This window comes from Vibrio nigripulchritudo, from assembly GCF_027924785.1.
Taxonomy (GTDB): domain Bacteria; phylum Pseudomonadota; class Gammaproteobacteria; order Enterobacterales; family Vibrionaceae; genus Vibrio; species Vibrio nigripulchritudo.
The window spans coordinates 2,592,904-2,650,574 of the sequence record NZ_AP027049.1; the positions used below are offsets into that span (position 1 = coordinate 2,592,904).

Annotated in this window: 55 protein-coding genes, 6 tRNA genes and 1 other RNA gene (2 of these 62 only partly in view); 27 read left to right on the forward strand and 35 right to left on the reverse strand. The window is 45.0% G+C overall.

Features of this window, described 5'->3' with window-relative positions; all coding sequences use genetic code 11:
* The 3 genes in view from QMG91_RS11800 to QMG91_RS11810 are tightly spaced (at most 3 nt apart) and all read left to right on the forward strand, a layout consistent with a single transcriptional unit that may run on beyond the window.
* Window positions 1-221, forward strand: partial view of a FecCD family ABC transporter permease gene (locus QMG91_RS11800; protein WP_281826649.1) — the 3' portion only. Its footprint begins 823 nt before the window's first position; the window shows 221 of its 1,044 coding nt (coding positions 824-1,044); its start codon lies off the left edge, out of view; it ends in the stop codon at window positions 219-221.
* Window positions 214-951: an ABC transporter ATP-binding protein gene (locus QMG91_RS11805; protein ID WP_281826651.1), complete on the forward strand. Its 738-nt coding sequence runs from the start codon at window positions 214-216 to the stop codon at window positions 949-951. Before QMG91_RS11800 ends, QMG91_RS11805 begins: the two co-directional genes overlap by 8 nt.
* Window positions 952-954: 3 nt before the next feature.
* On the forward strand, window positions 955-2,247 hold the full coding sequence (locus tag QMG91_RS11810) for a hypothetical protein (protein ID WP_281826653.1): 1,293 nt from the start codon (window positions 955-957) through the stop codon (window positions 2,245-2,247).
* Between the two features lie 46 nt (window positions 2,248-2,293).
* Here QMG91_RS11810 and QMG91_RS11815 read toward each other — a convergent pair whose 3' ends face one another.
* From QMG91_RS11815 to QMG91_RS11855, 9 genes are all read right to left on the reverse strand, one after another.
* Window positions 2,294-3,622, reverse strand: a complete 1,329-nt coding sequence (locus QMG91_RS11815; protein WP_022550155.1) for a thrombospondin type 3 repeat-containing protein — start codon at window positions 3,620-3,622, stop codon at window positions 2,294-2,296.
* A 382-nt stretch (window positions 3,623-4,004) separates the two neighbouring features.
* Window positions 4,005-4,385 (reverse strand): GFA family protein, encoded by a 381-nt coding sequence (locus QMG91_RS11820; protein WP_022590522.1) that lies wholly within the window; start codon window positions 4,383-4,385, stop codon window positions 4,005-4,007.
* Window positions 4,386-4,513: 128 nt separating this feature from the next.
* Window positions 4,514-5,029 (reverse strand): P-loop NTPase family protein, encoded by a 516-nt coding sequence (locus QMG91_RS11825; protein WP_281826656.1) that lies wholly within the window; start codon window positions 5,027-5,029, stop codon window positions 4,514-4,516.
* Between the two features lie 274 nt (window positions 5,030-5,303).
* Window positions 5,304-6,920 carry a hypothetical protein gene (locus QMG91_RS11830; RefSeq protein WP_281826658.1) on the reverse strand — a complete coding sequence of 539 codons (1,617 nt, stop codon included), beginning with the start codon at window positions 6,918-6,920 and terminating at the stop codon, window positions 5,304-5,306.
* 260 nt (window positions 6,921-7,180) lie between these two features.
* Window positions 7,181-7,534 carry a VOC family protein gene (locus QMG91_RS11835; RefSeq protein WP_281826660.1) on the reverse strand — a complete coding sequence of 118 codons (354 nt, stop codon included), beginning with the start codon at window positions 7,532-7,534 and terminating at the stop codon, window positions 7,181-7,183.
* A 13-nt stretch (window positions 7,535-7,547) separates the two neighbouring features.
* Entirely contained in the window at window positions 7,548-7,832 is a 285-nt protein-coding gene (locus tag QMG91_RS11840) for a MazG nucleotide pyrophosphohydrolase domain-containing protein (protein ID WP_281826661.1), read from the reverse strand.
* A 165-nt stretch (window positions 7,833-7,997) separates the two neighbouring features.
* Window positions 7,998-8,321 carry a helix-turn-helix transcriptional regulator gene (locus QMG91_RS11845; RefSeq protein WP_281826662.1) on the reverse strand — a complete coding sequence of 108 codons (324 nt, stop codon included), beginning with the start codon at window positions 8,319-8,321 and terminating at the stop codon, window positions 7,998-8,000.
* Window positions 8,322-8,449: 128 nt separating this feature from the next.
* The gene (dmpI, locus tag QMG91_RS11850; RefSeq protein ID WP_022550148.1) at window positions 8,450-8,656 is read right to left on the reverse strand and encodes a 4-oxalocrotonate tautomerase DmpI; all 207 of its coding nucleotides are present in this window, start codon (window positions 8,654-8,656) and stop codon (window positions 8,450-8,452) included.
* Window positions 8,657-8,754: 98 nt separating this feature from the next.
* Complete coding sequence (locus QMG91_RS11855; RefSeq protein ID WP_281826663.1) at window positions 8,755-9,213, reverse strand: HPP family protein; 459 nt, start codon at window positions 9,211-9,213, stop codon at window positions 8,755-8,757.
* Window positions 9,214-9,307: 94 nt separating this feature from the next.
* Here QMG91_RS11855 and QMG91_RS11860 point away from each other — a divergent pair, with 94 nt between their 5' ends.
* Window positions 9,308-9,853: a TetR/AcrR family transcriptional regulator gene (locus QMG91_RS11860; RefSeq protein WP_281826664.1), complete on the forward strand. Its 546-nt coding sequence runs from the start codon at window positions 9,308-9,310 to the stop codon at window positions 9,851-9,853.
* A gap of 66 nt (window positions 9,854-9,919) precedes the next feature.
* Here QMG91_RS11860 and QMG91_RS11865 read toward each other — a convergent pair whose 3' ends face one another.
* Both QMG91_RS11865 and QMG91_RS11870 read right to left on the reverse strand, forming a co-directional pair.
* Window positions 9,920-10,672, reverse strand: coding sequence for a class I SAM-dependent DNA methyltransferase (locus QMG91_RS11865; RefSeq protein ID WP_281826666.1), 753 nt, complete (start codon window positions 10,670-10,672; stop codon window positions 9,920-9,922).
* A gap of 74 nt (window positions 10,673-10,746) precedes the next feature.
* The gene (locus QMG91_RS11870; protein ID WP_281826668.1) at window positions 10,747-11,127 is read right to left on the reverse strand and encodes a DUF5071 domain-containing protein; all 381 of its coding nucleotides are present in this window, start codon (window positions 11,125-11,127) and stop codon (window positions 10,747-10,749) included.
* A gap of 484 nt (window positions 11,128-11,611) precedes the next feature.
* Between QMG91_RS11870 and QMG91_RS11875 the strand changes: the two genes are divergently transcribed.
* Window positions 11,612-11,812, forward strand: coding sequence for a hypothetical protein (locus QMG91_RS11875; RefSeq protein WP_004400703.1), 201 nt, complete (start codon window positions 11,612-11,614; stop codon window positions 11,810-11,812).
* Between the two features lie 92 nt (window positions 11,813-11,904).
* Here QMG91_RS11875 and QMG91_RS11880 read toward each other — a convergent pair whose 3' ends face one another.
* From QMG91_RS11880 to QMG91_RS11900, 5 genes are all read right to left on the reverse strand, one after another.
* Window positions 11,905-12,318, reverse strand: a complete 414-nt coding sequence (locus QMG91_RS11880) for a GNAT family N-acetyltransferase (RefSeq protein WP_281826670.1) — start codon at window positions 12,316-12,318, stop codon at window positions 11,905-11,907.
* Between the two features lie 121 nt (window positions 12,319-12,439).
* Window positions 12,440-12,865, reverse strand: a complete 426-nt coding sequence (locus QMG91_RS11885) for a hypothetical protein (protein ID WP_022601323.1) — start codon at window positions 12,863-12,865, stop codon at window positions 12,440-12,442.
* A 7-nt stretch (window positions 12,866-12,872) separates the two neighbouring features.
* Complete coding sequence (locus QMG91_RS11890; RefSeq protein WP_281826672.1) at window positions 12,873-13,238, reverse strand: GFA family protein; 366 nt, start codon at window positions 13,236-13,238, stop codon at window positions 12,873-12,875.
* Between the two features lie 185 nt (window positions 13,239-13,423).
* A complete protein-coding gene (locus QMG91_RS11895; protein ID WP_281826674.1) occupies window positions 13,424-13,780 on the reverse strand; it encodes a hypothetical protein in 357 nt (118 codons plus the stop codon).
* 144 nt (window positions 13,781-13,924) lie between these two features.
* Window positions 13,925-14,587: a DNA alkylation repair protein gene (locus tag QMG91_RS11900; protein ID WP_281826675.1), complete on the reverse strand. Its 663-nt coding sequence runs from the start codon at window positions 14,585-14,587 to the stop codon at window positions 13,925-13,927.
* 802 nt (window positions 14,588-15,389) lie between these two features.
* Here QMG91_RS11900 and QMG91_RS11905 point away from each other — a divergent pair.
* The 12 genes from QMG91_RS11905 to QMG91_RS11960 all read left to right on the forward strand — a co-directional run bounded on the left by QMG91_RS11905 (window position 15,390) and on the right by QMG91_RS11960 (window position 26,920).
* Window positions 15,390-16,934, forward strand: a complete 1,545-nt coding sequence (locus tag QMG91_RS11905) for a purple acid phosphatase family protein (RefSeq protein WP_281870036.1) — start codon at window positions 15,390-15,392, stop codon at window positions 16,932-16,934.
* A gap of 169 nt (window positions 16,935-17,103) precedes the next feature.
* A complete protein-coding gene (gene agaR / locus QMG91_RS11910) occupies window positions 17,104-17,883 on the forward strand; it encodes a transcriptional repressor AgaR (RefSeq protein WP_281826679.1) in 780 nt (259 codons plus the stop codon).
* Between the two features lie 359 nt (window positions 17,884-18,242).
* The gene (agaR, locus tag QMG91_RS11915; protein WP_281826681.1) at window positions 18,243-19,019 is read left to right on the forward strand and encodes a transcriptional repressor AgaR; all 777 of its coding nucleotides are present in this window, start codon (window positions 18,243-18,245) and stop codon (window positions 19,017-19,019) included.
* A gap of 8 nt (window positions 19,020-19,027) precedes the next feature.
* On the forward strand, window positions 19,028-20,335 hold the full coding sequence (locus QMG91_RS11920) for a D-tagatose-bisphosphate aldolase, class II, non-catalytic subunit (protein WP_281826683.1): 1,308 nt from the start codon (window positions 19,028-19,030) through the stop codon (window positions 20,333-20,335).
* Window positions 20,335-21,507, forward strand: a complete 1,173-nt coding sequence (locus QMG91_RS11925) for an SIS domain-containing protein (RefSeq protein WP_281826685.1) — start codon at window positions 20,335-20,337, stop codon at window positions 21,505-21,507. The genes QMG91_RS11920 and QMG91_RS11925 overlap by 1 nt, the downstream gene beginning before the upstream one ends.
* A gap of 2 nt (window positions 21,508-21,509) precedes the next feature.
* Window positions 21,510-21,986 (forward strand): PTS N-acetylgalactosamine transporter subunit IIB, encoded by a 477-nt coding sequence (gene agaV, locus QMG91_RS11930; protein ID WP_022550138.1) that lies wholly within the window; start codon window positions 21,510-21,512, stop codon window positions 21,984-21,986.
* A gap of 13 nt (window positions 21,987-21,999) precedes the next feature.
* Entirely contained in the window at window positions 22,000-22,776 is a 777-nt protein-coding gene (gene agaW, locus QMG91_RS11935; protein ID WP_004400443.1) for a PTS N-acetylgalactosamine transporter subunit IIC, read from the forward strand.
* Window positions 22,766-23,650, forward strand: coding sequence for a PTS N-acetylgalactosamine transporter subunit IID (agaE, locus tag QMG91_RS11940; protein ID WP_281826689.1), 885 nt, complete (start codon window positions 22,766-22,768; stop codon window positions 23,648-23,650). The genes agaW and agaE overlap by 11 nt, the downstream gene beginning before the upstream one ends.
* Before the next feature lie 57 nt (window positions 23,651-23,707).
* Entirely contained in the window at window positions 23,708-24,148 is a 441-nt protein-coding gene (gene agaF / locus QMG91_RS11945; RefSeq protein ID WP_022599131.1) for a PTS galactosamine/N-acetylgalactosamine transporter subunit IIA, read from the forward strand.
* Window positions 24,138-25,328, forward strand: coding sequence for an N-acetylglucosamine-6-phosphate deacetylase (gene nagA / locus QMG91_RS11950; protein ID WP_281826692.1), 1,191 nt, complete (start codon window positions 24,138-24,140; stop codon window positions 25,326-25,328). Before agaF ends, nagA begins: the two co-directional genes overlap by 11 nt.
* Entirely contained in the window at window positions 25,319-26,173 is an 855-nt protein-coding gene (locus QMG91_RS11955) for a tagatose bisphosphate family class II aldolase (protein ID WP_281826694.1), read from the forward strand. The genes nagA and QMG91_RS11955 overlap by 10 nt, the downstream gene beginning before the upstream one ends.
* A gap of 591 nt (window positions 26,174-26,764) precedes the next feature.
* Window positions 26,765-26,920: a hypothetical protein gene (locus QMG91_RS11960; RefSeq protein WP_004400448.1), complete on the forward strand. Its 156-nt coding sequence runs from the start codon at window positions 26,765-26,767 to the stop codon at window positions 26,918-26,920.
* 289 nt (window positions 26,921-27,209) lie between these two features.
* Here QMG91_RS11960 and QMG91_RS11965 read toward each other — a convergent pair whose 3' ends face one another.
* From QMG91_RS11965 to QMG91_RS11990, 6 genes are all read right to left on the reverse strand, one after another.
* Window positions 27,210-30,176 (reverse strand): type I restriction endonuclease subunit R, encoded by a 2,967-nt coding sequence (locus QMG91_RS11965; protein ID WP_281826695.1) that lies wholly within the window; start codon window positions 30,174-30,176, stop codon window positions 27,210-27,212.
* Between the two features lie 168 nt (window positions 30,177-30,344).
* Entirely contained in the window at window positions 30,345-31,622 is a 1,278-nt protein-coding gene (locus QMG91_RS11970) for a restriction endonuclease subunit S (protein ID WP_281826696.1), read from the reverse strand.
* A 12-nt stretch (window positions 31,623-31,634) separates the two neighbouring features.
* On the reverse strand, window positions 31,635-33,179 hold the full coding sequence (locus QMG91_RS11975; RefSeq protein ID WP_281826698.1) for a type I restriction-modification system subunit M: 1,545 nt from the start codon (window positions 33,177-33,179) through the stop codon (window positions 31,635-31,637).
* Between the two features lie 165 nt (window positions 33,180-33,344).
* Window positions 33,345-33,441: signal recognition particle sRNA small type (ffs, locus tag QMG91_RS11980), an RNA gene on the reverse strand.
* Window positions 33,442-33,624: 183 nt separating this feature from the next.
* Window positions 33,625-35,565 (reverse strand): diguanylate cyclase, encoded by a 1,941-nt coding sequence (locus QMG91_RS11985; protein WP_409351263.1) that lies wholly within the window; start codon window positions 35,563-35,565, stop codon window positions 33,625-33,627.
* A 214-nt stretch (window positions 35,566-35,779) separates the two neighbouring features.
* Window positions 35,780-36,520: a VP0952 family biofilm-associated protein gene (locus tag QMG91_RS11990; RefSeq protein WP_004400451.1), complete on the reverse strand. Its 741-nt coding sequence runs from the start codon at window positions 36,518-36,520 to the stop codon at window positions 35,780-35,782.
* A gap of 44 nt (window positions 36,521-36,564) precedes the next feature.
* On the opposite strand from QMG91_RS11990, the gene QMG91_RS11995 reads away from it, so the two are divergent.
* Entirely contained in the window at window positions 36,565-36,867 is a 303-nt protein-coding gene (locus QMG91_RS11995) for an MGMT family protein (protein ID WP_200765756.1), read from the forward strand.
* A 39-nt stretch (window positions 36,868-36,906) separates the two neighbouring features.
* Here the strand turns inward: QMG91_RS11995 and QMG91_RS12000 are convergent, their stop codons facing one another.
* A complete protein-coding gene (locus QMG91_RS12000; protein WP_004400453.1) occupies window positions 36,907-37,347 on the reverse strand; it encodes a YbaY family lipoprotein in 441 nt (146 codons plus the stop codon).
* 147 nt (window positions 37,348-37,494) lie between these two features.
* On the opposite strand from QMG91_RS12000, the gene tesB reads away from it, so the two are divergent.
* Window positions 37,495-38,355, forward strand: coding sequence for an acyl-CoA thioesterase II (gene tesB / locus QMG91_RS12005; RefSeq protein ID WP_022593105.1), 861 nt, complete (start codon window positions 37,495-37,497; stop codon window positions 38,353-38,355).
* A 56-nt stretch (window positions 38,356-38,411) separates the two neighbouring features.
* Here tesB and QMG91_RS12010 read toward each other — a convergent pair whose 3' ends face one another.
* Both QMG91_RS12010 and QMG91_RS12015 read right to left on the reverse strand, forming a co-directional pair.
* The gene (locus QMG91_RS12010; RefSeq protein WP_281826705.1) at window positions 38,412-39,479 is read right to left on the reverse strand and encodes a YHYH protein; all 1,068 of its coding nucleotides are present in this window, start codon (window positions 39,477-39,479) and stop codon (window positions 38,412-38,414) included.
* 99 nt (window positions 39,480-39,578) lie between these two features.
* Window positions 39,579-40,046, reverse strand: a complete 468-nt coding sequence (locus tag QMG91_RS12015; RefSeq protein ID WP_022550103.1) for an Lrp/AsnC family transcriptional regulator — start codon at window positions 40,044-40,046, stop codon at window positions 39,579-39,581.
* Between the two features lie 187 nt (window positions 40,047-40,233).
* On the opposite strand from QMG91_RS12015, the gene QMG91_RS12020 reads away from it, so the two are divergent.
* Window positions 40,234-41,289: a PLP-dependent cysteine synthase family protein gene (locus QMG91_RS12020; RefSeq protein WP_281826707.1), complete on the forward strand. Its 1,056-nt coding sequence runs from the start codon at window positions 40,234-40,236 to the stop codon at window positions 41,287-41,289.
* A 60-nt stretch (window positions 41,290-41,349) separates the two neighbouring features.
* Here the strand turns inward: QMG91_RS12020 and QMG91_RS12025 are convergent, their stop codons facing one another.
* From QMG91_RS12025 to QMG91_RS12035, 3 genes are read right to left on the reverse strand one after another with little or no spacing between them, the layout of a single operon-like run.
* Window positions 41,350-41,667: a DUF1244 domain-containing protein gene (locus tag QMG91_RS12025; RefSeq protein ID WP_004402102.1), complete on the reverse strand. Its 318-nt coding sequence runs from the start codon at window positions 41,665-41,667 to the stop codon at window positions 41,350-41,352.
* A 20-nt stretch (window positions 41,668-41,687) separates the two neighbouring features.
* Window positions 41,688-44,828 (reverse strand): multidrug efflux RND transporter permease subunit, encoded by a 3,141-nt coding sequence (locus QMG91_RS12030; RefSeq protein ID WP_281826710.1) that lies wholly within the window; start codon window positions 44,826-44,828, stop codon window positions 41,688-41,690.
* A 2-nt stretch (window positions 44,829-44,830) separates the two neighbouring features.
* Window positions 44,831-45,898 carry an efflux RND transporter periplasmic adaptor subunit gene (locus QMG91_RS12035; protein WP_281826711.1) on the reverse strand — a complete coding sequence of 356 codons (1,068 nt, stop codon included), beginning with the start codon at window positions 45,896-45,898 and terminating at the stop codon, window positions 44,831-44,833.
* Between the two features lie 274 nt (window positions 45,899-46,172).
* Here QMG91_RS12035 and QMG91_RS12040 point away from each other — a divergent pair.
* The 6 genes from QMG91_RS12040 to QMG91_RS12065 all read left to right on the forward strand — a co-directional run bounded on the left by QMG91_RS12040 (window position 46,173) and on the right by QMG91_RS12065 (window position 47,113).
* Window positions 46,173-46,257, forward strand: a tRNA-Tyr gene (locus tag QMG91_RS12040).
* A gap of 86 nt (window positions 46,258-46,343) precedes the next feature.
* A tRNA-Tyr gene (locus QMG91_RS12045) sits at window positions 46,344-46,428 on the forward strand.
* Window positions 46,429-46,514: 86 nt separating this feature from the next.
* A tRNA-Tyr gene (locus QMG91_RS12050) sits at window positions 46,515-46,599 on the forward strand.
* Between the two features lie 86 nt (window positions 46,600-46,685).
* A tRNA-Tyr gene (locus tag QMG91_RS12055) sits at window positions 46,686-46,770 on the forward strand.
* Window positions 46,771-46,856: 86 nt separating this feature from the next.
* Window positions 46,857-46,941 (forward strand) — tRNA-Tyr (locus tag QMG91_RS12060).
* An 87-nt stretch (window positions 46,942-47,028) separates the two neighbouring features.
* Window positions 47,029-47,113 (forward strand) — tRNA-Tyr (locus tag QMG91_RS12065).
* Between the two features lie 81 nt (window positions 47,114-47,194).
* Here QMG91_RS12065 and QMG91_RS12070 read toward each other — a convergent pair.
* From QMG91_RS12070 to QMG91_RS12100, 7 genes are all read right to left on the reverse strand, one after another.
* A complete protein-coding gene (locus QMG91_RS12070) occupies window positions 47,195-48,133 on the reverse strand; it encodes a glutathione S-transferase family protein (RefSeq protein ID WP_281826713.1) in 939 nt (312 codons plus the stop codon).
* Window positions 48,134-48,317: 184 nt separating this feature from the next.
* Window positions 48,318-48,833: a hypothetical protein gene (locus tag QMG91_RS12075; RefSeq protein ID WP_004408149.1), complete on the reverse strand. Its 516-nt coding sequence runs from the start codon at window positions 48,831-48,833 to the stop codon at window positions 48,318-48,320.
* A 207-nt stretch (window positions 48,834-49,040) separates the two neighbouring features.
* The gene (gene oppF / locus QMG91_RS12080) at window positions 49,041-50,030 is read right to left on the reverse strand and encodes a murein tripeptide/oligopeptide ABC transporter ATP binding protein OppF (RefSeq protein WP_004408150.1); all 990 of its coding nucleotides are present in this window, start codon (window positions 50,028-50,030) and stop codon (window positions 49,041-49,043) included.
* Complete coding sequence (oppD, locus tag QMG91_RS12085) at window positions 50,027-50,998, reverse strand: ABC transporter ATP-binding protein (protein ID WP_281830466.1); 972 nt, start codon at window positions 50,996-50,998, stop codon at window positions 50,027-50,029. The genes oppF and oppD overlap by 4 nt, the downstream gene beginning before the upstream one ends.
* 56 nt (window positions 50,999-51,054) lie before the next feature.
* Window positions 51,055-51,957, reverse strand: coding sequence for an oligopeptide ABC transporter permease OppC (oppC, locus tag QMG91_RS12090; RefSeq protein WP_281826716.1), 903 nt, complete (start codon window positions 51,955-51,957; stop codon window positions 51,055-51,057).
* A gap of 15 nt (window positions 51,958-51,972) precedes the next feature.
* Window positions 51,973-52,893, reverse strand: a complete 921-nt coding sequence (gene oppB / locus QMG91_RS12095; RefSeq protein WP_004408156.1) for an oligopeptide ABC transporter permease OppB — start codon at window positions 52,891-52,893, stop codon at window positions 51,973-51,975.
* Window positions 52,894-52,997: 104 nt separating this feature from the next.
* Window positions 52,998-54,632 (reverse strand): ABC transporter substrate-binding protein, encoded by a 1,635-nt coding sequence (locus QMG91_RS12100; RefSeq protein ID WP_004408158.1) that lies wholly within the window; start codon window positions 54,630-54,632, stop codon window positions 52,998-53,000.
* Window positions 54,633-55,315: 683 nt separating this feature from the next.
* On the opposite strand from QMG91_RS12100, the gene QMG91_RS12105 reads away from it, so the two are divergent.
* Window positions 55,316-57,671, forward strand: the 5' portion of a protein-coding gene (locus QMG91_RS12105; RefSeq protein ID WP_045966017.1) for a glycosyl hydrolase family 18 protein. It continues 185 nt past the right edge of the window; 2,356 of the gene's 2,541 nt are visible here — the first part of the coding sequence; the start codon lies at window positions 55,316-55,318; its stop codon lies off the right edge, out of view.

Sequence of the window (57,671 nt, forward strand, 5' to 3'; positions counted from 1 at the left end):
TTCCTCATATTGCGCGCTTTCTGGCGGGGGCGAATCACATTCGGCTTATCCCCGTTTCCGGGCTTATCGGTGCCATCTTTATGCTGGTCATCGATAATACGGCACGAACGGCGTCTGACGCTGAAATTCCAATTGGAATCATGACCTCCCTTATCGGTGTTCCCCTGTTCGCGTTCATTCTGCGAAAGGCGCACTCAAACAGCGGGTGGAACAATGATTAAAGTACAAAATCTCGTACTCAAAGCGGGAGATACTGAGATCCTGAGCGGTTATGAGCTGAACATCACTCAGGGAGAAGTTCTCGCCATTATGGGGGCAAATGGTGTAGGAAAAACCACCTTGCTCAATGCTTTGATTGGGAATAAAAAGCCAGACAGTGGAAGCGTCAGTACCAATGGAATCATTGGCTATGTACCTCAGCTTTTTGATATGCCATTTAGCTACTCCGTGCTCGATATTGTTCTGATGGGACGGGCGCGATATCTGGGACTGACTGGTTCACCGAGCACTAAAGATTTTGAACTGGCTCATCATTACCTAGAGATGATGCAGATTCATCACCTTCACGAACGCAACTTTAATCAGCTTAGTGGCGGGCAGAAGCAACTGGTGATGATCGCTCAGGCACTGACATCAGAATGTGACATTCTGATCTTAGACGAGCCATGTTCTGCGCTGGATTACCACAATCAGGCAATAGTACTCAGTAAGATCCGACAGCTTAATCAGGAACTGGGGATGACGGTGGTTTACACCACTCACATGCCTCAACACGCTCTTGAAACCGCCACTCATGTGCTTTTGATGAATGGTCAGAGCCAGTATCTGCACGGCACTACGGAGACAACTCTGAATTCAGAGAATCTCACCAAACTGTATGGCATCAGAGTGGATAAAGCGGTATTTCAGTCCGACAACTCAGTAACCCTTGCCCCTCGATTTGAGATGTAACCCATGAATAAAAAGATTGCTTATATTACGTGGGGCTGCGGCTCCCAAATCTTGTCATTCCGAGATTACGCCCATTGGATGGATGACATGATCTACCTGAATGACCTGCCGAGTACGGACTTAACTCAGTACGCGGCGGTGATCATTTCTTGCCACACAAACGGCTCGCAGTTGGAAAAGCATGCCCGGCAAATCAACGCCTATGTCGAATCCGGAGGCTTCTTAATTGCCTTTCCTGTTAAGAACATCGACCAATGGTTGACCGCAGTCGATGTGACATGGGAAAACAAACGGATCAGTGACTGGCTATGGTGGACAAAACCCGATGGGCACATTGAGCTTTACCTGCCTAATCCGGAACATAACTTGTTTGATTTCGTCTCGTTCGACGACATGAAATGGCACTGGCATGGTGTATTCAATACGAATCACTCGGGCACCTCTCTTCTTAACATGGAAGAGGACCAAGGCTCAGTTATGGTCGATTTTCCCGATCTCCCAAACGGTGGCCGTGTGTTGTTAACCACGCTTGATCCACATAGCCACAATGGTCAGAGATTCATGCCTGCTGCAAAGCGTTTAATTGATGGGTTCTATCCTTGGCTGAACCGGGAACTCGGGATCGACAGAGAACAGGTGCCTGAATTTACAGTGACCTATTTATCAAGCAGCGACATTGAAACGGAAAACGAACCGCCGTATTTGCAAGACACGTTTGCGAATACTCCCGGACGCATACGCTTCCAGTCTGTTTACGAGATTGATGAAAGGGTTTGGAACAGTGATGTGATTGTTGTTCCCAGAATCTGCGACCAGATCTATCTGCGCACACGACAGGCAGAGTTTATGAACTACCTCAAGCAAGGTGGTCAGCTTGTTATCAATAGCGAAACTGTCATTGAATGGCTACCAGTGTTGAAACCATTCAGAACCGTGCCACCCAGACCCTTTCAAAATTTGAAAGTTCGCGTTGCCAATGATCCATATGGCTTCTTCAGCAAAATGCCCGAAGGCTTTGACGGCTGGGAAGGCGTATTCGGTCAATACAGTCGCAGCTATTCCGACATGCCAGAAGATGGTATTGCGTTAACTCATGTGGGAACGGAAAGCGATCCCAAGCCTTCCGACTGGCTTTGGCAATACCCGACTGATGACGGTCGCGGTGGGAAGATTGTCGTTCATAACGGAGACGACTACCATCGCTATCCTGATCACGGTACTAACAAGAATGGGTTGCTCAGGGACATTTGTGTTGGGCTGGTTCGCCACCGGAAACACGCCATAGTCAATGTATAAAAAAACAACCCCGCATCGCTGCGGGGTTGTTTTTCTTAAGCGCTGATTACTTGCTTAATGGATCTGTTGGGTCAGTCTCTGCCTGATATTCCTTAAGGTTAGTGACGCCATCACCATCGGTATCCAGAGCCGCATCCAATGCTGTAAGATCGTTCAAACCGTATTTCGTTTCAAACGACTTAGGCATACCATCGTTATCCAGATCTTCAATGTAGTTGAACGATGCATTCAAGCCGATGTTGTAATACACAGTTGAGCGGTCAGCAAAATCTGCATGGTACATTTCCAAGTGTGCTCGAATAGGTTTTTGGTACTCATTCATTTCACTGAAGTTAACCTGCCTTGGGCGGTCACAGCCATACATACCAATCTGCGTGTTTGTTGCATCGTATAGACGAATTCGGCAGTTCAACGACGGGCTGATGTCGCTACGAGGCATGATCACAAACGATTTCAATGTATCGTATGGCGAAGCAGCATTGAAGTACGTATTTTTGTTCACTCGACCCTGTAGGCTCACGCTACCAGAGAAGTTGCCCGGTGCGTATTTGTAGTCTGGAGACACCACCTTCGGAGCTCCCACAGACAGTGCGTAAGATTCTGTTGTTGCAGTTGCCGCAGGGTTTGCAGTAACACGAACCAACATTTGTTCATCTTTGGCTAGACCAAGAATCAAGTGCTCAACACCGCCTTGGTATTCCACCCAGTTGTTGGCATTCACACGTAGAACTTCCAACGTCCAGCTGTTCGGAGCAAGCTGGTCATCTAAGAAAAGTTTGATGCCATCTGTGCTGTTCGCCTTGTAAAGGAAATAATCGGCATCAATTCCCGTATCCATGTTAGCAGTCACACTGTGCCAGCCATTCAGGAAAGGCGTCGATGTTTCAAATGTGTCGTTTACTTCGTGCTCATCGAAATGTTTTGTTGTGATAGAACCAAATAGAATCGCGTCGTTTGTTGCTTTGTTTACCGTGATTTGCCAGTAGTACTCACCCGGCTGATTCAGGCTATGCAGAACTTCACTGCCTGTACCAGCAGCTACCGATTCCGTACCAATCTGCTTAAATTGACCATTTGTATGATGGTAAAGCTTGAGCGACGCATCAGTAGCGGCATCAAGTTGCGCCATAATGCTGGTGATTTTGGTTGGCTCGGTTACAGAAAAATGAACGCACACGCCGCCGTTTGTGTTTAACGTTGCGTTATAAGATGAATCCAGCTGAATAGTCTGGCAGAGAGGGTTGTATGCTGCCTGATTAACAGCCTGAGCCAAAACCGATGTTTCTGCTTCCAGTAATGCCGGAGCTTCTGTTGACGCTTGATCAAGTGGGAGAAAAGACGTTGCCAACGCCGACATTAGAATTGCATTTATCATAATCATTTCCATTGGTTATACAATCACGCTCATGTGTAATGGAAACAGATTTTTCCTGCAGTATTAAATATCCCGTAGCCAATCCAAAGTCACACTTTAATTTCATTACTCGACTAGCTCATCAGCCTGTATATTGATCATTATCTTAAATTGATCACTATAGAAATAAATCTAGCCAGTACATTTCACTATTTACAGTTTTATTACTTTGATGCTTGATGTCATCTTACACGAGCCAGATGCTACCTTTTTGGAATCAAAATCTATGGGGAAAAGTGGAATGACTCTTCGACGTTTCAATGTAGCTGTCGCGAATAGCGCAACCAAAGAGCTGCGCTAAATCGAAACAAATCAGATCGAGAATGAGCTAATCACGAACGAGCTATTGAGAAACTTTTGCTCCGGGGTGAAGCGATTGCCAAACAGGTCTGGATGACGCATGTTCCTGATAAGTCACTTCCATTCCTAGGTCTGTATCCAGAGTATTCGCGGCAATAGGAAACGATTCAACATCAGAAAGCATTTCACCTAAATTAGAGCCGCATTTACTGCAAAAACAGCGATCATAGATAAATGGAGGTTTTGCCCGGTATACCTCAACAAACTCTTTTCCCTCTACCCACTCAAAGCTCGCTTTATCGACCATAAAAAACTCTGACGTGCCAAGTTTTCTACAGCGACTGCAATGGCAAATGCCTAAAAATTTGGGTTTAGCATTAAGTACAAACTTAACGGCACCACAACAACAACTTCCCTGAATCATGAGATTTCCTCCACTCCATCCGTGGTCTGTGCCCACTCAGAGAGTAGCTCCACAAGCTGACAATAACTGTCAGCAGAGTCGTGGATTGTTGAAGCGCTCGGTTTTCTTTCCCAGCGCAACATTCAGGATTAGCCAATTTGCTGCTCGATGAAGCCTTTTAGATCTGCGACAGAGCGAATAACATGCAGCGACTTCCCTTCAGAGATACTTTCGAGGCGGCTTTGAAAGTCTTCATTCCAAAACTTTGGTGACAGCTTAAGCATTTTGTAGCTTTGTATGCTTCCCTTTAGTACTGAGCTTCCGTCTGGCCAGCCCTCTGGTTTTACAAATACCCCTTTCAATAATCGCTTTGTCACCCACCAGTAGCTGGCAGAATAGGGAAGATTAATATAGATCAAGGTATCCGCTGCTTCCAGCCTTTGGTTAAAAGAGCCAAGAGGTCCTAACCCATCGATGATCCAGGATTCAGAAGTCAGTATTTCCTGATGCTTTTCGTCAAAAACCTTTCGATCTGTCAGTTCTCCGTTTGGCTGATAAACGATCGAATCCAGCGGATGCAAGAGAATACCGGTTGCCGATGAAAGGCGCTTACTTAAAGTGGATTTCCCGCTGCCTGGTTTCCCAAATACCGCGATTTTTTTCATACTGCCTCCTTAATGTTGTTTGCCACCAAGAGACAGATACAGAAAACCCACCTCTTGGGTGGGTTCAAAATACAACGCGTCAGAATCCCACCATTCCTATGGAATGATGATAATTCGAGATTTAAGTAGCGTTGTCGTCATATTCATTGTTTTATCCTTAACCAGCGCGAGCACTCTGTCAACCACTATCAGCAGAGTTTTAATCGGTAATAATCAATACGAGCGCATCGTTTGACACGCTCCTTACGATTGGTATCGTTCTTCTAACTTAGTGCTAATCGACTTCGTAGAGTACAAAGCTTTCAATATGACTATTGTTGCCCGGAATTGAGGATTTTCTCAGTGCCTTCACATTAAGTGAACCATTGTCGCGACTGGTTAAAACCCACTCCCATTTGAACTTACCTTGATCAGCTGCATCTTCAATGATCAATCGATTTGTTAATGGCTCCAACTCCCAAGTCATTTCTGAAAGCAATTCATGCTCTGAGCCAAAACCCACTACTTTATTGTTACCATAAACATCTGACTTAAACTCAATTTCGTCTATGTCTAAATGTGGGTTGTATTTCAAAGCAAAGGTTTTATTACGAATGTCTGATTCTTCAAAATGAACATCAGGTTTAATGTTACATCCCCCCGCTGCATTCTGAAGATCAATCGACGACAAACTTGAATCGCTTAAACTTTTGTCACCCTTGTTACAAATAGCTTGATTAAAGGTAAGGACCTTAAGAATGTCCTGCTTGGCTTCCTCATTAAAAAAATAGCCATTTTCAATGATGTAATTCCTATCATAAGCACTAGGGACTTTCTCTGTAAGCAAAGATCCCGACGGTAATTTACTTCCATGCACCACCTGACCATTTACTGAGGCGTACATAGATCTAGGAACAGAAAAGTTCTTATGAATATCAAGCGAAAATACAATGGCATTCTGACCGTTAAGGTCTTCCCATTGCCAAGTGCCTGAATGGGCTTCTTGAGCTGTTGCAGAAGAGCTGTCTTTATCGCCAATACGATAAAAAGACTTGAGACTCCCATCGGCAATCATCTGAGTCTTATAGGCTCCGTTGGTAAAGCCTTCAACAGAGTTAAATAGATCGTTTGTTTTACTCGCCTCATTAACAAGGTGTGATGGAGATAAAGTGGTTAATTTTACCGCATTACCATCTCCATAATCGTAATGGACCAAGGCTTCCTCATTCAATAACCTAATGCGCGTGCTGTTGAGCCAAGCAAAGTAAGTATCTTGAAGTATATACTCTTTTATCTCTATCGCTTTCGCACCAGGACCAAAAGTAGCGGATTGGGGAATCATATCGTTTGACGATGGCAAATATTTATACATAGGCAATCCTGCTAAGCTCACCACTTTACCCTCGAATAAATGCTGGGCATCACTAGTGAAGTCTTCGTGCATGCTGCCTAGTAACCTATCGTTTTCAATAACCAGAATGCGCTGGCTTTGAAAGGTGCGCCACTCATTATTGATGAACTGAGTAACAGATTGAGTCGCATCCGTGGTGATGTTTTCTAGGCTTCCATCTGAGTTAATTCTTTCAATCTTATCTTCGCGATAAGTGTTATTAACTCTTGTGAGGCTACCTAGCTCAGCAGAGTTGGAAAAAAACTCTAAATAGAAGAGCTGAGTTTCTTTTGATGCGTACTCAAGTATTTCTGTTGAAGTGGTTGTAGGTACTTTTGTACTCGGTGAGTTGTCGCCCAAATTGTTCGTGGTACCGTTTCCGTCACTCGATCCACCACCACAAGCGGTCAGTGAAATTGTTAGTGCGGCTAACGCAAACTGAGTTGGGATTTTTGATGCATTTGGTTTTGTTACATTTGGCTGACTAACCAACTGAAGTGTATTATCGATTGAAGAGGTCATAAGCATTCTTTTAATTTTTTGAATATTTGCGAGGCATTGATTTTTAAAAGAAAAAACACCTTGCACCTATGCAATAAAGCACTTACATTTTCATTGAAACGATAATCATTACTATTGTTTTTGTTACAGCATTGTCAAATAATCTCAAATTAGAGACAGTCGACATTCACGTAACTTATTGAAGAGACTCATATCTATAATCTGACATCAAGAATCGGGGTATGGAACTTTTGCATTTTTGGTGAAAAGTTTAATACGCCTTACTCACCAGACTGCACAATTGAAAACGAGTTCTTACTGCAATCCTCTATGTGCGTCATGATGCCACCCCAATCTTGCTTTTCAGGCGAGCCAATGAAAGTCACACCCTTTTTCTTGGTTTCTTCGTAATACCGATTTATATCTTCAACTTCCAAACTGAAGCCAAGGTATCTTCCACATTCGAATTCACCGATTTCTTCGGGCTCCAGAAGCACTTGTACGTTCTCAAGCTGATAGCCAATATAACCCTCAGACTCTGAACCAAAAATTTTCTGCCATCCCAGTTTTTCTGAATAAAAAGCTTCTGCCTCTTTCAGGTTTTTGCATGGAATTCTCATCATCAAAATTTTCATGTTTACCTCCGCTTTATCGGTTGTATTTGGCTTTGTTCAACACTTCTTTAAGTTCATGTGTACTTTCTAGGTCCACATCGTAGATGTTGGCGAGCGCGCATACGTAATACAGAACATCGTAGAGCTCTTCAGCCACAGACCCTTTCAATTGACTTAACTCTGGCTGACCCTTTCTTCCTCCGCGAATCGACTCAGACAGCTCCCCTACTTCTTCAATCAGCTTAAGAAAATAATGTTCTGGCTGATCAGGTGCATGATCAAATTCTTTAATGTGCTTTTGTAACTCAGATAATTTCATAACGTTCTAGTTGTAATTTCTTCAGATTGGTAACGCTTATATAAATGGCAATGTAATACGCCGTTAGAGTGCCACAAGCTACTAAAATATTTAAGCTATTCGGCGAAATTCGTTAGATTGGTTGCGGGGATTTAATCTGTCTTAATTTTTACCTAGCAAAGATTCTTAAAAAGTAAGGATAAAAGCGATAGTGAACGCAATGCCAAACGCGATGAGAGTCACACCTCTATCCATATGTGAGATGTGGTACTTCAGTAAGCCAGAAAGTGTCGGAACTGCTTCTTCCTGAAACGACTCCGCTACTTTTAGATCACTTACCCGGACACCAAATGTAGCACAGAGAGACTTAACAGATTCAGGAGAAGCAATACCCGACTTTTCGATGCGTTGAATAGTTCTCAAGCTGATTCCGCTTACCTGAGCAAGGTGTGCCTGACTCCAGGCATTTGATTCTCTCAGTCGCTTTAGCATCTCTTTATCAACTTCCATCTCTGCCACCATATCCTTAGCAAAAGGGTTTTGTTCATTATCTTAGAAAATCCTTTCCCCGATACGACACTATTGTGACAACACTATGTCATTACAGCGCCATATCTCAGCTCTAACGCCCTGCTTTTCTATGATTTATTGGCTAGCTCTTCTTTGATCTTTTCTACACTTTTTCCGCCAACGGCAATGTTTTTGTCTGGTTGTTCACGTATGGAGACAAGAAAGAGCTCCTTGGGTATGCCTGTAATTTCAACAGAAACTTCGGTCAGCTTTTCAATAAGCTGTTCTTTCACTTCATCTGTAAGTTGACCGGATTCAAAAGCAATGAAGGGCATGATTTACTCCTTTAAATTCATTGGTTGCACAGAACCATCGTATCAACATCCATTCTATTTAACTCTCGAAAAACTGAGAATCTGGTGGATACCTCCAGTCAATGTGTCGTTTTTGACTGAAAACTTTTTAGAGATTCCAGACCTTTTGCCATCACCACAATAAAAACAGAACCCACCAATACCGGAGTTAACAAGAACAGCCACCCTTGCCCAGACAACATAATGAGAATAGGGTTCGCGCCAGCAGGTGGATGAGTCGTTTTAGTAACCAACATTGCGGTAACGCCTAAACCAGTAGCAATCCCCAGAGTTATAGGTGTCACATCCATATATTGAGAAAACGCCACTCCAATAAAAGCGGTAATCAAATGCCCTAAAATCACATTCTTTGGTTGAGCCAGTGGGCTATTTGGCACCCCAAACACTAAAACAGCCGTTGCACCAAATGGTGCCATAACCATCGCCACATCGTGAATATTCGCATCAAAAAAGGACAGCAGACCAATGGTTAACGCCGCACCAAGCCCAGCAATCACAGATAGAGAATAATGATTCATACATACCTCAATAAAAGTAGAACAAGTTGTCTACTTTCGATAGTAGACAGACTGGTATACTAATGTCAAGATACTCTCAGACGACGGAGGTTCAATGAGTCAGAAGAGAGAGCAGTTACTGGATACCGCCTTAGACCTTTTTTATCGGTTAGGCATAAACTCTATTGGTATCAATGAAATACTAAAGGAGTCTGGGGTAGCCAAAAGAACGTTATACAGCCATTTTAATAGCAAAGATGAGTTGGTCCTTGCTGTGTTGAATCGAAGGCACCAAACCTTCATAAACTGGTTGGAGGGAAAACTTGAAGGAGTAGAGTCTGACCGAGAGCTTGTGGACGTGTTATTTACTTCACTGAACAGTTGGTTCACCAACAATGAAAGACAACTTGGCGACTTCAGAGGCTGTTTCTTTATCAACACGTCAGCGGAATTCAGCGATGCCAACAGCGATATTTCGCAATACTGCAAGCATCACAAAGAGCAGGTTCGGCAGTTGATCAAAAGTAAATTAAAAAGCAATTCCGAAGAACTTTTGGATGCCATTTGTTTACTCAAGGAAGGGGCGATTACAACAGCCTATGTCACCGGAAATTACTCCCATGCCATCTCCAGCAGCTTAAATATTTTGCGGCGGTTTTAAGTCCACAATTTCGATTTGGTCATCACTTTTCTGACGTTGTGAGGATTGCTTATACTCAGCCTTGTATTATAGCGGCTGCACCACCGCCACTAAGTTCGTAGAAGAGTCTTCAATTGGAGTCTTGTTCCAGTCAGCATACATCTCAACTATCTCCAAATTGCAGCTAGCTAAATGTTGTCTAACTTCATCGAGAGACCAATATTTTAGTTCAATTTGACTATCGTAACGTTCACCGCTCTGGTATTCCCTACGAATATCGAGGAGGATAGTATTTTCAAATTGTTGATGCTTGGAACCCTTGCCTTCAACCTTAACCTGTTCACCATTAGGACCGATGTAGCTATCTCTGTATTCACAAATACTCATTGCCTCAAGGTTTGACTGACAAAGTAATCGCGTATCAAATACGAATAAGCTGTTACTGTGCATATGTTGCCGAATATTGCCTAAAACAGCTTTTAGTGATTTCTCGGTGATGAAAGCTTGAAATGCATTTCCCGTCATGGAAATTAAATCGAAAGTATCTCCAATGCTGAACTTAGATGCGTCCGATTCAAGGAATTCTACATCCTCTAAACCCTTCGATTTTTCATTCGCATATCTGAGCATGGGCAGTGAAAAATCGATACCGACAGTACGCTTTAGGTCAGTGGACAATGGTATAGTGACCAAACCTGTACCACAGCAAACATCTAATAAACTTGTCGCATCTTGTTGCCGAACTAAATCATTCAGAAATGAAATATTATTGGCATAAAGGTGGGCATACTGAGAGTCATACTCCTCACCTGACCAAAACTCACTTTTACTTTGTCTCAATGATTTCTCCGTTAGAAAGGCGTAGATTAATGCTATTCTGGTTAGCGACGAATCGCGATAGCTTAACCGTTTTATTACCCCCGCATTTGCAACAGCTCGCAAACAGCATCATGTACCTCTTCATCAACTTCCCGTTTAGTAGGATGATTTTTCATACTGCTAAGCTTAAAGAACAAACGATCGTAAACATTATTGCTTGTGTGATGTAAAAAGTAAGAAACAATCCAATATTTCCACGTGTCATCATCACTATTTAATATCTTCAATAACGGTTCAACCAACTCAGTGTTGAAAAGAAACAATCGCTTTGAAACGGGGTAAGCGACAGGCCAATTTAAGTCTTGCATCCATTCCAATAATTCATAAATATAAGGTTCGATTTCAGAATTAGAGAGTTTAAATAAACGCTCGCAGGTTCTAATGTCTGACTTGTTTACTGGAATAATATTACACATAAGAAATAATTAAATTATTACCGATATTAGATTTACCAAACAACGTTTTAAAGAACGTGAATATTTTTCAAATCGTATTTTACTTGAAGGCTATCAGATACTTTGGAAAATTTGAAAGATGAGCAATAAGATCGAAGGCTAAGTTGGGCGGACTTCTCAAATCAATAATTACTCTGAGAGTTGAAATCAAACGGGTCACCAGAGTACCTCGCATTGAGTATAGCCTCCTCATATTCCTTCCATAGAGTATACCTTGTTGAACCACCTCAAAAGCAAACTCAACTGTATTCAATGCATTCATTGGATACAAAAAAACATGAGCTCATTATCGACAAATTGTTAACCGCTTGCTGGCAAATATCGGCAACTATGTTCTTAAGAAGTAAAAACCGAGTAAAACCACAAATTAGACATTGATCACATTTCGATCAACGAGTATCTTTGCGCTCGAATTTTAGTCACTTTGTTACAACAGAAGAAACTCATGCTAGCATCTTTAAAAGCACTATTTGCTTCACGCAAAGATCACTCTGGTCGCAACATCAATACTGTAATCGCTCGCCTTGCGATTCAGACCGGTTCTAACGTTCACGCTTGGTCATACATTGAGCAGGACGCAGTTTACGAAAATACCTTCAATGGTCAGAAGATCTACTCACACGAACTGGCTAGATACGCTCTTTAATACCAGCGCGATCTTCTATTCAGCCCCGTCCTTGATGGGGTTGAGTGTAGTAAAAAAGCATGTCTCGAACTAACCTTTAGCTCAGACCATAACTACTTATCTTGTTCAAGCGTAACACTATACTCATTGAACCCTACTGATTTCCAAAATCCTAGTGCACGCTTGTTGTGGGCTAATACTTCCAAACGTAACCTTTTCGACTTCCAGTACTCTCCTTTTACTGCCCTGAATGCTCTTCCTCCAAAGCCACGCTTTCGAAACTTGTCACAAATAAAAAACTGACGGATATAGACAAAATCTGTATGTTCTCGCCATAATGCATAATCAAAGATCTCGTTGTCTAACTTGAACAATGCTGCCGAATACTCATGAGTTAACCAACGTTCCATTCTAAGCAGTAGCTCTCTTTTATTCTTTAAGTACCTATGCCCTTCATCTCGGATCAGTTGCTTATTGAAATCAGCAAGAACTTCCAAGTCATCTTTTGTTGCGGTGAATATTTCCATTACCCATCCTTATAAAAACATCTTAATGTTAGATGAATTTTACTTTCGAAAAGATAACAATGCAGTACAACAGCGAATATCTCTATCACTAAAATTGGCTATCAAGTAAATTTTTGAGCGATTATTTATTCAAGAAACATCGACCGGATATAGTTATTTTTTCAATATCTACTTCAATACTCTCTGTACTATTAAGTACAAACTTCTTATTAGAAGAATAATCTAAGGTTTTACTAAACAATTCTCTAACAAAGAACGTTTCAATCACTTCTGCAAGCTCTCTAGGGTATTTAAATGCGTCATCGATGGCTGAATAATTCATTTTACCAAATACAGAAACCTCATTGTAATTCAAATCATCCTGCATGATTTCATCAACACATTTTTCATAAGAGTCAGACATTAGATCAATAAAATCGAATTTTGAGATAACATATTCATAGGGATAAACCTGAACTTCTTTTGATACGAACCGCCCAAAGTTAAGTCCATCATTATAGGTAATATCTCTAGAAAGGGTTTCAATACTATCTATTGTGATCTTCATTTAAATACTATGATTCGTCGAAGAATTGCCAAGTATCAGCGCCGTCAAAGAGCCGAACTTTAACGTCTGACGTAAAGAAACCTGGAAACATTCGATAATTAACAGCGAGTCTGGAATCAGGACCTGGAGTCGTCGATGTGTAGTGTGTGATACACCCGCATTTGCTGCATCTATTGAAGTTAATGTATTTATCACCGTGGCAATAGCTGTCTATGCCATCATGCCCTACCGACACTTCAACCGTTGCCTCAGTATAAAACCCCCAAATGGACGCATACCTTGAACAAATTGAGCAATTACAGCTCACCGCCGTCTGGTTGAACTTTTCAACCGACAACTGAACATTCCCACAGTGACAACTTCCTTTAACCATCTAACTTCTCCCTAGCCCATCTATAAACACGCCTAAAAAGCATGCTAGAAACAACACTAGCACTGTATATAAAAACAGTAAAGATTCAAATCAATTTGATATATCGGATGTATTTGCGTTAGAAACCGTAAACTTTTGTGGCACATTATTTATGAAAATACCGAAAGCTCCTTATTTTCACGAAGTCACCAACGCCAATTCATCACTCCTTGCACATAAAATTTTGGGGAGTATATGGGGCAATCTTCTTTGTCTTCAGTGGATACAGACCATCGACCATCATGAACTAACTTAAGATCGCTTGATGTCAGCTCAAGTTCAGAAAGCTTGGCTTCCCATAAACTATCTTCTTCATCATCATCTAAATCAAGCGATTCTAGTTCCTGATCATAGATCTGCATAGAGGTAATATTTGTGAGTTTCGTCAGAATAGAGATATCTGAAAACTCAGCATTGCCGCTAGCCCAAGGTGTTTCAAAACTGTAGTCCGTTATTCTTGCAACTGTCTTGCCATCTAGTTTTAAATAAGTTGGTGTTCTCAAAATGAAATGTTCCTCATACAATTTTGCTTTCGATTGTCAAATGCTACCGAATGAATGGTACACGTCGAAAGCACCACTTTTTGAATAAAGTTTAAATACGAAACTCAGAACAAAAAATGCCAAGAGTTGAAATTCATAACTCAATCAAAGCACCATAAACTCCTGACGTATGTGCTTGTCAAAGTTTTCTAATGCGTAACGAAAGGCTGTTCTAGGCATCACGTTGTGATTGGATTTCAAATAGTCTTTGACTAGTTGAGGCTCTTTTTTAGAAAGTACTTTCAGCAGCCAGCCATAGCCTTTCTGAACCAGATAATGTTCGTCTTTGAGTAGCAGATCGCTAATTTGGAACGCATTCAACCCCGTATACGAACCTTTGTTTATTGGGTAGATGAGTACCACAGCCGCCGCTCTTCTGACGGCAAAATTATCGTGCTCAACCCAACCTAGGATCTTTTCAAACAACTCATTGTGTTGCCTAACCAACTCTCCAAAGGCATGAGTACAAAAGTCGTCGCAATCGTTCCAATCGGTAATGAACGTGAAAAGCCAGCGTTCAAAAGTAGTGAATGTTTCCAATGTGTATTGGCTTTTCACCCGAAATGCCCAATCGTAAGCAATAACACCGTACGCCCAGTCTCTCTTTTCGAGCAGCTCTTCACAAACTAAAAGCACATCGTGAATATCTTTGCTTTCGAGGGTTTTGTATACCTTCGCCGAGATACCACGCACCTGACTTGTGCGCACCCTTTGGTTTGGATAGTCAACCTTGCTCAGCTCCGCCTCAATAGATTGGTATATGCTCACGAAAACTCCTTTTAAAAAAACGACATACGAACTATTGCTTCGCTTTAGGCTACCACATAATCCCATAAGACGACTCAGAGTAACGTTATGCCACGCAATCTGCATCTATCTAACTGATACGATGGCTTCGGGCACCTTTTCCCGAGTTGTCACCTGAAAAATGAAGCCAGATGTAACACGTAGTTAAACTTTAATTCATCGTGATCTTTATTCCATTAACTCCGTTTTAACGATTAACCTTTAAGGCTATTTAATATTCTTTAGAGACTGGTCTGGGAATTAATTTATCACCGTCAGACAAATACAAAAAACAAACAAAATGTGATTAAGTTAAAAGTTTATTTTTAGAAATTAATTATTTGAAATAATAATCACATTAATTAGATTCGATAGTCTTAATTCTATGACAATTTTCATTTATTTCATAAACATCTCAGTTATAAAACCAAGGTTAAGCACTAAATATCAACCAGTTAATACAAAAATAAAACAATAAAAGTGCGTAAGAAACAGACCATAATCACTAGATTGTGACATCCATCTTAATGAGATTGGAAATAAATGTAATATTTTAATGACAGACAAGTTTCGTTTTCAAACTCAAATTTTCTTTTCTTTCCATATTACTCAACAACTTAATTTCTCACTCCCTAAAATTAAGATTTCGATTTAGTTAAACTGAAAGTTAATTTCATTTTTAAAAGAAGTCCTTTAAGTGTGATCCACCTTAATAATATTTATATCTCTAGCTGTTTAAATATTGCTTTAAGCCCTCAATTCCTATGTTAAGCAAGGAGAAAACATGAAACACAGATGGTTTGCAGTATGTCTGCTTAGTAGTTTTAGTATTGGTACTTTAGCGGATACAAACTCAGCATTTCGTGTCCACCCGTATTTGCAGAACCCAACAGATAACGGGATGACAATCATGTGGCTATCGAACGAAAACTCACCAGGAGAAGTCAAATTGTGGCAGGGAAATAAGCCTGTCTCGTTCGAATCGACACCTCAGTTAGCGAAAGCACTGGAGTACTTTCCAACTGAAATCGAAAAATTTGGCAGCACTTTGCCCAACCAGAAAGCACCTTATATCCATAGCATCACGGTCACTGGGTTGGATGCGGACACTGAATACAACTACAGCGTGACTCAAAATGGTCAAACCTATAACGCGACCCTTACGACAGCGCCAAATCAGGATGGCAGTGTTCGGTTTATGGTGTACTCAGATTCTGAAACAGAGCCAGAATCTACTGGAAAAACCCGCCACTGGTCAGAACCTTTTGGTGACTTTAACAGGCAGTACATTGTTGATCAGACTGTCGGCTACCAACAGAATCTCAATGTCATAGCGGAACGAAAACCAGACTTTGTCGCCATTGCGGGAGATTTGGTTGAATCAGGCAATGAGCAGCGAGACTGGGACGAGTTCTGGCGACATAACTCTGGAGAGTTAGGTACTCTCGCATCACGTGTTCCGATTCTTCCTGCACTTGGTAACCATGAAAACTATCCGGGATCAGACGGAGGAGCGAAAGAATACGTTGAAGAGTTTTCAGCACAAGCCATCGCCCGTTATCAAGCCTATTTTGATGTACCGGACAACGGCAGTAAGCGTTCTGTATTTAAAGACCGATATTACCGTGTCGACTACGGACCTGTAACCTACATCACGATAGACACGTCTGATGGCAAAAAAGACAAGTCCAGCCAAGACACCAACTGGCGATTGTCTGGGATAAATGCCCCCGACTTCAATCCGGGTTCTGAGCAATACCAATGGTTAGAGAAACAACTGGCAGATGCCCAGAAAACCAGCCAGTTTACCTTTGTTCAGTTCCACCATGTTCCTTACTCAGTAGGGCCACATGGGTTCCCGACAGGAAGCCAGGGGTTTGAAAAAGGCGAAGACAACCAGTCTGGTGTACCCGTTCGAATACTGACTCCACTGTTCAAGAAATACGGCGTAGACGCGGTATTTGCCGGGCATGATGAAATGTACGAGCACTCGGTTGTCGAAGGTATTCATTTCTACGATGTTGGTATTGGTGGTGACGGGCTTCGTGGTCCTTACTTTGGTAAAGACGGAAAATACGATGTGCCTCTGGACAACCCGCATCAAGTCTTTCTGGCTCACCTTGACGCGCCTGAAACCTGGAAAGGCAAAAAGCTGGTTAGCGGCGGAAAGCACTATGGTCACCTTGAAGTTAACGTAAGCAAGGACACCAAAGGAATATGGTCGGCAGAAATCTCGCCAGTCTATGTCTTCCCGATCATGAATGAAGCCGGGCAAATTCAAAGCTGGGAGCGAAGAGTTTACGACGACGTAGTCACCTTAACTAACTAAAACCCACCTGTGCCAATAAAGACAAGCAACCTTTATTGGCACTTTTCTTTTATTAGATGCCCTTTTATAAGGCATTCATTCGTATTGAGCATTTTGAGAATAAGCGCATTGTGGCTCCGATATCTCGTAAGCTAAACTGAGCTTAGTAACAATAACAACTCAAATCGCAATGACCGAAACCGAAAAGCGCCGAGAAGCCATTCTGACTCATATTCAAACCCACCAGCAGGGTGATGTGAATGAGTTTGCAGCGCGGTTCAACGTTTCTAAAGTCACCATTCGCCACGACCTGAATTGCCTTGAAAAACAAGGCTGCGTTACACGTTGCTACGGCGGAGCTAGGTTAAATCGCCAGTTTGCTTTCGATCAGCCTCTCAACGACAAACAGCAAATCAACAACCGTATCAAATCGGCATTGGGGGCTTATGCAGCTAACCTGATTCAGGATGGAGACACCATTTTGCTGGACTCTGGCTCCACCACTGAGCAGATTGCTCATCATTTAAAAGGAAAGCGCAACCTTACAGTGATGACCAACGGCATCAACATCGCTTACCACCTCGCCAATCAGAATGAGGTAGACGTGATGGTTACAGGCGGAATGCTGCGCAAGAACTCCTACTCTCTCCATGGCTCTGCTGGGGAACACCTGTTGAGCGGTTATCACTTCAATATTCTGTTTGTCGGTGTCGATGGTTTTGATAAAGACGCAGGGATCAGCACACCGCATCAGGGTGAAGCCGCCATTAACCGTAGAATGCTTGAAGCGGCGCAAACCGTGATAGCCATTACCGATTCTTCCAAGTTCAATCGCCAGAGCTTCTGCTCCATCGCCCGCCCCGAAGAAATCGATATGCTGATTACCGACAGCGGAATACCTCAAGACTATCTTGAGAGCCTAAAAGACAAAGGGGTCGACGTACGGATAGTAGATATTCCGATAGAATAACCACCCATCAATTCCATCCCTTTCACTCAATTTTTTCTTTTCAGCTCGATCAGAAATCGCCCTCACTTTCATAAATTGTGATCTCACGCATGAGCCAATTCGAAATTCAATGATTGAGCGTGGTTTCAATTCGCCTTTCAGTTCTGAAACCCTAAATCCTAACGAATAAACAAAATTCCACCAGAAAAACGAAAGTCAAGGCTTTCACTTACCCTGAAACGAAAGGGTTTTCACCTCCAAAACGAAAGAAGACCTCCTGTGATCGACCTTTCATTTTTGATTCAAATTGCCTGCTGTAATGCTCCACAGAAAACAGCAACACCAGTTGGAAACTGGTGAATAACTGAGAAGGCAATGCGATGACCAGTACTGAAAGACGGCAAAAAATCATGGAGCAGATTCGTTCTCATGGCTCAGGAAAAGTGGAGACTTTTGCCAGCCAATTCGATGTGTCAACCGTGACCATTCGCCATGATCTCAATGTGCTGGAAAAAGAAGGTTGTGTGTTCCGCTGCCACGGTGGTGCAAACCTCAATCCCAATTTTGCATTCGACCAGCCACTTTACCGAAAAGACCAACTTAACCGCAGTACCAAACAGCAAATCGCCTTTGCGGCTGCACAGCTCATACAGGACGGCGAAGCCATCATTATGGATTCAGGTTCCACAATCGGGCTGATGCCACAGCACCTGACTCAAAAGAAACACCTTATCGTTTTAACCAACGCCCTGAACACGGCTTACCAACTGAGCAGCAACGAGCAAATCGACCTGCACGTGGTTGGAGGAAGCCTGCGCCGCGCTTCGTGTTCACTGACTGGACACCATGGCGAGCAGCAAATCCGCTCTTACCTGTTCGACAAACTGTTTCTGGGTGTCGATGGTTTTGACCTCGCGGCTGGCATCACCACACCAGACAGTCAGGAAGCACAAATCAACCGCACCATGTGTGATGCCGCGCGCCAAATCATTGCGGTGACCGACTCAAGCAAGTTTGGGCGCAAAAGCTTTTGCATGATTCGGGCAGCAAGCCAGATCGACATTCTGGTCACCGACAGCAACATCCCTACTGCAACTCATCAGGCATTAATCGACATGGGTGTCGACGTCATTCTCGCGGATCAAACCGTTAACTAGGAACCAATATGAAAACGCTACAGTCATTGATTGAACAACATAAACAAGGGCATTCCACTGGGATCTATTCCGTGTGTTCTGCCCACCCTCTGGTTTTGGAAGCCGCTATCAGGCAAGCCGCCAGAGACAATCAATTGGTTCTGATCGAAGCCACCTCCAATCAAGTGAATCAGTTTGGAGGGTATACAGGAATGACACCCAAAGATTTCGCCAGCCACGTTTATCAGCTTGCAAGTCAACACAACTTCCCAGCTGAAAAGATTGTGCTGGGCGGTGATCACCTTGGTCCAAACTGCTGGCAGCACCTTCCGGCTCGTCAGGCAATGGAAAATTCGGCGCAGATGATTCACGACTACGTGAGTGCCGGATTCAAGAAAATTCACCTCGACTGCTCTATGTCCTGCGCTGACGATGTTACGCCATTGAGTGAAACCATTATGGCGGAACGCGCAGCCCAGCTTTGTCTGGTGGCTGAAAATGCATGGAGGGAAACTGGCGGGGAAGCGCCTTTGTATGTGATAGGGACAGAAGTTCCGACTCCCGGCGGGGCTCTTGAATCTCTGGAACAGGAAGGGTTGGAAGTCACCAAGCCGGAAGAAGCCATCGCCACGCTAGATGCGCATTATCAGGCATTCACTGACGTAGGTTTAGAACACGTCTGGCAGCGAATTATTGGGCTTGTCGTGCAACCCGGTGTGGAGTTCGACCATCACTCAATTCACCACTACCAGAGCGACGCCGCTCAGTCGCTAAGTAAGATGATAGAGGAGCAGCCCCATCTGGTATTCGAAGCGCATTCGACCGATTACCAGAACCCAACGGCATATCACGAGCTGGTTCACGACCACTTTGCCATTCTGAAAGTCGGTCCTGCCCTCACTTTTGCTCTGCGTGAAGCCTTCTATGGTCTGGAACGTGCCGAACGGGAATGGCTTGGCAGTCATCAAGCTTCTCACCTTCGCGATACAGTAGAACAGGTGATGCGCGAAGAGCCGGACTACTGGCGCACCCACTATGCCAGCAAAGGTCATCAACAGTTTCTGGATTGCAGCTACAGCCTGAGCGATCGCATTCGTTATTACTGGACACACCCTGAGGTTCAGAGCGCACAACAGGTTTTATTTAGCAACTTACTGGCAAGTCCATTACCTCTGACATTACTCAGCCAGTATCTGCCCAATCAGGCGAAAGCCATCCTTCAAAACCAAATTCAAAATCAGCCCGCTGACATTGTCATTCACAAGATCATGGAAGTGACTCAAGTCTACTCCAGTGCGTGTTATTCCAATTCGGCGGCGTGCAAGGAGACGATTTAATGACCACATTTTTAGGCTACGAAACCGACTGGCTTGAGAGCCGAAATGGTATTCATACCGCTAGGGAAATTGAGCATCAACCGCAGCTCTGGCGGATGCTTGCAAGCCAGATAGAAGCGCAAACGGAAACCACCAGCGCTTTTCTGTCGCCTTTGTTATCGAGACCCGATCTTCGCATTATTCTGACTGGTGCGGGAACCTCTGCCTTTGTTGGCGACGCTGCGATGCCTTTCCTTCAGGAAGGATTAGGTTTTCAGGTTGAATCCATCCCGACGACCGATTTGGTTTCTAACCCGGAGCAATACATTAATCCGAATTGCCCGACGCTTCTGGTCTCGTACGCCCGTTCTGGAAACAGCCCTGAAAGTGTTGCGGCTGTGGAACTGGTCAATCAGCTCGTTCCAGAAAGCTTTCACCTGTTTTTAACCTGCAACGCAAGCGGTGCGCTGTCCCGATATGCGGACACGGTTTCCAATGCTCATTGCTTGCTTATGCCAGAAGGTTCAAATGACCAGAGCTTTGCAATGACATCCAGTTTCACCTGCATGTTGATGTCGACCCTGACCTTGCTAGGCAGTCACGCAGTAGCCCAATCTTCAGAAAAAATCAGCGCAATTGCCGATTTGTGCGAACAAAAAATCAAACAGTGGCAGGTCGCGATTAAGTCTCTGGCAGCCCTACCCTACGAGCGCTTGATTGTGCTTGGCAGTGGCGGCTTCAGCGGGTTAGCGCGCGAAGCTTCTCTGAAGTCTTTAGAACTCAGTGCCGGCGCAGTCATGACGGCTTTCGATTCTTCTTTGGGCTTTCGTCATGGTCCGAAATTCACCATCAACGACAAAGCACTGGTTATCCAGCTTTTTTCCAGTGACACCTATACCCGACAGTACGACATGGATCTGTTCAATGAGATCCGCAGAGATAAACAAGCGCTGCGTCATATCGCGATTACTGACGGCGCGTTAGACAACAGCGACGTATTCGAACTGGGGAAAACCGATCTTGGCGAAGCTTGGCTCTGCTTCCCCTACATCTTGTTCTGCCAAATGCTGGCATTTGAAAAATCCCTTCAGTTAAGGCTGGGACCGGACAACCCATGCCCGACTGGAGAAGTTAACCGTGTGGTGCAAGGCGTCACCATCCACCCATTTATCCACGGCAATAAAAGGAATTAATCATGGCAAATATCGTTTTAAGTCGAATCGACGAACGTCTGGTTCACGGGCAAGTCGGCGTGCAATGGGTTGGCTTTGCGGACGCCAATATCGTGGTGGTTGTTAATGACGAAGTCGCTGAAGACACCATTCAACAAAACCTGATGGAAATGGTACTGGCAGACGGCATCGCTATCCGATTCTGGACCGTGCAGAAAACCGTCGACACGATTCACAAAGCTGCCGACAGACAACGGATCCTTCTGGTGTGCCGCACACCCAAAGAGTTCCGCCAGCTGGTTGAGGGCGGCGTGCCCATCACCAACATCAATGTCGGAAACATGCATTACGTGGAAGGTAAAAAACAGATTTCTAAAACGGTTTCGGTGGATGCCGGAGACGTTGAAGAGTTTCAAAAACTCAAAGCGCTTGGCGTGAGCTGCACCGTTCAGGGTGTGCCGACAGAAAGCGCGACCGACCTCTTTACGCTGATTCAATAAAGGACACACAATTATGGAAATAGGATTCATACAGGCACTGATGCTTGGCATCCTCGCCTTCTTTGCTGGTCTTGATTTATTCAATGGCCTCACTCACTTCCACCGCCCGGTGGTGCTTGGTCCACTTGTCGGGCTGATTCTGGGTGACCTGCAAACGGGTATTTTGGTGGGTGGTACGTTGGAACTGATATGGATGGGGCTGGCACCACTTGCCGGCGCTCAGCCACCCAACGTTATCATCGGCACCATTGTTGGTACCACGTTTGCCATCACCACCAATGTAGAACCCAATGTCGCCGTTGGCGTTGCCGTGCCCTTTGCTGTCGCGGTGCAAATGGGTATTACTCTACTTTTCTCTGCCATGTCGGCAGTGATGTCTAAATGTGATGCGTTTGCTAAAGACGCAGACACTAGAGGCATTGAACGAGTGAACTATTTTGCGCTCGCGGTGCTTGGCTCCTTCTACTTTCTGTGTGCATTTTTACCTATCTACCTTGGCGCAGAACACGCAGGGGCTGTAGTCAGCACACTTCCTAAAGAGCTGATTGATGGCTTAGGTGTTGCTGGTGGCATCATGCCCGCGATTGGTTTCGCTGTGCTGATGAAGATCATGATGAAGAATGCCTACATTCCTTACTTCATCCTTGGTTTTGTCGCTGCCGCTTGGCTTGAACTGCCAATCCTTGCGATAGCCGCTGCCGCGACTGCAATGGCTATCATCGACTTTATGCGCAAATCAGAACCTACCCCTGTTACTGCACCAACCGAGGATCTAGAAGATGGAATCTAATGTAAGCAACGAAATTGACCTTCGCCGTCAAAACACAGGTGTGCAGCCAGCTCCGAGGGTTGCGCCAGACGAGTACGAGAACAAAGAGATTGGTGCCGAGCTGACCAAGGCAGACATCAACAAGATGGCATGGCGTTCTCTTTTACTTCAGGCTTCATTCAACTTTGAACGTATGCAGGCTTCGGGATGGTTGTATGGCTTACTCCCAGCCCTGAAAAAGATCCACACCAACAAGGCGGATCTTTCAAAAGCCATGCAGGGACACATGGGTTTCTTTAATACCCACCCTTTCCTGGTCACCTTTGTAATGGGAATTGTACTGGCGATGGAACGCTCAAAGCAGAACATCAACAGCATCCAGAGCACCAAAATTGCAGTTGGTGCACCGATGGGTGGAATTGGCGATGCCATGTTCTGGCTGACTCTACTCCCCATTTGTGGAGGCATCGGCGCAGATCTGGCGCTTCAGGGCTCCATTATGGGTGCGGTCTTCTTCATGGCTCTGTTTAACGTGGTGCATTTCGGTCTGCGTTTTGGTCTTGCCCATTACGCCTATCGCATGGGTGTTGCCGCCATTCCAGTGATAAAAGCCAACACCAAAAAAGTGGGGCATGCAGCTTCCATGGTGGGTATGACCGTTATTGGCGCTTTGGTTGCCACCTACGTTCGCCTGTCGACCACCGCTGAAATCACAGCCGGTGACGCTGTGGTCAAGCTTCAGGCTGATGTTATCGACAAACTGATGCCCGCATTCCTTCCTCTGCTTTACACCTTGGCTATGTACGCACTGGTGAAACGAGGCTGGAGCCCGCTGAAACTCATCGGCATTACCGTCACGCTTGGCGTTGTGGGTCGCTTTATGGGCTTCTTGTAAACACGTTTTTTAATCGTCAGAAGGGGCTGAGCTCTCAGCCCCACAGAGGAATAACACATGATTGCTGTCATATTGTCTGGACACGGTGGGTTTGCTTCAGGTATCGAGAAAGCGATGCTACAAATCATCGGTGACCAGCCACAATTTAAATCTATCGATTTTCCCGAAGAGGCAACCACGCCTCAGCTAGAAAGTGCCATGCGCGAAGCCATTGAAGCGATTGATACCGGCGAAGGCATCGTATTTCTGACCGACCTCCTTGGAGGCACTCCTTTCCGAACCGCTTCTCTGATCAGTCAAGAACGAGATGATATCGAAGTTGTCACCGGAACCAACTTGCAAATGGTCGCTGAAATGCTGCTTGAGCGAGACGAACTCAACCTTACTGAGTTTCGAGACCAAGCTCTGGAATGCGGTCATCGGGGTATTACCTCGCTCGAAGCGGAAATGCGCCAAAAGGCCAACCAATCAACCACGGTAGAAGAAGATGGGATCTAGTCAGTACTATCGGGCTCACCGTATCTTACATGGCAACCAGTGGTTGGAAGATAGCGTTATTGCAATCGATGAGCAGGGAGTGATTACCGCCATTGAGTCTTATGCCAATTCTGAGCATCACTCCGCCATAGATCTTGGTCAGGTCATCCTAATGCCGGGATTGATCGACACGCATGTCCATGGCGCAAAAGGGTGTGACGTGATGGATGCCAGTCACGACAGCCTGAATACCATGTCCCAATTCTTTGCCGAACAAGGCGTAACCGCGTTTGTCGCCACTACGGTTACTGCGCCACCTGCAAAGATTCGCGCGGCTTTAAAACAGGTAGCCCAAAGCAAAAAACTAGGAGTAGACGGAGCGGAGATTCTGGGCGCTTATCTCGAAGGTCCGTATTTCACTGAAAAGCACAAAGGCGCACACCCGGCTCAATGGTTCAGAGAACTGAGCATTGAAGAAATTGATGACTGGATTTCATACAGCGATAACCAATTGATTAGCTTCGCACTAGCACCAGAGAAGCAAGGCGCAATCGAAGCCATTCAATATCTTCGGTCTCAAGGTATAAAAGTCATGCTTGGGCACACCGACGCCAGTTTTGATCAGGTGCAGCAGGCATTAGACGCCGGCGCTAACGGTATCGTCCATTGTTACAACGGAATGCGTGGATTACACCACCGCGACCCCGGCGTGGTCGGCGCGGGTCTTGTTCATCCTCATTGCTATGTAGAAATGATTGCCGATGGTCACCATGTTCACCCGGTTGCGATTGATGTCGCTCACCGCTGTTGCGGTTCTCGCCTGACTTTGATTACCGATGCCATGTGCGCAGCAGGTATGCCTGACGGAGAATATCGTTTAGGGGAATACACAGTAACAATGAAAGACGGTGTTGTCACAACGGATTCCGGTGGCTTGGCAGGCAGCACGCTCAATCTCAATAGCGCCGTCAGCAATATTCAGCAATGGCTGAACGTTCCACTTGAACAAGCCTGGCTGATGGCTTCACTGACTCCCGCTCAGTCGCTTGGTATTCAAGACCAACTTGGCACTCTGGACGTTGGCAAACGCGCGTCCATGGTGGCGCTAAATTCAGATTTTTCTATTCATAAAACTTGGGTAAACGGGCGTCTCGTGTTCAATGCAGTTGCAACGCCCGATCAGGAGGCTCTATGTATCTAATATCTTCACGTGAAATGCTTAAACGTGCGCAACAAGGTGGTTACGCGGTGCCTGCATTCAACATCCATAACCTTGAGACGGTGCAGGTGATCGTCGAAACCGCTTCTGAAATGGGATCGCCTGTCATCTTAGCAGGCACACCGGGTACTTATGATTACGCCGGAACAGATTATCTGGTGAGTATTTGTAAAGAGGCAGCGCACAAGCATTTCATGCCACTGGTACTCCATCTTGACCACCACGAAGACCAGCAGGACATTCACCACAAAGTCGAGCATGGCATTCGATCTGTGATGATTGATGGTTCTCACTTCCCATTCGAACAGAACATCGAAGTTGTCCAATCCATTGTGCAGTTCTGCAACCGTTATGACGCCAGTGTGGAAGCGGAGCTTGGGCGCTTAGGCGGTCAGGAAGATGACCTTATCGTCGACAGTGCCGATGCCCTGATGACCGACCCGGCATCCGCAGCGGAATTTGTTCGCAGAACAGGGATAGATTCACTGGCAGTAGCCATAGGCACAGCACACGGAATGTATAAAGCCGAACCTAAGCTGGACTTTGTTCGGTTAGAAAAGATTCGTGCAGAAGTAGACATTCCTCTGGTACTGCACGGCGCTTCAGGTGTGCCAGACGATGCAGTAAAACGCTGTATTGATTTAGGGGTGTGCAAAGTAAACGTGGCGACAGAGTTAAAAATTGCATTCTCTGATGCAGTGAAACAGCACTTTTCCGATAACCCAGAAGCCAACGACCCACGCAAATACATCACGCCCGGCAAAGCGGCGATGAAGCAAGTCGTGATCGACAAAATCCGAATGTGCGGCAGCGAAGGAAAGCTCTAAAGCTTTTACTTTCAGCCAACCTATTTTAAACACCCTCCCCCTATTAGGTGTTGATACCTGAGTCACCTACCCCAGATCGAAGCTTATCTACCGGGTTACTCGGATATACAGGGGCTGAACTTTCAGCCCCTATTTTTTGGCTTCAGATATCATTTTTCGAATCCTTCACGCACTATAAACACGAAATTAATACGCCTTCTGAAATACTCCCTTGGATCGAGGTCCTCCTACGATTTCATATGAAGTTTTAACGCGAGTACATGCGGTATCAACGCCGTATTTTCAAAGTATTGGACGTGGAAATCTAAGACCTTCATTCGAGATTGACATGACAAACTTCGATTAATATATTGACGGCTTGAACGACCTTCCATGATCAAGGTCGGTCCTCAGTACCGGTTCAAAATGAACTCGTCCAAGCCCTTAATTTTGAGCATCCTCTAAGATAACTTGTACGGATACTTTTCCGGTATATCAGGTGTTTTGAAAGCTGCTGTTTAACCTGTATCAGTTGGCAAATGTTGTGCGTAGCAGTTTTGTGGTATCGCTCTTCAATAAAAATAACGAAATGTAATAGTGTGGAGAAATACGATGAGTCATTGGACAGATTTTTTCCCTTACGTCGCCATGGCGTTCAAGGTTATCGTTTTATTAATCGGCGGATACTTCGCCATCAAGTGGCATTTTGACCAAGACAGGAAGTTAAAGAAAAAAAGAGAACAAGAAAAGCTGAACCAAGAGCAGTAACCACCCTTCTTTAATTTACTCCAAATCAGCCATTTAAAAACGTTTTATATAAGCGAGTTAAGTGGCTGAAATTGAAAGTCCACCTTCATTGACTCCAACCAAACACCTTCATTAAACGATATTTTGTTTTTTTGATTTAATAGGGCTTAACACCATAAACTTGTTTCTTCAATCTTGATTACCTTCAACCTTAAAAGCCAGAATGATACAAACTGGGTGACTTTGATAGATGATAAAAAGGCAACCATGATTGGCTGCCTTCGTAAAAGTTATTGTACGATTCCAACAATTAGTGAAACCCTTCAATAAAAGTTGCGGCAAAACTTTTGAGCTTCTCAGTAATACGAGGAAGAATCGTTCGACGTGTTCTAAAAGTCATCTTCTCAGTAGTTAGCTGGGCGATATCATCCGACTTCAAGCTGTCTACGCTCATACCGTTCTCGATGTTTGTCACCATTTCGCTGAACTTTTCGGCGTCTAGCTTCTCTTCTTCTGCTATCTGGCTTAGCTCTTTTTGCTTCTGCTCTTCGATATACTCACCAAACTCAGCACCTTGCACTAAGCCTTGCATCGACTTCTCAATAAAATCTTCAATGAGTGAACGTTTACTGTACAAAGTCGGTTCAGTCGCTAGTAAGTTGGCGATAACTTGGCGCTTCTTCTCTTTCGCTTCGTCACAAGACTCTTCGAACATTGTCATTAGAAGATGACGAATATAGCTAACGTTGACTTCATCTCGTTGGAGTAGCTCTAATTCGAAATCGATGTCCGCTAAGATAGACTCTTTATCAGCAGAAGCTTTCTTGAGTTCACGAGCTAAATCGCTGTATTTAGAGGCGTAGTCAACAAACTCTTGTTCAGACATACCAAGCGTTTCAATGTCGAAGTCGCTAAATGTCTCTAGCTGGTTCTTTAAGCGCATTAAGATGCGGAACTGCTTAATAAAGCCTGCTTGCATGTCTTCGTCAGGCAAGTCATCGACACTTTGCACATCAGGAGCAATTGCTTTCAACGCTTCAAGCGCTTTAGCAAAGTCTTCAGTCAGCCCGTTAAGATCTGGTACTTCAATAACCTCGATTGGCTGTTTATTTGAGAACAGCGTAAACGCCTCGTCCGCTTGCGGTTTAAGGTTGCGGTAACACATGACATTACCATGCGATTTTACCGTGCCATTTAAGCGATTGGTGCGTGAGAAGGCTTGCACTAAGCCGTGGTACTTAAGGTTTTTATCTACATAGATGGTATTCAAACCGGGGGCGTCGAAACCCGTTAGGAACATATTCACGACTAGCAAAATATCCACTTCGCCGTTCTTGGTTCGGTTCGATAGATCCTTGTAGTAGTTATAAAAACTGTCTGTATCTTGGGTTGAGTAGCTTGTACCAAACTGCTGATTATAGTCTTCGATGTAAGCATCTAGCTTGTCTCGGCTATGCAGCTTATTTTTACCAAGAACTTGGGCATTGGCTTCCGCTAAGCCTTTTGCATCGGCTTCACCTTCGAACTCTTCTTCCTCATTTACGCCATAGCTAAAGATGGTGCCGATATTTAGCTTGTGTTTGCCCTCTTCTTTGAGTGCTTTGAAGGTGTCGTAATAAGTGATGAGATCAGGCACACTCGCCACACACAGCATTGCGTTAAACTTGCGTTTGGTCTTATGACTGTGGATACCAATGATGTGCTCGCACACTTGTTTAATACGCTTTGGAGAGCTAAAAAACTCGGCGACATCGATACTGCTTACATCGACATCCATGCCGTCATTTTTATGTTTTAGCTTGCCGTAATATTCAATAGCAAATGGAAGCACGTTGTCATCTTTGATGGCATCAACAATCACATAGCTATGAAGACGTTCACCAAACAGATCTTTTGTGGTTCGCTTCTGTGTGCCTTTGCCTTCCATTTTTTTAGCAGTCGCATTGTCGGCAAAGATAGGTGTCCCCGTAAAACCAAACAGTTGTGCTTTCTCGAAGAACTCAACGATGTTCTGGTGCGTTTCGCCAAATTGGCTGCGATGGCATTCATCAAAGATAAAGACCACTCGCTCTTGGCGTAAGTGCTCAACCTGTCCTTTAAAGCGAGGTTTGGTGATCAGGTTATTAAGTTTTTGAATCGTGGTGATGGTTAGCTTGTTGATCCGATTAACTTTATTACTGTAGATAGGCGCATACTCTGCGACTTGTGGCAGTTCTTCACCATCGTTGGCACTACTATCTTTGGTGTTTAGCGCTTTCTTCGCCGTGTTCTTTGGTGGAAGTGGTCGAGAACCGAGGAACTGATTCAGAAGGCTTTTAGTATCCCCCGTGCTGTCGACACTGCCTCTTAAAAAGGCATCAAACTCTTTTGCAGTTTGGTAATCGAGATCTTTGCGGTCGACCACAAATACCACTCTATCCACATCTTCAAGTGTAGAGAGGATCTGGGCGGTTTTGAAGCTAGTCAGCGTCTTACCACTGCCTGTCGTGTGCCAAATGTAACCGTGGTTATTGTTGGTTTTAACCTGACTAACGATCGCTTCTACCGCATAGAATTGGTAAGGGCGTAGCACCATCAAAAACTTACCTGACTCATTCTGCACAATATAACGGCTGAGCATCTTAGTCAGATGAGGTCGATTTAAGAACGCATCAGCAAACTGAGGCAGCGAGTTAATCTTGTTATTTTCAACGTCCGTCCAGTGGAAAGTCTGCTTAAACGAAAGCTCACGGTTGTTAGAGAAGTATTTGGTGTTGACGCCATTAGAGATAACAAACAACTGTACGTAGTTGAACAGCCCACCTTGCGCACCGTAGGTATGTTTGTCGTAACGCTTAATCTGGTTGAAGGCCTCCGCTAGCTCAATGCCTCTGCGTTTGAGTTCAATTTGAATCAACGGTAAGCCATTCACTAAGATAGTCACGTCGTAGCGGTTCTCGTACGTCCCTTGAATGGTGATCTGATTGGTCACTTGGAAGTGGTTCTTGCTGGCATCATCAAACAATAAAGTCAGATAATCAGTTGTGCCGTCTTCACGAGTGACATCAACCCTACCTTTCAAGCGTTTGGATTTGTCGAAGATGTTGCCTTTTTCAAGCTTGATGAGCACACTTTCAAACTCACGCTCGGTTAGCGTTACGCTGTTGGCTTTCTCAAGCTGAGTTTTGAGATTCGCCTTCAGCGCCTCAGCGTTACCAATATCAACAGGTTTGAAATCGGCAGCGACAAGCTGATCGATTAGCTCTTTTTCAAGTTGTGCTTCTGATTGTGTGCTCATAATTCTTCTTTTTATAAATCCAACTGACGTTATTTCCACACCATTTAACAAAGCGATTGGGACGAGTACAAGGCAGCAAGTTTATGAGACCCTCTGAGCATAGTGCGCTATGTGATGAGGGCGAATAAACGCAGCTAACGCCGTAATCGTTCCAATCGCGCAGTTAAATTAAACGAACATTTGCTGTAACAACCCCTTCTTCCACTCTTTGGCTTTCTCAAGCTCTGAGTTGGCTAGGTCGATTTTTTGGTCAATTGCAGATAGGAAGTTAGCTATTTTGAGTTGTTCGTCGTGACTAGGAGTCAATAACTTCACATCTTTAAAAAACTCATCAACACTAATGTTTAACAAACCGTGGTTTCTCGCTCCTTCTTGGGCAATTTTTGAAAGGTCTCTATTTTGAAGGCCACTTTCGAAGTAGTGCTCAAAGAAATCAGAAACAAAACCTTTGTTAAGACCAAAACAAATATACAGTGTTGAAACTACACCCTTATCATAATTGTTGAGCCTTTTAATTGCCCCCATTGGGTAGCCTTTTGAATAGCTTTTGTTGTATGCAAAATCACCATTTTCAAGCAAGTAGTAACCAGTGACGTCTTTAGCCGCTACAGACTTATTAAAGTATTTTTCCTGATTAATAAGTCCTTGTTGAGCCGAGATCGTTAGAACATTTTGGTTATTCTCTTTGTTTTTTCGCCTGATACGTGTGAATACTTGCCCCAACTTCTTCTCTTCCCAAATAGGAAACTCGCTGCCGTCATCTGCTTTAAAGCGTAGTGTCGGCGGGATAAATGTTAGCTGTCCATCTTGCTTTTCCCACTTACCATTGAACAACTGCTGCATCACACCTTTTTTGTACTCGGTGAGCTTGTCTTTTTTCTCGGTGAGTAGTGTGATCTTCTCATCGACCTTAGATAAGAATGAGGCGATTTTTTGTTGTTCTTTGATATCTACGGAGTGTGTAACTTTCACTTTGCGTAAATCAGCCAGCGATATTTCTTGAAAAGTGCTGCCTTTTGATACTGAGTTAACTCTTTTATATGCTTTTCTGGTACTTAAGCAATAATTGATATACACATTTGAAAAGTTTTCTCCTATCGATAAACGAGCTGTACCTTGTGTTAAATTGGCTACAGGTATTGTCTCAGGGACAATTCGAGTGGCACCAATATTGCCTCGAAGCGAAAATACGATATCTTCTGGCGCAACCTCTGAACGTTGGTAAGACTTTGCTATAGCATCTGATGTTCGCTCCAATTCCTCTAAGCATAACTCTTTGTTTAGGTTGGTACTTTTTATGTACGGCATACCATCGGGAATGTGAGGACCAGCTTGAACAATTCCATAAGATATCTTTTTCTTCGTTAAATCCTCTAGAGCTGTATCAATATACTCACCTTCAAACTCACTAAACCTCAGCTTCGGCATATTCATTTGTTCAGTCATTTTCTACCTACCTCAGAATGGTGCCTTGATGTTTAGCTGGGAGCAGAAGTCAGCAATATCAGTATCTACTGAGTGCATTTTAGTTTCTAGCTCGGTAAGGTCAGACGCCACTGCATCCAAATCAACAGGCTCTTCTTCCTCAAATGTATCCACATAGCGAGGAATATTAAGGTTGTAGTCGTTCTCTTCAATCTCAGTAAGCTTGGCGACATGGGCAAACTTTTCGACGGATTCACGTTTACCGTAAGCTTCAACAATGCGCTCAACGTCTTCATTACGCATAAAGTTTTGCGCTTTGCCTTTTTCGAAGTGGTTAGATGCATCGATAAACAGTACGTTGTCATCGTTTTTACGGTTCTTCTTAAACACTAAGATACAAGTCGGGATACTTGTACCGAAGAAGATACCCGCTGGTAAGCCAATAACGGCATCTAAGTAGTTCTTTTTCTCGATAAGGTGTTTACGAATGTGACCTTCTGCCGCACCTCGGAATAGAATACCGTGAGGAACAACAACCGCTAGCGTGCCCGTTTCATTTAGTTGGTGGATCATATGCAGAACGAAAGCAAAATCCGCTTTCGATTTAGGGGCAAGCTTGCCGTAATCCGCAAAACGTTCACTGTTTAAATGAAGCTCGTTAGCACTCCAGTTCGCAGAAAACGGAGGGTTCGCTACGACCGCATCAAAACGCTTATCTAGGTGCATTGGGTGCTCTAGAGTGTCATCGTTTTTGATATCGAACTTATCGTAACGCACGCCGTGCATCAGCATGTTCATACGAGCGAGGTTATAAGTGCTTGGGTTTTGCTCCTGACCACAGAACTCAAGGTTGTGGCTACCTACTTCACGAGCAACACGCAGTAGCAATGAGCCTGAACCACAAGTCGGGTCGTAAACCGACTTTACGTCGCCATCTAAACTAACAAACTTAGCGAGGATCTTGCTGACCTGTTGCGGGGTGTAGAACTCGCCTGCCTTTTTACCCGCACCAGAGGCAAATTGACCAATCAGGTATTCATAGGCATCACCTAGCAAATCAATCTCGGTATTTTCTAGGTGGAAGTCGATGTTATCTAGGTGAACGAGAACCTGACTGATTAGCTTGTTACGTGCGTCTGGGTTTTTGCCTAACTTGCTTGAGTTAAGGTCTAATTCTTCAAACAAACCATTGAAGTCATCGGCAGAGTCCGCTGCTGTGGTGGATTGTTCAATATCAGCGAGAGTGCGATCAAGCTCGTCAATAATAAACTCTTGTTTCTTACCACGCCCCGCTAGGCTTGAGAAAAGCTGCTTAGGCGCAATAAAGTAACCAAGGTTCTCGACACATTCTTCACGTAGGTCATTGAGTAGCTCTTTATCATCAGCAACGCCAACAAAGTTAATACCATCTTCGGCAAGCAGCTCATCGCAGTAGCGGTTCAGCTTGTCTGATAGATACTTGTAGAAGATAAGCCCCAGAATGTAATCACGAAAGTCGTCTGCCGACATATTGCCACGTAATGTATTGGCAATGTTCCAGAGCTGTTTTTGAAGTTCTTGTTGGTGTTGCTGAACCATGGTTTACCTGTTGCTGTTATGCGTATTAATTAGCGCAGGATTGTATCAGAAACCAAGGTGTTAAGTTTGTTTTATATCATTTTGAGAGGTTCAGACGACCATGAAAAATAATGAAGTGGGGTAAATAGCAAAACGCCGCTAAAAAGCGGCGTTTTAAATGGGTGGAAGCCCCAGCCACATCCCGGCACACGAGTCACACGCTGCGGCTGCTCCCTTCCGGGCCTGACCGAGTTCACGAGCTATCGTTGCGGGAGGACCAGGGCCTCCATAGATTCTGTAGTGCCAAAGGGGTATCCCCGAAGGCAGGATGGATTATTCAGTATCCTTGCCCCGATTGCAACCCTATGACCGAATAATTAGCCCAATCTTGATCTGAATGATGAAAGATTACCCAAAGTGAACAATTTCTGGAAGTTAGCGAAGAATGAATGCCTTTTGAAAACCATCAGTTATCGACGGAAACAAAGGTTGGCTCTCCTTTGCGTTTCGATTGATACATGGCTTCGTCGGCTTTGATGAGAATCTCTCGGAGCGTGAACTCTTTGTTTCTGGGCTGAAACACACCAATCGAAACAGACACTGAAAGATCGCGATCTCTTTCTTCCAGATAGAAGGTAAACAGACGAAGGTTCTTAAGAACACGATTGATGTTTTCTAACGGATTTGAGGTGACCAGAATAAACTCGTCCCCTCCGATTCGGTACCAGTTGCCCTTCCAGTTTCTTCTGATGATGGAGGCGTAGGTCTGAATCACTCTGTCTCCTACGTCGTGTCCATACTGGTCGTTAATCTGCTTGAAATCGTTTATATCCAGATAGAACACCGTCTGCCAGGGCTTAATTCCACGGCGATATTTTAAGTTGAGTGCACGTCGGTTTTCTAACTTGGTCAGGCTGTCGGTATTCGCCTGGCGATATAGCAAATACGCCACCAGCAGGATAAACAGAAACGCGACAATAAATAGCCGTTTGGTCTGGTTTGCCAGTTCTTGCTCTTTCTCTAGAGTGTTCCGCCAGTCTGGCTGTTTGTCGTAAAAGTCGTTGATGCTTGATGTATCCAGCATTCTGATAGCACGAGAAAATAGTGCGGCGAGCACTTCTCCCCGAGTATTTTTAGGAAAACCCAATGCAATTTCAGAGCTATGGAAACTCTCGATGCTGTAGTCCTGAGTAATGGGCAACAGCTCTTGCTCTTTCAACAAAATGTTCAGGGAAGCTTTGTCCAGAGCGATGTAGTCAATCTCATTGTTAACCAGCGCTTTCACCAGCTCATCTTGGCTGGAGTAACGCACAAAGGTTTTTTGCGGCAGTAACTGACTTAACAGCTCATCAAAGAAATCGTTTCTTACCACCCCAATTCGTTCGGTAATCAGTTCCGATACATGGGTGTAAACGTCCGGTTTGAAGCCCAGCCGCTTTACGATGATCGCTTCTGGGAAGTAATGCGGAACACTGAAATAAGCGATGTTTTTACGCTGTTCAGAGATGGTTAACGGCGCAAGAATATCGATTTTCTTATTGATCAAATCGCCGTACATGCTCTCCCAGCTTTCGTAGGCGGTACTCACCACTTCACAGTTAAAAGTGAGGATCTGGCAGGCTTGCAGCAAAGTATCCGCACTGATCCCCTGAACATCACCTTCTTTGGTGTATTCAACATAGGGATAAGCGTTTTCAAGTTTGACTCTGAAGGTCTGGTTAGATTTGAGACCCAGTACTAGCATATCCCGCCTGAGCGCCCTTCTGCGTATATCAAACTGATACTCACTGATGTGTTTTCGAAGTCGCTTTTGCATGGATTCTGAATGAATGAACTTGACGATTTTTTCCATCATGTAGGCGTGTTGCCCTCTGCGGGCAATGATTGACACCGGCTTAATGGAAATCTGATCATTCAATAGCTGGGCGTCCAGCCCAATCGTCAGCATGGCTTTCAATTGATTGATGGCATCGATTACACCGTTGACCTCTCCGGAGATGAGCAAGTTCTTTGCTTCTTCAAATCCGTTGTATTCAATCAGCCTGACGTTTGGGAAATTTTGTTTTACTAAAGAGGGATAGATGGTGTTCTTTGGCACACCAATCACTTCAGCATCTATCAGGCTGATGCCAGACGGGCTGAATAAATAGGTATACTCTATGTTGGTTGGGGCGGAAAAGTCGAAGATCTTGGCTCTTTCTTCGGTATGGGTGACGTTTGCAGCAAAGTCACTTTCGCCACTGGCAACGGACTCAAGAATGGAATCAAAGTCCGGCATATCCCGATACTCGACCCCAACAGAAAACTCTTCGGCAACGGCATCGAAAAGAAAGCGAGTCACTACATCATCTGCCTCTGTTGCGACAACATAGTAAGGTTTCTGTCCATAAACCACTTTTATTCCCATAAGTTGAAGCGCTAAAAAAGCACCCATCAGGGCTAATAGTTTTTTCACTTATCGCTCTCTGTGCCGTAAAACACACCTATCTTTCACATAAACGTAACAAAAAAAAGAGCTACTAGAATAAACACGAAACCTCACACCAAAAATGTGAGGCTAGTTCAAAAAGAGGAGAATTGATAACCTTGCTGAATCAAATTGAGCCGACAGCTAAATGGTTTTATGCATCCTCGTGCTCATCTGCGGAACGCAGGATGTAATCGGTTGCCCAAGCTGTGCCCAAAAAGAATATCCAGACTACGAATACCGGGTTGGGAATTTCGACGGTATTCGATGTCACCATTGCGGCAAAAGCCACCGTAGGCAGAGTCCAGCAAAGCAGTTTGTTCCAATTGAATTTTGACAGCTTTGGTAATGTTTCAGCTGACGCAATGATGCCCACAAGGCACAAAGCGATCAGTGCGGCATGAGTCCAGCCTGCCAGCCACAGCGCCAATATGAGTGAAAGTGTCCACCAGCTGTGTTGAGATGAAGACTTCCAATGGCGGACTGCATACCAGGTCGCAATAACCGAAAGCGTTTGGACTAACGTCACTTCCCACGAACCGGGAATTTTACCTTCTGCCTGAGTCACCATAATGCCAACCTGCATCACCAGAACCGTTGCGGCAGTGGTAATCAGTACATAAATACTGCTACGGCGGGAGAACGTCACCATCAGTAACGGGAATAAGATCCAGACACTTAATGACATGGCGATGGGTTGCAAAGGAAGCGTAAAACCATACACTGCCAGAGCACCAAGTAAAATGAACCCTGCTGCGCCCCCCTGAGGGAGTATCCACAAAGCAGGAATAACCAAAGCAAGAACTGGAATATCACCACCACTCATACTAATCGCCCTTGCACATACAATCGCAAGTAAAGTGGTAATGATGAACTGGAGCGTCGAAAACACCATAGCTCTCTCCTTCTATTCCATGGACGAACTAGGACCAATTCAGTATGGATCAATTTTTAAGCCAAATCTTTGCAGTAATTCACCAAATTCCATATGGCCAGGTCTCTACCTACGGTCAGGTAGCTCAGCTAGCAGGATATCCTGGCTATGCCAGACATGTAGGAAAAGCTCTCGGAAACCTGCCCAAAGGCAGCAAGTTACCCTGGCACCGAGTCATCAATAGTAAGGGAGAGATCTCATTAAAGGGCACGGCTTACGACAGGCAGAAAGGAAAACTGGAGGATGAGGGGATTGTCGTGAACTTGGCAGGAAAGGTTCGGCTGAAAGATTACCAGTGGCAGCCCTAAGCTTAAAATCAAGCGGGCAGCCACTGATAAGACGTAGATTTAACGTGTGCGAACCAGCATCAAATCCAGCTTGTGCGTTTTGCTTTCATCTGTGATGACTGGGAATACAGTATCCGTGATGTACCTGAGTTCGCCGCCGACCTCAATTCGTGCGCTCACACTGTATGTATGATGAGGCAGGATTTTCGCTTTGTCATAGTCTAACTTGAAATAGAAAGGAACTTGATTTCCGTTGGTTTCAAATTCTTGGCTAGTGATCAAAACCGCAGGGGCATCCGCTAGGGAAATGTCTTGTAGTGTGACTGTAACGTAAGCGTTGTCTGGCAGTGCCATGCGTTCCAGGTAGTACAGAGAGCCTTCAACAGACGCCATTTCCACTGGTTTTACCTGAACTGAAGCTTTCGATTCTTCTGCATTTTGACAGCCAGATAAGCTTAAGCCAGCGGCGACGGTCATCAAGATAACCATTAGTTTTTTCATATCTTTTATCCTGGTTTAATGGACGCAATGAAAGAATGATTTCATCAAGTTTACACTTCGACTTGAATTGGTGCTGAGTATATCGCTACTACTTGTTTTTTGTCGTTATCCAAGGTATTTAATTGACACAACTTTGACGGAGGTACGATGAGTAAACCATTAGACGAACTGCTCGATTTATTGCAGTTAGAACAACTAGAACAGGGGCTCTTCCGTGGACAAAGTGAAAACCTTGGATTACCGCAGGTGTATGGTGGACAGGTTATCGGGCAGGCATTGTCCGCTTCCCGGTATACGGTAGAAAGTGACCGCACTGTACACTCTTTTCATAGCTACTTTCTGTTTCCGGGAGATCCGGAAAAATCCATCATCTATGATGTAGAAAACCTGAGAGATGGAAGAAGTTTCAGCACTAGGCGTGTTAAAGCCATCCAAAATGGTCGCCCGATTTTTTACCTCACTGCGTCTTATCATGGAGATGCCCCGGGGTTTGAGCATCAAAACGTCATGCCTGAAATTGCAGGTCCCGAGAACTACGCTTCGGAATCTGAACTGGCGAGTCGAATTGCCGATTATTTGCCAGAAAAAATCAAACAGGCTTTCTGCGGTGAAAAACCAATTGAAGTTCGCCCTGTTACGGTCGTAAACCCGTTACAGCCTCAGAAAGAAAAGCCGACTCAATACCTTTGGATTAAAGCCAATGGCGAAGTGCCTGATAATCAGTTAATTCATCAGTACTTACTGGCTTATGCCTCTGACTGGGGTTTTCTGGTTACCGCCCTTCACCCACATGAAGTTTCTTTGATGACGCCTAACTTTCAGGTTGCCACTATCGATCACTCCATGTGGTTCCATCGTCCTTTCAAAATGGATGAGTGGCTTCTCTACGCGATTGAAAGCCCGACCGCCAGCAATACCCGCGGCTTAGTACGAGGTGAGATTTTCAATCAGCAGGGAGCAATGGTAGCAAGCGCCGTTCAGGAAGGTGTTATGAGGTTTACCAAGTAGTCTGATTTACATCGACGCGAAACAAAAAAGGCAACTCACTGAGTTGCCTTTTGTTTTTAGTGGGTATGGTATTCCCCATCATGGCTGTGTGCTCGTGACAAACCAGAGAGTGAAAATGAGTTATCTACCGTCCCTTTAAAGCAGTTCAACACCCAAGGAAAACTGTCAGTGATGTAATAACCGTACTGACCATTTACCGTCATTCCATTGCATTCGTCCAGGTCCCCCAGCCCATTCACATATTCGTAGTCTCCTCGGAACTGCCCATCGTAGTTAGCACTTGCTACAACGCCTTGCCCTGACACAGGTGTGGTGTACCCAGACACTGCCTGCCTTGTTCCCGATTTCAGTCGATAGCTTGGTGTGGCTTTTCTGACTGTACCATTGTCGGCAAAACAACTGCCGTAAATCGGGAATCCGTCGGCTGCGAAACCAATGACGGGAGATGCACTGCCACCAGCGCAGTTCTGCACAAACATGGCGACTGGGTTTCCGTGATAATGGTACTTACCCGTCGGCTGAACATGCGCATTATGCTGATCAGTACCAAAGCCATTCAGGCTAGACATAGGATCGTATCGCCATGGGTTGTTAATTTCGCTTTGCCCACAACCGATCTTTTCCCGTCCTAGAGGTTCGCTGCCAACGGCATAACAAGCAGCAGCCAACATATCGACGTTGACTCCATTTAGAAATACACCTTCGGAAATCGCCATACTCAATGCAGTGGTAGAGGTCGCGAAACTTGGGTTAGCCGTGATCTCATAGTCGGAATCCTGCTCGCTCACATTGGTCGCAAACGACGCAGATTGATCATTAAAATCGTGATTAGGAATGTGGTTGCTCTCAATCACGCATTTGTTTCCTGCCGAAGAGATACTGACAGAACCATTGAACGCGAGGGAGCGCTGAATATCCGTCACGCTGGAGGTAAGGGAACCAATGTAGTCTAAGCAATCACCAGAAAGGGAAGTAAAATTGTAGTTGGTGATATTACCATCCTGGGGTAAACCGGATGAGCTGTTGTTGATATTGGATGGAGAAGCAGAATCTGAGTCTGAGCTGCCGCCGTTGCACCCAACAAGAGTGGAAGTAAGCATCACTGCGTAAATCAATTTCATCATTTTCCCTTACTGAATCTAAACCTTATTAATCAGTTTAGACAGAGAGTTAATGAAATCGAGGTCCTTTACGCAGCTTTACATCGATTGACTAAGCTTGGCCTATACAGGCAGGGCTGTGGTGTACTTTAAGGATTCCATCGCGAATGTTGAGGTTACATTGGTAATGCCATCAACACTGTTAACGAGCCGCTTATAAAAGCTATCAAAGGTTTTCATATCTTCAACCAGAACCCGCATCATGTAATCGTATTCGCCTGCCATACGGTAGAATTCCATCACTTCAGGAAACTCAGAAACGGTTTCCACAAATGTGCTGTACCACTCATGAGAGTGGTCACTGGTTTTCACCAATACAAAGGCCGTAAAGCAAAGACCTAGCTTTTCTGGGTTAAGCAACGCGACCCTTTTGTCGATAAACCCTTCTTCCTCCAACCGCTTGAGCCTTTTCCAACAAGGTGTTGTCGTCAAATGGACTTTCTCTGCCAGTTCGTTTAACGACAACGTGGAATCTTGCTGTAACAGGATAAGAAGCTCCCTGTCGATTCTGTCCAGTGATGGTTTGCTCATAATAAATTCAATTGTAGAAAGAAATTCCCCTAATTAGGCCATAGCGAATAAAAACAATAAACACTTTCTTTCGATTAAGGAGTAACCTGTTTCTTTATTGAACAATGATTGTATTAAATGACCTGGGGATACAGAGTTTCGAGCTGTATACGAAAACCTGACCAAAGGTAATAAGGAAGGATGAAATATGTGTTTAGACCACGACTGGATCAACAACGCGGTTCGTAAAATCGAAGCCGATTTTCAACGCAGCGCCGACACGCATCTTATCAAATTGAACCTACCCAACCTTCAGGGCATCGACATCTACCTGAAAGACGAAAGTACTCATCCAACCGGATCGTTAAAGCATCGACTGGCTCGCTCTTTGTTTCTGTATTCCATCTGTAATGGATGGGTGGGTCCGGACACCCCAATCATCGAGGCTTCTTCCGGCAGCACCGCGGTTAGCGAAGCGTATTTCGCGCGTTTGCTCGGGTTAAGGTTTATCGCGGTTGTACCGAAGAAAACCGCTCAGTCGAAGATCGACCTGATCCAATTCTACGGTGGTGAAGCGCATTTCGTGGAAAGAACAGACGAAATCTATGAGGAATCCCGACGTCTGGCGAAAGAATTAAATGGCCACTACATGGATCAGTTTACCTATGCTGAACGAGCGACCGACTGGCGTGGAAACAACAACATCGCCAACAGTATTTTTGAGCAGATGGCATTAGAAGATCATCCGGTGCCAGAGTGGATTGTGATGAGTGCAGGAACCGGAGGCACATCTGCCACCATTGGCCGGTTTATTCGTTATCAAAAACACCACACAAAACTTTGTGTAGTGGACCCTGAGCATTCCGTGTTTCACTCATACTATAAAACAGGTGATGCCGATTTAAGTCTGGATATAGGCAGTCGAATTGAAGGGATTGGTCGCCCCAGAGTCGAACCGAGTTTTATGCCCGGCGTCATCGACGAAATGAAAACCGTTCCGGATGCAGCCAGCGTTGCTACCGCGCGCTGGATGGAAACAATCTTAGGCAGAAAGGTCGGCGCGTCGACTGGAACTAACTTATATGGTGTTTTGCAGATAGCTGAAACGATGCGTGAGCGTGGGGAAACAGGCTCGATTGTCACTCTGTTGTGTGACAGCGGTGAGCGCTATCTGGATACCTATTACAACGAAGAGTGGGTTAACACTCACATAGGTGACCTGTCGCCCTATACCAAAGAACTTGAGGAAAAGTTTGGAGTATAAATTCTAAAACGCCAGCTCAAACTGAGCTGGCGTTTTGCATTGCAACTAACCTTTAGAGCGCTATTTCTTCTGGCGGGCTTCGAACGCTGCCAGCTGTTCAGGTGTAGCCGGAAGCTGGTGGTTTTCTTTCCACTCATCGTAAGTCATTCCGTAAACTCGCTCTCTGGCATCATCGATAGAAAGTGCCAGCCCTTGCTCATCGGCTTCTGCTTTGTACCACTTGCTGAAACAGTTACGACAGAAACCTGCCAAGATCATCAGGTCAATATTCTGCACATCTTTGTTATTGTCTAAGTGGCTAAGCAAGCGACGAAACACCGCTGCGTCCAGCTTATCCTGTTCTTCCTGGCTTAAGTTCTTGTAATTAAAATCGGCCATTATCTGTTCCTTGTTGGTTTCTATTCTTTGCTGCTGCCCATTGTAATCTCACCATGTGATGAACGGGCTTTTACGTCTTTCGCTAACGCGGCATTGAGTTGTGATTCTACATAGCCTGGCGAATGCGTGCGAGCAGAGATCAGTCGATACATCGCCGGAATCACAAACAGAGTCACCATAGTAGCGAATGCCATTCCGAAGAAGATGACAGTACCCACAGCCACGCGGCTTTCGTAACCGGCACCGCTCGACAATATCAGCGGTATCGAACCTGAAAGCGTGGTGAATGCCGTCATCAGGATTGGGCGTAAGCGTCTGGCTGCCGCATCGACGATCGCTTGCTCAAATTCGATGCCTTTGTCCCGTAACTGGTTAGCGAACTCGACGATCAAAATGCCGTTTTTGGTCACCATCCCAATCAGCATGATCATACCTATCTGGCTGTATATATTGAGCCCTTGCTCCATAAAGAACAGCCCCAAGAATCCACCTAATACGCCCATAGGAACGGTAAACATGACAACCAGCGGGTTTACAAAGCTTTCAAATTGAGCGGCTAAAACAAGGTAGGCAACTAACAGTGCTAACGCAAACACTATAAGCACACTGGCTTGGTTTTCTTTGAATTCCTTGGACTCACCAGAGTAAGCGACGCTGATGTCACTCGGCAGGTTATCAATCGCCAGTTTATCTAAGTGATCCAGAGCCTGCCCTAGTGTGACCCCTTCATTGAGATTAGCACTGACCGTAATCGACTTTTGTTTGTTAGTGTGAGAAAGACGAATCGATGCGCCTACTTCTTCAATTTTGGTCACTGCATCCAGAGTAACGAGTTGCCCAGTTTGGGTCCGCATGTATATTTGGCTGAGATCGGCTGCGCTGTTGAAGTGGTTTTCATCGCCACGAAGATAGACATCATATTCTTCACCTCGCTCGATGAATGTGGTTTCTGTTTTACCGCCAAGCATCACTTCGAGTGTGGTAGAAATGTCGGTGATTTTAATCCCCAATTCTGCCGCACGTTGCTTATCAACACTCACCACAAGTTCCGGCGTCTTTTCGGAGTAGTTGATGTCTGCCCCGTTCATCAAATCGCTTTCGTTGGCTTTGTCTTTGATGAGATTTGCCCATTTCTGTAGCTCCTGATAGTCAGAGCCACCGAGTACAAACTGAACGGGTTCGCTAGAGCCTCCACGAAAACCTGGCATCATTGGAAAGACTCTGGCGTCTGGAATATCACCCAAAGCTTTTCTCACCATTCCTAGCGCTTGCTGGGCGGTTTGAGTTCTGTCCTCCCAGTCTTCCAATATCATAATAACGAAGCCAGTCTGGTCACCTGCCCGACCTCCAAACGCCGGAGACTGAACACTGAAAGACTTAAGTACACCCTGCCCTAGAAGTGGCAATAACCTTTGCTCTACGATATCGATATTGGCATTCATTCGGTTGTAACTGGTGCCATCTGCTCCTCTTACGAACGCAAACAACACACCACGGTCTTCTTTTGGTGCCAGTTGAGAAGGCACCTGCTCCATCAGATAAACACTGCCACCAATACAACCCAAAATGATGATTGGAGCCAGAACTCGCCACGCCATGGCTTTGGATAACGCTCGGCGATACGCTCTCTCGAGTTTGCCAAACATGTTGTCGATGAAGGTATTGAATCGGCTGGCTTTCACATTCGCCTTGAGGATCTTACTTCCCAGTACTGGCGTAAGAGTCAGCGCTATCAGCGAGGAGAAAATCACTGACATAGAGAGCAAGACAGAAAATTCGGTAAACAAAAGACCGACCATACCTTCCATAAAGGAAATGGGCAGGAACACCATCACCAGCACTAACGTTGTCGCCACAACGGCAAAACCCACTTCGCGCGTGCCTTTATAGGCAGCCAGCAAGGGAGACTCACCGCGTTCGATATGGTGATAAATGTTTTCAACCACAACGATGGCATCATCCACCACCAATCCGATGGAAAGTATCAGAGCCATTAGGGTGATAAGGTTGATAGAAAACCCGAAATAATAAGCTGCGATAAAAGAAGAAATCAAAGAAACTGGCACCGTTACCGCAGGGATCAGCGTTGCTCTGACTTGTCCGATAAAGATGTACAACACCAATACCACCAAGCCACCTGTGATAAAGAGGGTGTTATAGACTTCAGAAATCGAGCGATCAATGAAAACCGTTGAGTCGTAGTCGATGGCTAAACGCGTGCCTGCTGGCAAGAATTTCTGAATCTTCTCAACTTCATCATGTACCGCTTTGGCAACTTGCAATGGGTTGGCATCAGACTGGGGGACAATGCCTAAACTGACGTTTACTACACCGTCACTTTTGAAAGTGGAGTTTTCGTTTTTCGCACCGATAAACACATCCGCAACATCGCGAAGATATATCGGGGATCCATCCTTGGCTTGCTTGACGACCAGATAATCAAAATCTTCAGGTGTGTTGTATAAACGGGCAGTGCGAACCGACATTACCATGGTGTCGTTTCGGACTTCTCCTCCCGGGTTTTCAACGTTTTCGCTTCTAAGTGCACTGGTAATGTCGGTTGTGGTTACACCTCGCCCCGCCATAAGCTCTGGCTTGAGCTTAACGTACATCACCTTATACAATCCGCCCGAAATATTGACGGAGCTGACACCAGTGATAAGAGAAAAACGGTCGACCAGCACACGCTCGGTATAATCCGTTAGCTGGGTGCGATCCATTTCGGAAGAACTTAGGTTGATATATACCGAAGCTTCGCCACTGCCGTTATCTTTGTAGACGATGGGATCATTGGCTTCATCTGGCAAACGGCGCTGGGCTCGGGCGACCGCATCACGCACGTCGCTCGCGCCAGTGTTCAGGTCGTAGCCAAGTTCGAATTTTATGGTGATGCGGGAAAAACCATTACGCGAAACAGACGTAATTTCGTCTATACCACTGATACCGGAGAGCTGGTCTTCCAATACGGAAGTGACCTGACTTTCCATGATGGAAGCCGATGCGCCATCATAACTGGTACTGACGGTAACCACAGGGCTTTCTATGTCCGGCATTTCCCGAACAGAAAGCTTGGTAAAAGAAACAAAACCAAACACACAAAGCAGTAAGCTCAGAACAATGGCAACAACCGGCCTTTTTACCGATACATCAGACAGCCACATGATTACTGCTCCTTACGGGAAGGTTGTTTTCCACCCTGTGGCTTTTCGCCAGCTTCACGAACTTTAACGCCATCACGCATGTTCACCACGCCCTGAACCACGATCTTTTGTCCAATCTCCAACCCTTTTTCAACCACGACCTGATTGTCGATACGAGCACCTAACAGAATTTCTGTACGTGTGGCTTTGTTGTTTTCACCAACCACATAGACATAGCGTTTGGTGCCTGAATATTGCAGTGACTGAACAGGAATAATAGGCGCACTCAGAGGTGGAAAATCCAGAGTTGCCGCCATCAACATACCTGGTTTGAGCTGCTTACTGGCGTTTTTAAAATGTACTCTGACACGCAGATTAAGGGTTTCAGGATTGATTCGTGAGTCAATCGCCACGACTTCACCATCAAACCGTTTGTTCCCCCAGGCTTGGTTGGTCGCAACGACAGGCATGCCAACGGATAACTGAGCCAAATAGCGCTCTGGTACTTGAATATCCAGCTCCATTAAAGAGAGGTTGTCCAGCGTAAGTAAGTTCTCACCTACGCTTACTAACTTGCCTCGACTAAAATCGACAAACCCGACTGTGCCGGAAAATGGGGATTTGATGTGAAGGTCGTCTAAGTTAGCTTTTGCAGCACTCAGCCTTGCACTGGCGATGTCTACAGATGCTTTCTGACCATCAATCTCGGTTTGAGTGATAGCGCCCCGTTTTAACAGGCGTTGATATTCCTTAAGTATCCTTTGCTGGTCCGCCAGATACGCAGTGGCTTCTGAAACTGACGCTCTGGATTTATCGTCATTGAGTGTGATGAGCACTTGCCCTTTTTTCACATCCTGATTGGAACGAATCTTAATAGATTCAACTTTTCCAGCCGCTTCTGGAGCGATAATGACACTTTCACTTGCCTCTAATTTGCCAATAAGAGACAAGGATTGGGAAATTTGATGTTCCGCGACCAACTCTGTTACTACAGCTACTGATCTTTCGCCTCGTGATTCTTTTGCAAAAGCTGAAGGGGCTAAGAGGAATAAAGTAGAGAAAAGAATAGGAAATATCGATTTAGTTTTCATACGGAAAGCCCGAAGTTTGTATAAACACAATTTTATCAAGTGATACGGCTTTGAGCGTAAAGGAATGTAAAGTTTGCGAAATATTCAGTAAGTAACCTGTTGCTACGTATAAATTTAGTACAAAACGCCCATTTTTTGTTGCTCCTGCCCAAAAAGGAAGCATTCAAGTCAAATTTCCAAGAAATCTCTTTACAGCATATTCGAGTTTGCTATCATGCGCTCCGCACTTGGTTACTGAGTTGGGAAAACAGTCACTAAGTATAAAAATCACCCTGGAGGGGTTCCCGAGTGGCCAAAGGGAGCAGACTGTAAATCTGCCGGCACTGCCTTCGATGGTTCGAATCCGTCCCCCTCCACCATATTTCTTCTGCTGTTTACTCCTTTTAAACATCAGACAACTTGATTGATGAGTTGGGAAATCATCATTTAAGTATAAAAACACCCTGGAGGGGTTCCCGAGTGGCCAAAGGGAGCAGACTGTAAATCTGCCGGCACTGCCTTCGATGGTTCGAATCCGTCCCCCTCCACCATATTTCTTCTGCTGTTTACTCCTTTTAAACACCAGACAACTTGATTGATGAGTTGGGAAATCATCTCTTAAGTATAAAAACTCCCTGGAGGGGTTCCCGAGTGGCCAAAGGGAGCAGACTGTAAATCTGCCGGCACTGCCTTCGATGGTTCGAATCCGTCCCCCTCCACCATATTTCTTCTGCTGTTTACTCCTTTTAAACACCAGACAACTTGATTGATGAGTTGGGAAGTCATCCATTAAGTATAAAAACACCCTGGAGGGGTTCCCGAGTGGCCAAAGGGAGCAGACTGTAAATCTGCCGGCACTGCCTTCGATGGTTCGAATCCGTCCCCCTCCACCATATTTTTTCTGCTGTTTACTCCTTTTAAACACCAGACAACTTGATTGATGAGTTGGGAAATCATCTCTTAAGTATAAAAACACCCTGGAGGGGTTCCCGAGTGGCCAAAGGGAGCAGACTGTAAATCTGCCGGCACTGCCTTCGATGGTTCGAATCCGTCCCCCTCCACCACATTTCTTCTGTTGTTTACTCCTTTTAAACATCAGACAACTTGATTGATGAGTTGGGAAATCATCATTTAAGTATAAAAAATACCCTGGAGGGGTTCCCGAGTGGCCAAAGGGAGCAGACTGTAAATCTGCCGGCACTGCCTTCGATGGTTCGAATCCGTCCCCCTCCACCATACAAAAGAAAACCAGCTCATTGAGCTGGTTTTTTCTTATCTGAAAAACAAAGCCAGCACACTATGCTGGCTTTTCTATTTCTAGCCTCTACCGTGAGGGCTATCCAAATCCAAAGCGGGTCCTTTCGGTACAACCTGAGTTGGGTTGATTCCAGTATGGCTAAAGTAATAGTGCCTTTTGATGTGGTGGAAATCGGTGGTGTCTTTCACTCCTTCCACCTGATACAGCTCTTTCAAATAGCCTTGAATGCTTGGGTAATCGGCAATGCGTTTTTTGTTGCATTTGAAATGCCCAACATAGACAGCATCAAAACGCACTAAGGTGGTGAATAGACGCCAGTCGGCTTCTGTAATTTGATCGCCCGCCAGGTATCGACTCGAAGAAAGATGGGCTTCCACTTTGTCTAACGCGTCAAACAACTGGTCATACGCTTCTTCATAAGCTTCCTGAGTTGTCGCAAAGCCACAACGATACACGCCATTATTGATATTCGGATAGATGAAATCGTTCCACTTCTCGATTTCTGAGTGAAGGGCTTCAGGGTAATAATCGTCGTGGTTGCCAGTCAGATCATTGAATGCACTGTTGAACATACGAATGATCTCGGAAGACTCATTGCTGACAATGGTATTGGTTTTCTTATCCCACAGTACAGGAACCGTGACTCTTCCGGTGTAATTGGATTTTGCTTGAGTGTAGATCTGATGCATGCGAGTAAAGCCAAACAAAGGCTCTGGTTTATCAAACTGCCACCCCTCAGAAAGCATATCCGGGCTTACCACAGACACGTCGATATGAGGTTCCAGACCTTTTAACTTACGAAACACTAGGGTTCTGTGTGCCCACGGACACGCCAGAGAAACGTAAAGATGGTATCGACCCGACTCTGGTTGAAACTCAGCATCTGACTTGTTTTCAACCCAGCTTCTGAAGCCAGCATCTTCTCGAACAAATTTACCATTGCTTGCTTTGGTGTCGTACCAGACGTCGTGCCAAACACCTTCAACTAACTTGCCCATCTCATCCATCCTTTGTTTGTAAAGATATTGAGTTGAATTATAGGTAACCCAATGGGTTATGCGACCAGTCAATGCCGTTCAACATCATCAAAATTTTTGAATGATCTTTTAGAACGCCCAAAAAACAACACCCAAACACAAAAAGGGTTGGCACCTTGCCAACCCTCTTCGTTTTCATATCTGTTTAATCCGGTATCGGTGAGCCCACACTGGAGCAGTCTGCAATAAATTCGGCTTTGGGATGGTGCTCGAGAATTTCTTCTATGCGGTGCGCCTGACTTCGCTCGACATCAATGACAATCACGACTTCTCCATCATCTAAGTGCTGGTTAAACATCGTCATAAAGTAATTATCAAACGAACCACCCGTCATTTTGACTATGACTGTTGTTGTGATCGCAATGATGCAGATAAGAGCGAATGGCACAAAACTGGAGCTCTCAAACAAGCTGGTGAAAAAAGTCAGAAACAGAATCAACACGCCCGCGGCGACAGCTCCTGCAATCAGCGCCTTCTGCGCCCCGGTAATAATGTGTGCACGCTCAAGTGAACTGCCGCCATGGAGGTGGTGGGTCTTAATCCCATTATCATCACGACTTAGAACATAAAAGTGGTGGTCATCAATACCACTTGCATGAACTTCATCTGATATTTCTTCTGCGTCGTCCAAGTCTTTCGTGATGTAATACAGTCTTTTCATCTGAGCCTCCAAGCGCAATGAATGAGCGTAGCTACTCTTAAGTTCTAGTACATTTTCACGCTCAATTAAACTCAATTAAAACATTTTATTTACATTTTGTTTACATTATCAAATTTAATACGTTTTCCATCACGAAATGGATTGGCTTAGGCACAAAAAAAGCGCGGACCACGAAGGCACCGCGCTTAAGCCTGTCACAGGCTGAATTTAGTCAACCATCAAACAAGAAACGGCATGAACGTCGTCACCTTTAATTTGGGGTTTCTGCTGTGAACAAGCCTCTGTCGCCTGAGGGCAACGTGTGCGGAATACACAGCCAGATGGTGGATTCATTGGAGATGGCAGATCGCCTTCCAACATATCAATCTTCTTGGCTCGCTCCAGATCTGGATCTGGGATTGGAACTGCCGACATAAGAGCACGCGTATATGGATGCTTTGGCTCAGCAAACAGAGCTTCAGATTCGCCGAGCTCTACAGCATTACCCAAATACATAACCAACACACGATCTGAAATATGCTTAACGACAGAGAGATCGTGCGCGATAAACACCAAGCTCAGACCAAGTTCTTTTTGCAGCTCTTTGAGAAGGTTAACTACCTGTGCCTGAATCGATACATCCAGTGCCGATACAGGTTCGTCACAAATGATCATCTTAGGACGAAGAATCAAAGCACGTGCGATACCAATACGCTGACACTGACCACCAGAGAACTCGTGCGGGTAACGGTTGATAACGTTAGGCAGAAGGCCCACCTTTGTCATCATCTCTTTAACGCGATCTTTCACTTCATCAGCAGACAGCTCTGGGTAAAACGTCTCCAGAGGCTCAGCAATGATGTCGCCAATAGTCATACGAGGATTAAGGGACGCCAGCGGATCCTGGAAAATCATCTGGATCTCTTTGCGTGTGTTACGGCGTTGTACGTCCTGCATCTTAGTCAGATCCTGACCAAGCCAAACAACTTCACCGTCGGTTGCTTCAACCAGACCAATTACGGCGCGAGCAAAAGTGGATTTACCGCAGCCAGACTCCCCTACTACACCCAAGGTTTCCCCTTCGTATAGACGAATATTAACGCCATCCACTGCCTTCAAAGGTGTTGGTTTAGTCCATGGCCATGCTGATTTAGGTGCAATGCTGAAATGAACTTTCAGGTCTTTTACATCTAGAAGAAGTTTTTTATCTGTACTCATCGATTCCAAGCCTCCCAGTCAGAAAAACATGCGCGTTGACGCCCTTCACCAAAGTTAACCAGTTTTGGTGCTTCCGTCTTACATTGCTCTGTCACGCGGTGACAACGCTCTTGGTAAGGACAGCCTTGTGGCAAACGAAGCAGGTTTGGTGGGTTGCCTGGAATGGTTGGCAGAATTTCGCCTTCCGTATCCAAACGAGGGATCGCCTTCAGCAGACCTTCTGCATAGGGGTGGCTCGGATTGTAGAAGATTTCGTTAACTGTACCGTACTCCATAGTACGTCCAGCATACATAACCAGTACTTTGTCACATGAACCTGCTACCACACCCAAATCGTGCGTGATCATGATGATTGCAGTGTTGAATTCGCTCTTAAGTTCGTTCAACAAATCCATGATCTGTGCTTGAACCGTTACGTCCAGAGCCGTTGTAGGCTCATCTGCAATAAGCAGCTTAGGACGACACAGTAGCGCCATGGCAATCATTACACGCTGGCGCATACCGCCTGAGAATTCGTGTGGGTACATGGTGATACGCTTACGGGCTTCTGGGATTTTAACCGCTTCCAGCATTCGAACTGATTCTTCAAAAGCTTCCGCTTTGCCCATGCCTTTGTGCAGCATCAACACTTCCATCAGCTGGTCGCTGACTTTCATGTACGGGTTCAGTGAGGTCATTGGGTCCTGGAAGATCATGGCAATCTGTTCTGCACGAACTCGGTTGAGTTCGTTTTCTTTCAGATTCAGAATTTCACGACCTTCAAATTTGGCACTACCAGAGATAACTCCGTTTTTTGCCAAAAGACCCATGATAGCGAATACAGTCTGGGATTTACCCGAACCAGATTCGCCCACGATACCAAGGGTTTCCCCTTGGTTCAGTGAAAAATTTAAGTCATTCACTGCGGTGACGATACCATCTTGCGTGGTAAATTCGACTCGCAGATCTTTAACATCTAACAAGCTCATCATTGCTTTCCTGTGTAATTTTTATATTGCTCTAAAAGGATCCGATATTATTTTTTTTATCTATCTTTTGGATCCAGTGCGTCACGCAGGCCGTCGCCGACATAGTTAAAGCAGAATAGCGTTACAACCATAAACACGGCTGGGAACGCAAGCTGCCAAATTGCTACTTCCATCGTCTGAGAACCTTCCTGAAGCAGTGCGCCCCAGCTCGTCATTGGCTCTTGTACACCAAGACCAAGGAACGATAGGAATGACTCTGTAAGGATCATGCTCGGAATCAAAAGAGTCGAGTAAACTGCAACAATACCCAGTACGTTTGGAACGATGTGGCGTGTAATTATTTTCCATTTGCTCACACCGCATACATGGGCTGCTTCAATAAACTCTTTACTACGTAGGCTTAGTGTCTGACCACGTACGATACGCGCCATATCCAGCCATGCAATGGCACCGATAGCGACGAAGATCAGTACGATGTTACGACCGAAGAACGTTACCAGTACGATAACCAGGAACATAAACGGAACCGCGTAAAGGATTTCCAGGATACGCATCATGATTCGGTCAGTTTTGCCGCCGATGAAGCCAGAAGCTGCACCGTAAAGCGTACCAATCAGTACCGCAACAAGTGCACCAAGTACACCTACCATCAATGAGATACGACCACCAATAAGGGTACGAACGTACAGGTCACGACCCAGGCTGTCGGTACCAAACCAGTGCTCGGCATTTGGTCCAACATGCATCGCGTACCAGTCGGTATCGTCGTATGTGTATGGAGCAAACATTGGCAAGAAAATCACTGCCATTGTCATTACAAATAGAATGGCTAAGCTCACCATCGCCGCTTTGTTACGCATAAAGCGGATACGGGCGTCTTGCCACAGGCTGCGACCTTCTACTTCTAAGTCCTTAGAGAACTTTTCGATCGCTTCAAGGTTTTCTTTTTTAGTCAACATATCAATCCGTTCCCTTTAGTAGCGAATTTTCGGGTCAATCATAGCTAGCAAAATATCAACGATGGCGTTGAATAGAATGAACAGGAAACCAATCAGTATGGTTACACCCATTACTAGCGAGTAATCGCGGTTGAATGCTGCGTTTACGAATAGCTTACCGATACCCGGCAAACCGAAGATAGTTTCGATAACTACCGAACCAGTGATGATACCTACGAACGCAGGTCCCATGTATGAAACAACTGGAAGCAGTGCTGGACGAAGTGCGTGCTTGATTACGATGTAACGGTAGCTCAAACCTTTTGCGCGTGCAGTACGGATGAAGTTACTGTTCAAGGTTTCGATCATGCTGCCTCGGGTAATACGTGCGAAAGTCGCTACGTATAGAAGAGACATACCGATTACCGGAAGCACTAGGTATTTCAGGCTGCCGTCATGCCAACCACCTGCTGGGAAAAGGTTCCAATGCAGAGAGAAAAGATAGATAAGTGCAGGTGCCAAAACAAAGGATGGCATTACTACACCAAGCATCGCAGTGGACATGATGGTGTAGTCAACCCAGGTGTTCTGCTTCAGTGCGGCAATGGTACCGACTGACACACCCATGATGACAGTGAATATGAATGCGATGAAACCTACTTTCGCAGACACTGGCAGTGCCGCATAGATCAATTCGTTTACTGAATAGTCTAGGTATTTGAAAGAAGGACCAAAATCGCCTTGAACAACATTGGTAAGATACGTGGTGTACTGTTCGAAAACAGGTTTATCCAAACCGTATTTTGCTTCAATGTTTGCCATTACTTCTGGTGGTAATGGCTTCTCGCTCGAAAACGGGTTACCTGGCGCAAAGCGCATAAGAAAGAAAGATACTGTAATCAATACCAACATAGTTGGAATTGCTTCGAATATCCGTTTCATAATGAATTTAAGCATAAACTCACTCTTTCAGTCTGTGACAATGAATAATAGAAAAGACGCTGCATGTGAATCTCACATGCAGTGTCCGTGTTATTTATAATTTTATCAGCGGAGGTATTTTACTTCGCTTTGATGTAGAGATCTTTAGAGTAGATCTTCTCTTCTGCGTTGTTTGATGGGAAACCACCAACTTGAGGGCTTAGCAGACGAGCACGTACGTATTGGTAGATAGGTGCGATTGGCATCTCTTTAGCAATCAGGTCTTCAGCTTGAGTGTAAAGAGCAGTACGCTCAGCTTCTGAAGTAGAGTTCAACGCTTTGTCGATCAAAGCATCGTAGTCTTTGTTACCCCAGTGCTGACCAGCAGTCGTGTTCTTGCTTACCATTAGAGTTAGGAAAGAAGACGCTTCGTTGTAGTCACCACACCAGCCAGCGCGAGAAACTTCGAAGTCACCTTGGTCTTTAGTAGACAGGTAAGTCTTCCACTCTTGGTTTTCAAGAGTCACGTTCAGACCCAGAGTTTTCTTCCACATAGAACCTAGAGCAACCGCAATTTTCTTGTGGTTCTCGTTCGTGTTGTATAGAAGAGTGAACTTCAGAGGGTTGCTCTTACCAAAGCCAGCTTCTTCAAGTAGACGAGCCGCTTCTGCGTCACGCTCTTTCTGAGTCATCTTCGCGTACTCTGGCAGTTCAGGGTTGAAGCCAGCAGTAATTTCAGGAGTCAGGAAGTAAGCAGGTTTTTGACCTTGAGCCAAAATTGCATCCGTTACGATATTACGGTTGATTGCGTAAGAGATCGCTTTACGAACACGTACATCATCAAATGGTTTCTTCTTCGTGTTGAACGAGTAGTAGTAAGTACACAGGCTGCCTTCTACAGAAACAGACTCTGGGTACTCTTTCTTAAGACGCTTGAAGTGTTCAACTGGCAATGCAGAAGAAGTGAAATTCAGTTCGCCAGAAAGGAAACGGTTCATTTCGGCAACTTGGTTTTCAATCGGAAGGAATGTTACTTGGTCTAGGACAGTTTTGTCGTTGTCCCAGTACTGGGTATTACGCTTAAGAACCATACGTTCGTTAAGTACCCATCTGTCTACTACGAATGCACCGTTAGCAACGAAGTTTTCAGGCTTAGTCCACTGATCACCGTGCTTTTCAACTGTCGCTTTATGAACAGGCTTAGTTGTAGTGTGACCAGTCATCATTACAAAGTAAGGAACAGCAGACTCAAGTTTCACTTCTAGAGTGTGATCATCTAGAGCTTTAACACCAAGAGTGCTCTTGTCTTTTTTACCCGCAATGATGTCAGCGGCGTTAACCATCTTGGTGTATTCCATGTACCAAGAATAAGGAGACGCAGTAGCAGGATCTACCGCACGCTGCCAACTGTACACGAAGTCGTGTGCAGTTACTGGGTCGCCGTTAGACCATTTAGCTTCTTTACGTAGGTGGAAAACAAACGTTTTGTTGTCTTCAGTTTCCCAGTGCGTTGCAACGCCTGGAATAGTGTTGCCGTCAGCATCTTGATTTACAAGACCTTCCAATAGGTCACGAATTACGTGAGACTCTGGAACACCTTGAGATTTGTGCGGGTCGATAGTTGCTACTTCAGTACCGTTACCACGTACCAGTTCCTGAACCTTCGCTAATTTTGTGCCTGCTGGAACGTCAGCAGCAAGAGAGGAGAACGAAGTGGCAGCCACTGCCATACCAGCACCAAGAAGAAGTGCCTGAGTGATTTTGTTCTTATACATGCATTAAACTCCAAGTTTTTTAGATTGCATCCATGACGTCTTCTATAGTTGCCAGAACGGAGGGCATTTAGAAAAATTTAGCGCAATAAGCGTACAGCGTTTTCTAAACCTAAAGAAGATTGCGCAACACACTACCAATCATTGAAGTAATTTGCCATAAAAATGTAGTAAAAAACCGTTTAATTTTTTGGATAACGGTCTTCTTCAGACAATTACTCTGCAAAGATTGAAAACGACGGTTCAAACAAACTCAGATATCGCTCGAGCCAATCTTAACCACCAAATTGTTTCAAAAACAATCAATTTAGCAGAATCTTATCCTGCTTTAGAACAAAAACTTAACATTTCACACATCTCAAGTCGACCAGAGCACCACAAAATGCCACATAATTTCAACATAAATGTGACTTTTATCACCACTGCTAAAGTGGGTAGTGCAAATGTTCATAAGTGCAACAGAACTATGTCAGGTTTTATAAAAAATCGAGGCACCAGCACTTTTTTTGTAACGCGCAGGAAACGATTTTTTTGTTTTTTTATATCGATTCAAAAGCATTTTATTTTTCTTTGTCAAAAGCTTGCCTCTCGGAAAAACTGACCGGGATGGCGGAAATTGAATGCCATCGTTACTTTCGCCTCTTTGTTTTTGAGGCAGTTTTTTTACAAGGAATGAGAGAAATACAATGAAACATCTAAGCTTATGCGCTATCGGTGTTGGTCTGGCTCTTTCGGGCTCCGTAATTGCTGCACCAGCGACGCCAAGCATCGACGTATACGGGTCAAACAATCTCCAGTTCTCTAAAATTGAACTGGCTATGGAAACCACAGCAGGTTATAACCAAATGGTTAAATATAAAGACCTTGCTGATATCACAATTAAGTTCAACCAGTGGAGTGGTACTCCTGGTGATACCTACAAAGTCTTCTTTGATGGTATAGAAGTCGCTACTGGTCCAATTACAGGTTCTCAAACTGCCGCAACTTTCCAATACGGAAAAGGTGGTGTTTACTCTGTTGAAATCGCTGCATGTGACGCGACAGGCTGTAGCAAATCTGCACCTCAAGAACTTGTTATTGCAGACACCGATGGTGCTCACCTTAAGCCATTGGTTATGAATATCGATCCTAACAACAAGACCTACAACACAGATCCAAACACCGTTGTGGGAACTTACTTTGTTGAATGGGGTATTTACGAACGTGGGTACACTGTAGATAACATTCCTGCAGATAACCTAACTCACATCCTTTACGGCTTCATTCCAATCTGTGGTCCTAACGAATCACTGAAATCTGTTGGCGGAAACAGCTACAACGCTCTTATGACAGCGTGTAATGGCGTAAACGACTACGAAGTTGTTATCCATGACCCATGGGCTGCATACCAGAAGAGCTTCAAACAAGCTGGTCACGAATTCAGCACACCTATCAAAGGTAACTACGCAATGCTGATGGCGCTTAAGCAGCGCAACCCAGATCTGAAAATCATCCCTTCGATCGGTGGCTGGACACTTTCCGATCCGTTCTTTGATTTCACAACAAAAGCAAACCGTGACACGTTTGTCGCTTCCGTAGAGCGCTTCCTGAAAACATGGAAATTCTACGACGGTGTTGACATTGACTGGGAATTCCCTGGCGGCGGCGGTGAGAACCCGAACCTAGGTGATCCTCTAAACGATGGTCCTGCTTACATTGCTCTTATGCAAGAGCTTCGCGCTATGCTTGATCGCCTTGGCGTAGAAACTGGTCGTACTTACGAGCTGACTTCAGCTATTGGTGTAGGTTACGACAAACTTGAAGACGTAGACTACGCAGCTGCAGTTCAGCACATGGACTACATCTTCGCGATGACTTATGACTTCTACGGTGGTTGGAACAACGTACCTGGACACCAAGCTGCGCTTTACTGTGGTAACTTCATGCGCCCTGGTCAGTGTGACGGTACAGGTGTTGATGCTGATGGCGTACCATACAAAGGTCCTGCGTACACAACTGACAACGCAATCCAGATCCTGCTTGCACAAGGTGTTCCAGCAAACAAACTGGTTGTTGGTGCTGCGATGTACGGACGTGGTTGGGATGGCGTAATGCCTTCAAGCCTAACCGATCCAACGGATCCAATGACTGGTACTGGTAACGGTAAGCTAACAGGTACTAAAGCTCAGGGCGTTTGGGAAGCTGGCGTTATCGACTACAAAGGCATTAAAGGTCACATGCTTGGTGCAAACAACCAAGGTATCAATGGCTTTGAGTACGGTTACGACGAATTGGCTGAAGCGCCATACGTATGGAACCGTTCAAACGGTAAGCTAATCACGTTTGATGATGAGCGTTCTGTTAAAGCGAAAGGTGCTTACGTACGTAACCTAGGTCTAGCTGGTCTGTTCTCATGGGAAATCGATGCGGACAATGGTGACATCCTAAACGCAATGCACGAAGGTCTGGCGACTATCGGTGGTAACCGTGCACCAATCGCTTCTGCGGGTGCGGACGTTGCTGTTGAAGGTCCTGCTCAGGTAACTCTAGATGCTAGCGCTTCTAAAGACCTTGATGGCACAATCGCAAGCTACGCATGGAAACAAGTAACTGGTCCGGCTGTAACTATCACTAACGCAAACGCGGCAGTTGCTACGGTAGACTTTGCAAGTGTTACTGCGGCTCAGACTTACACGTTTGAAGTCACTGTTACTGATAACAAAGGTGCAGCATCTACAGACAAAGTTCTGGTGACTGTTTCTCCTAAAGGCGTGAACTCTGCACCAGTAGCAGCAGTTTCAGCTCCAGCACAAGCAGCAGCAGGTGACGTAGTAGTAGTTGATGCAAGCGGCTCTACAGACGCTGACAACGACACTCTAACTTACACTTGGGATGTTCCAGCAGGCGTTAACGCGACTGTTCAAGGTGCAAAAGTTACCTTTACAGCAGCAAGCTACGATGTGGACACTACTCTAAACTTCTCTGTAACAGTGAGCGATGGTAAAGCATCAAGCTCTGCACAAGCAGCCGTTGTTGTTAAGAAGAATGTTGTAGACCCAACGT

Coding starts and splice junctions, on each gene's coding strand:
- QMG91_RS11805 (WP_281826651.1), top strand. CDS start 214: ATGATTAAAGTACAAAATCTCGTACTCAAAGCGGGAGATACTGAGATC.
- QMG91_RS11810 (WP_281826653.1), top strand. CDS start 955: ATGAATAAAAAGATTGCTTATATTACGTGGGGCTGCGGCTCCCAAATC.
- QMG91_RS11815 (WP_022550155.1), bottom strand. CDS start 3,622: ATGATAAATGCAATTCTAATGTCGGCGTTGGCAACGTCTTTTCTCCCA.
- QMG91_RS11820 (WP_022590522.1), bottom strand. CDS start 4,385: ATGATTCAGGGAAGTTGTTGTTGTGGTGCCGTTAAGTTTGTACTTAAT.
- QMG91_RS11825 (WP_281826656.1), bottom strand. CDS start 5,029: ATGAAAAAAATCGCGGTATTTGGGAAACCAGGCAGCGGGAAATCCACT.
- QMG91_RS11830 (WP_281826658.1), bottom strand. CDS start 6,920: ATGACCTCTTCAATCGATAATACACTTCAGTTGGTTAGTCAGCCAAAT.
- QMG91_RS11835 (WP_281826660.1), bottom strand. CDS start 7,534: ATGAAAATTTTGATGATGAGAATTCCATGCAAAAACCTGAAAGAGGCA.
- QMG91_RS11840 (WP_281826661.1), bottom strand. CDS start 7,832: ATGAAATTATCTGAGTTACAAAAGCACATTAAAGAATTTGATCATGCA.
- QMG91_RS11845 (WP_281826662.1), bottom strand. CDS start 8,321: ATGGAAGTTGATAAAGAGATGCTAAAGCGACTGAGAGAATCAAATGCC.
- dmpI (WP_022550148.1), bottom strand. CDS start 8,656: ATGCCCTTCATTGCTTTTGAATCCGGTCAACTTACAGATGAAGTGAAA.
- QMG91_RS11855 (WP_281826663.1), bottom strand. CDS start 9,213: ATGAATCATTATTCTCTATCTGTGATTGCTGGGCTTGGTGCGGCGTTA.
- QMG91_RS11860 (WP_281826664.1), top strand. CDS start 9,308: ATGAGTCAGAAGAGAGAGCAGTTACTGGATACCGCCTTAGACCTTTTT.
- QMG91_RS11870 (WP_281826668.1), bottom strand. CDS start 11,127: ATGTGTAATATTATTCCAGTAAACAAGTCAGACATTAGAACCTGCGAG.
- QMG91_RS11875 (WP_004400703.1), top strand. CDS start 11,612: ATGCTAGCATCTTTAAAAGCACTATTTGCTTCACGCAAAGATCACTCT.
- QMG91_RS11880 (WP_281826670.1), bottom strand. CDS start 12,318: ATGGAAATATTCACCGCAACAAAAGATGACTTGGAAGTTCTTGCTGAT.
- QMG91_RS11885 (WP_022601323.1), bottom strand. CDS start 12,865: ATGAAGATCACAATAGATAGTATTGAAACCCTTTCTAGAGATATTACC.
- QMG91_RS11890 (WP_281826672.1), bottom strand. CDS start 13,238: ATGGTTAAAGGAAGTTGTCACTGTGGGAATGTTCAGTTGTCGGTTGAA.
- QMG91_RS11905 (WP_281870036.1), top strand. CDS start 15,390: ATGAAACACAGATGGTTTGCAGTATGTCTGCTTAGTAGTTTTAGTATT.
- agaR (WP_281826679.1), top strand. CDS start 17,104: ATGACCGAAACCGAAAAGCGCCGAGAAGCCATTCTGACTCATATTCAA.
- agaR (WP_281826681.1), top strand. CDS start 18,243: ATGACCAGTACTGAAAGACGGCAAAAAATCATGGAGCAGATTCGTTCT.
- QMG91_RS11920 (WP_281826683.1), top strand. CDS start 19,028: ATGAAAACGCTACAGTCATTGATTGAACAACATAAACAAGGGCATTCC.
- QMG91_RS11925 (WP_281826685.1), top strand. CDS start 20,335: ATGACCACATTTTTAGGCTACGAAACCGACTGGCTTGAGAGCCGAAAT.
- agaV (WP_022550138.1), top strand. CDS start 21,510: ATGGCAAATATCGTTTTAAGTCGAATCGACGAACGTCTGGTTCACGGG.
- agaW (WP_004400443.1), top strand. CDS start 22,000: ATGGAAATAGGATTCATACAGGCACTGATGCTTGGCATCCTCGCCTTC.
- agaE (WP_281826689.1), top strand. CDS start 22,766: ATGGAATCTAATGTAAGCAACGAAATTGACCTTCGCCGTCAAAACACA.
- agaF (WP_022599131.1), top strand. CDS start 23,708: ATGATTGCTGTCATATTGTCTGGACACGGTGGGTTTGCTTCAGGTATC.
- nagA (WP_281826692.1), top strand. CDS start 24,138: ATGGGATCTAGTCAGTACTATCGGGCTCACCGTATCTTACATGGCAAC.
- QMG91_RS11955 (WP_281826694.1), top strand. CDS start 25,319: ATGTATCTAATATCTTCACGTGAAATGCTTAAACGTGCGCAACAAGGT.
- QMG91_RS11960 (WP_004400448.1), top strand. CDS start 26,765: ATGAGTCATTGGACAGATTTTTTCCCTTACGTCGCCATGGCGTTCAAG.
- QMG91_RS11965 (WP_281826695.1), bottom strand. CDS start 30,176: ATGAGCACACAATCAGAAGCACAACTTGAAAAAGAGCTAATCGATCAG.
- QMG91_RS11970 (WP_281826696.1), bottom strand. CDS start 31,622: ATGACTGAACAAATGAATATGCCGAAGCTGAGGTTTAGTGAGTTTGAA.
- QMG91_RS11975 (WP_281826698.1), bottom strand. CDS start 33,179: ATGGTTCAGCAACACCAACAAGAACTTCAAAAACAGCTCTGGAACATT.
- QMG91_RS11985 (WP_409351263.1), bottom strand. CDS start 35,565: ATGGGAATAAAAGTGGTTTATGGACAGAAACCTTACTATGTTGTCGCA.
- QMG91_RS11990 (WP_004400451.1), bottom strand. CDS start 36,520: ATGGTGTTTTCGACGCTCCAGTTCATCATTACCACTTTACTTGCGATT.
- QMG91_RS11995 (WP_200765756.1), top strand. CDS start 36,565: ATGGATCAATTTTTAAGCCAAATCTTTGCAGTAATTCACCAAATTCCA.
- QMG91_RS12000 (WP_004400453.1), bottom strand. CDS start 37,347: ATGAAAAAACTAATGGTTATCTTGATGACCGTCGCCGCTGGCTTAAGC.
- tesB (WP_022593105.1), top strand. CDS start 37,495: ATGAGTAAACCATTAGACGAACTGCTCGATTTATTGCAGTTAGAACAA.
- QMG91_RS12010 (WP_281826705.1), bottom strand. CDS start 39,479: ATGATGAAATTGATTTACGCAGTGATGCTTACTTCCACTCTTGTTGGG.
- QMG91_RS12015 (WP_022550103.1), bottom strand. CDS start 40,046: ATGAGCAAACCATCACTGGACAGAATCGACAGGGAGCTTCTTATCCTG.
- QMG91_RS12020 (WP_281826707.1), top strand. CDS start 40,234: ATGTGTTTAGACCACGACTGGATCAACAACGCGGTTCGTAAAATCGAA.
- QMG91_RS12025 (WP_004402102.1), bottom strand. CDS start 41,667: ATGGCCGATTTTAATTACAAGAACTTAAGCCAGGAAGAACAGGATAAG.
- QMG91_RS12030 (WP_281826710.1), bottom strand. CDS start 44,828: ATGTGGCTGTCTGATGTATCGGTAAAAAGGCCGGTTGTTGCCATTGTT.
- QMG91_RS12035 (WP_281826711.1), bottom strand. CDS start 45,898: ATGAAAACTAAATCGATATTTCCTATTCTTTTCTCTACTTTATTCCTC.
- QMG91_RS12070 (WP_281826713.1), bottom strand. CDS start 48,133: ATGGGCAAGTTAGTTGAAGGTGTTTGGCACGACGTCTGGTACGACACC.
- QMG91_RS12075 (WP_004408149.1), bottom strand. CDS start 48,833: ATGAAAAGACTGTATTACATCACGAAAGACTTGGACGACGCAGAAGAA.
- oppF (WP_004408150.1), bottom strand. CDS start 50,030: ATGAGTACAGATAAAAAACTTCTTCTAGATGTAAAAGACCTGAAAGTT.
- oppD (WP_281830466.1), bottom strand. CDS start 50,998: ATGAGCTTGTTAGATGTTAAAGATCTGCGAGTCGAATTTACCACGCAA.
- oppC (WP_281826716.1), bottom strand. CDS start 51,957: ATGTTGACTAAAAAAGAAAACCTTGAAGCGATCGAAAAGTTCTCTAAG.
- oppB (WP_004408156.1), bottom strand. CDS start 52,893: ATGCTTAAATTCATTATGAAACGGATATTCGAAGCAATTCCAACTATG.
- QMG91_RS12100 (WP_004408158.1), bottom strand. CDS start 54,632: ATGTATAAGAACAAAATCACTCAGGCACTTCTTCTTGGTGCTGGTATG.